General features: G+C 66.9%; 53 protein-coding genes (1 of these 53 running past the window's edge). 25 read left to right on the top strand and 28 right to left on the bottom strand.

What is annotated here, in order from left to right; translation table 11 throughout:
* The 4 genes from P0086_RS24385 to P0086_RS24370 all read right to left on the bottom strand — a co-directional run.
* Positions 1-859: the 5' portion of an SIS domain-containing protein gene (locus tag P0086_RS24385; protein WP_275790673.1), read on the bottom strand. It extends 164 nt beyond the left edge of the window; only the first 859 of its 1,023 coding nucleotides appear in the window; its start codon is at positions 857-859; its stop codon lies beyond the left edge, outside the window.
* 8 nt (positions 860-867) lie between these two features.
* Entirely contained in the window at positions 868-1,713 is an 846-nt protein-coding gene (locus P0086_RS24380) for a carbohydrate ABC transporter permease (protein ID WP_275790672.1), read from the bottom strand.
* Positions 1,713-2,597, bottom strand: coding sequence for a sugar ABC transporter permease (locus P0086_RS24375; RefSeq protein ID WP_112599818.1), 885 nt, complete (start codon positions 2,595-2,597; stop codon positions 1,713-1,715). Before P0086_RS24375 ends, P0086_RS24380 begins: the two co-directional genes overlap by 1 nt.
* 175 nt (positions 2,598-2,772) lie before the next feature.
* Positions 2,773-4,011, bottom strand: a complete 1,239-nt coding sequence (locus P0086_RS24370) for an extracellular solute-binding protein (protein WP_112609794.1) — start codon at positions 4,009-4,011, stop codon at positions 2,773-2,775.
* A 221-nt stretch (positions 4,012-4,232) separates the two neighbouring features.
* Here P0086_RS24370 and P0086_RS24365 point away from each other — a divergent pair, with 221 nt between their 5' ends.
* Positions 4,233-5,462, top strand: a complete 1,230-nt coding sequence (locus P0086_RS24365; RefSeq protein ID WP_275790671.1) for an ROK family transcriptional regulator — start codon at positions 4,233-4,235, stop codon at positions 5,460-5,462.
* A 42-nt stretch (positions 5,463-5,504) separates the two neighbouring features.
* On the opposite strand, the gene P0086_RS24360 is transcribed toward P0086_RS24365, so the two are convergent.
* Positions 5,505-6,269 (bottom strand): pseudouridine synthase, encoded by a 765-nt coding sequence (locus P0086_RS24360; RefSeq protein ID WP_275790683.1) that lies wholly within the window; start codon positions 6,267-6,269, stop codon positions 5,505-5,507.
* Positions 6,270-6,885: 616 nt separating this feature from the next.
* Here P0086_RS24360 and P0086_RS24355 point away from each other — a divergent pair.
* Together P0086_RS24355 and P0086_RS24350 are read left to right on the top strand one after the other, a co-directional pair.
* Positions 6,886-7,983 (top strand): carboxynorspermidine decarboxylase, encoded by a 1,098-nt coding sequence (locus P0086_RS24355; protein ID WP_112609720.1) that lies wholly within the window; start codon positions 6,886-6,888, stop codon positions 7,981-7,983.
* Positions 7,984-8,049: 66 nt separating this feature from the next.
* Positions 8,050-9,291, top strand: coding sequence for a saccharopine dehydrogenase family protein (locus P0086_RS24350; protein WP_112599822.1), 1,242 nt, complete (start codon positions 8,050-8,052; stop codon positions 9,289-9,291).
* An 84-nt stretch (positions 9,292-9,375) separates the two neighbouring features.
* Here the strand turns inward: P0086_RS24350 and P0086_RS24345 are convergent, their stop codons facing one another.
* Complete coding sequence (locus tag P0086_RS24345; protein WP_275790670.1) at positions 9,376-10,098, bottom strand: GntR family transcriptional regulator; 723 nt, start codon at positions 10,096-10,098, stop codon at positions 9,376-9,378.
* Positions 10,099-10,342: 244 nt separating this feature from the next.
* Between P0086_RS24345 and P0086_RS24340 the strand changes: the two genes are divergently transcribed.
* From P0086_RS24340 to P0086_RS24310, 7 genes are all read left to right on the top strand, one after another.
* Positions 10,343-11,431: an ABC transporter ATP-binding protein gene (locus P0086_RS24340; RefSeq protein ID WP_275790669.1), complete on the top strand. Its 1,089-nt coding sequence runs from the start codon at positions 10,343-10,345 to the stop codon at positions 11,429-11,431.
* A 49-nt stretch (positions 11,432-11,480) separates the two neighbouring features.
* Positions 11,481-12,770, top strand: coding sequence for a PotD/PotF family extracellular solute-binding protein (locus tag P0086_RS24335; RefSeq protein WP_275790668.1), 1,290 nt, complete (start codon positions 11,481-11,483; stop codon positions 12,768-12,770).
* Positions 12,771-12,994: 224 nt separating this feature from the next.
* Positions 12,995-13,840 carry an ABC transporter permease gene (locus P0086_RS24330; protein WP_275790682.1) on the top strand — a complete coding sequence of 282 codons (846 nt, stop codon included), beginning with the start codon at positions 12,995-12,997 and terminating at the stop codon, positions 13,838-13,840.
* 3 nt (positions 13,841-13,843) lie between these two features.
* Positions 13,844-14,662 (top strand): ABC transporter permease, encoded by an 819-nt coding sequence (locus tag P0086_RS24325; RefSeq protein ID WP_112599826.1) that lies wholly within the window; start codon positions 13,844-13,846, stop codon positions 14,660-14,662.
* A gap of 12 nt (positions 14,663-14,674) precedes the next feature.
* A complete protein-coding gene (locus P0086_RS24320) occupies positions 14,675-15,421 on the top strand; it encodes an aspartate/glutamate racemase family protein (RefSeq protein ID WP_275790667.1) in 747 nt (248 codons plus the stop codon).
* On the top strand, positions 15,418-16,272 hold the full coding sequence (locus tag P0086_RS24315) for a GNAT family N-acetyltransferase (protein WP_275790666.1): 855 nt from the start codon (positions 15,418-15,420) through the stop codon (positions 16,270-16,272). Before P0086_RS24320 ends, P0086_RS24315 begins: the two co-directional genes overlap by 4 nt.
* A gap of 125 nt (positions 16,273-16,397) precedes the next feature.
* Positions 16,398-16,856, top strand: a complete 459-nt coding sequence (locus P0086_RS24310; protein WP_275790681.1) for a DUF6790 family protein — start codon at positions 16,398-16,400, stop codon at positions 16,854-16,856.
* A 33-nt stretch (positions 16,857-16,889) separates the two neighbouring features.
* Here the strand turns inward: P0086_RS24310 and P0086_RS24305 are convergent, their stop codons facing one another.
* The 11 genes from P0086_RS24305 to P0086_RS24255 all read right to left on the bottom strand — a co-directional run bounded on the left by P0086_RS24305 (position 16,890) and on the right by P0086_RS24255 (position 27,984).
* On the bottom strand, positions 16,890-17,636 hold the full coding sequence (locus P0086_RS24305) for an SDR family NAD(P)-dependent oxidoreductase (protein ID WP_112614837.1): 747 nt from the start codon (positions 17,634-17,636) through the stop codon (positions 16,890-16,892).
* Positions 17,637-17,678: 42 nt separating this feature from the next.
* Positions 17,679-18,578: a carbohydrate ABC transporter permease gene (locus P0086_RS24300; protein ID WP_112599831.1), complete on the bottom strand. Its 900-nt coding sequence runs from the start codon at positions 18,576-18,578 to the stop codon at positions 17,679-17,681.
* Positions 18,579-18,591: 13 nt separating this feature from the next.
* Complete coding sequence (locus tag P0086_RS24295) at positions 18,592-19,524, bottom strand: sugar ABC transporter permease (RefSeq protein WP_112609736.1); 933 nt, start codon at positions 19,522-19,524, stop codon at positions 18,592-18,594.
* A gap of 121 nt (positions 19,525-19,645) precedes the next feature.
* Positions 19,646-20,953, bottom strand: a complete 1,308-nt coding sequence (locus P0086_RS24290) for an ABC transporter substrate-binding protein (protein WP_112599833.1) — start codon at positions 20,951-20,953, stop codon at positions 19,646-19,648.
* Positions 20,954-21,112: 159 nt separating this feature from the next.
* The gene (ugpC, locus tag P0086_RS24285) at positions 21,113-22,180 is read right to left on the bottom strand and encodes a sn-glycerol-3-phosphate ABC transporter ATP-binding protein UgpC (protein WP_112599834.1); all 1,068 of its coding nucleotides are present in this window, start codon (positions 22,178-22,180) and stop codon (positions 21,113-21,115) included.
* 100 nt (positions 22,181-22,280) lie between these two features.
* Positions 22,281-23,057: an SDR family oxidoreductase gene (locus tag P0086_RS24280; protein WP_112609738.1), complete on the bottom strand. Its 777-nt coding sequence runs from the start codon at positions 23,055-23,057 to the stop codon at positions 22,281-22,283.
* Complete coding sequence (gene denD, locus P0086_RS24275) at positions 23,057-24,040, bottom strand: D-erythronate dehydrogenase (protein ID WP_275790665.1); 984 nt, start codon at positions 24,038-24,040, stop codon at positions 23,057-23,059. Before denD ends, P0086_RS24280 begins: the two co-directional genes overlap by 1 nt.
* Positions 24,041-24,082: 42 nt before the next feature.
* Positions 24,083-24,856 carry a FadR/GntR family transcriptional regulator gene (locus P0086_RS24270; protein ID WP_112609742.1) on the bottom strand — a complete coding sequence of 258 codons (774 nt, stop codon included), beginning with the start codon at positions 24,854-24,856 and terminating at the stop codon, positions 24,083-24,085.
* Between the two features lie 200 nt (positions 24,857-25,056).
* The gene (otnC, locus tag P0086_RS24265; protein WP_275790664.1) at positions 25,057-25,698 is read right to left on the bottom strand and encodes a 3-oxo-tetronate 4-phosphate decarboxylase; all 642 of its coding nucleotides are present in this window, start codon (positions 25,696-25,698) and stop codon (positions 25,057-25,059) included.
* Positions 25,695-26,960 carry a 3-oxo-tetronate kinase gene (gene otnK / locus P0086_RS24260; RefSeq protein WP_275790663.1) on the bottom strand — a complete coding sequence of 422 codons (1,266 nt, stop codon included), beginning with the start codon at positions 26,958-26,960 and terminating at the stop codon, positions 25,695-25,697. The genes otnC and otnK overlap by 4 nt, the downstream gene beginning before the upstream one ends.
* 22 nt (positions 26,961-26,982) lie before the next feature.
* Positions 26,983-27,984: a LacI family DNA-binding transcriptional regulator gene (locus P0086_RS24255; protein ID WP_275790662.1), complete on the bottom strand. Its 1,002-nt coding sequence runs from the start codon at positions 27,982-27,984 to the stop codon at positions 26,983-26,985.
* Between the two features lie 116 nt (positions 27,985-28,100).
* Between P0086_RS24255 and ltnD the strand changes: the two genes are divergently transcribed.
* Together ltnD and otnI are read left to right on the top strand one after the other, a co-directional pair.
* Positions 28,101-29,018, top strand: a complete 918-nt coding sequence (ltnD, locus tag P0086_RS24250; RefSeq protein ID WP_275790661.1) for an L-threonate dehydrogenase — start codon at positions 28,101-28,103, stop codon at positions 29,016-29,018.
* 1 nt (position 29,019) lies between these two features.
* Positions 29,020-29,802 carry a 2-oxo-tetronate isomerase gene (gene otnI, locus P0086_RS24245; protein WP_275790660.1) on the top strand — a complete coding sequence of 261 codons (783 nt, stop codon included), beginning with the start codon at positions 29,020-29,022 and terminating at the stop codon, positions 29,800-29,802.
* Between the two features lie 21 nt (positions 29,803-29,823).
* Here otnI and P0086_RS24240 read toward each other — a convergent pair whose 3' ends face one another.
* Both P0086_RS24240 and P0086_RS24235 read right to left on the bottom strand, forming a co-directional pair.
* Positions 29,824-32,901, bottom strand: a complete 3,078-nt coding sequence (locus tag P0086_RS24240) for an efflux RND transporter permease subunit (RefSeq protein WP_275790659.1) — start codon at positions 32,899-32,901, stop codon at positions 29,824-29,826.
* 10 nt (positions 32,902-32,911) lie between these two features.
* Positions 32,912-34,018: an efflux RND transporter periplasmic adaptor subunit gene (locus P0086_RS24235; protein WP_112609756.1), complete on the bottom strand. Its 1,107-nt coding sequence runs from the start codon at positions 34,016-34,018 to the stop codon at positions 32,912-32,914.
* A gap of 296 nt (positions 34,019-34,314) precedes the next feature.
* Between P0086_RS24235 and P0086_RS24230 the strand changes: the two genes are divergently transcribed.
* Positions 34,315-36,384: an ATP-dependent helicase gene (locus tag P0086_RS24230; RefSeq protein ID WP_112614879.1), complete on the top strand. Its 2,070-nt coding sequence runs from the start codon at positions 34,315-34,317 to the stop codon at positions 36,382-36,384.
* Between the two features lie 36 nt (positions 36,385-36,420).
* On the opposite strand, the gene P0086_RS24225 is transcribed toward P0086_RS24230, so the two are convergent.
* From P0086_RS24225 to P0086_RS24195, 7 genes are all read right to left on the bottom strand, one after another.
* Complete coding sequence (locus tag P0086_RS24225) at positions 36,421-37,200, bottom strand: ABC transporter ATP-binding protein (RefSeq protein ID WP_275790658.1); 780 nt, start codon at positions 37,198-37,200, stop codon at positions 36,421-36,423.
* Positions 37,197-38,177, bottom strand: coding sequence for an iron ABC transporter permease (locus tag P0086_RS24220; protein ID WP_112614849.1), 981 nt, complete (start codon positions 38,175-38,177; stop codon positions 37,197-37,199). The genes P0086_RS24225 and P0086_RS24220 overlap by 4 nt, the downstream gene beginning before the upstream one ends.
* Positions 38,174-39,160 (bottom strand): iron chelate uptake ABC transporter family permease subunit, encoded by a 987-nt coding sequence (locus tag P0086_RS24215; RefSeq protein WP_275790657.1) that lies wholly within the window; start codon positions 39,158-39,160, stop codon positions 38,174-38,176. The genes P0086_RS24220 and P0086_RS24215 overlap by 4 nt, the downstream gene beginning before the upstream one ends.
* Positions 39,157-40,209: an ABC transporter substrate-binding protein gene (locus P0086_RS24210; protein ID WP_275790656.1), complete on the bottom strand. Its 1,053-nt coding sequence runs from the start codon at positions 40,207-40,209 to the stop codon at positions 39,157-39,159. Before P0086_RS24210 ends, P0086_RS24215 begins: the two co-directional genes overlap by 4 nt.
* Before the next feature lie 119 nt (positions 40,210-40,328).
* Positions 40,329-42,491, bottom strand: coding sequence for a TonB-dependent siderophore receptor (locus tag P0086_RS24205; protein ID WP_275790655.1), 2,163 nt, complete (start codon positions 42,489-42,491; stop codon positions 40,329-40,331).
* 536 nt (positions 42,492-43,027) lie between these two features.
* The gene (rpsU, locus tag P0086_RS24200; RefSeq protein WP_112600385.1) at positions 43,028-43,267 is read right to left on the bottom strand and encodes a 30S ribosomal protein S21; all 240 of its coding nucleotides are present in this window, start codon (positions 43,265-43,267) and stop codon (positions 43,028-43,030) included.
* Between the two features lie 170 nt (positions 43,268-43,437).
* On the bottom strand, positions 43,438-43,647 hold the full coding sequence (locus P0086_RS24195; RefSeq protein ID WP_112600386.1) for a cold-shock protein: 210 nt from the start codon (positions 43,645-43,647) through the stop codon (positions 43,438-43,440).
* A 59-nt stretch (positions 43,648-43,706) separates the two neighbouring features.
* Between P0086_RS24195 and P0086_RS24190 the strand changes: the two genes are divergently transcribed.
* The 3 genes from P0086_RS24190 (at position 43,707) to P0086_RS24180 (ending at position 44,728) form a co-directional block, all read left to right on the top strand.
* Positions 43,707-44,099, top strand: a complete 393-nt coding sequence (locus P0086_RS24190) for a hypothetical protein (RefSeq protein ID WP_275790654.1) — start codon at positions 43,707-43,709, stop codon at positions 44,097-44,099.
* A gap of 201 nt (positions 44,100-44,300) precedes the next feature.
* Positions 44,301-44,507 (top strand): hypothetical protein, encoded by a 207-nt coding sequence (locus P0086_RS24185; protein WP_275790653.1) that lies wholly within the window; start codon positions 44,301-44,303, stop codon positions 44,505-44,507.
* The gene (locus P0086_RS24180) at positions 44,504-44,728 is read left to right on the top strand and encodes a hypothetical protein (RefSeq protein WP_275790652.1); all 225 of its coding nucleotides are present in this window, start codon (positions 44,504-44,506) and stop codon (positions 44,726-44,728) included. The genes P0086_RS24185 and P0086_RS24180 overlap by 4 nt, the downstream gene beginning before the upstream one ends.
* A gap of 31 nt (positions 44,729-44,759) precedes the next feature.
* On the opposite strand, the gene P0086_RS24175 is transcribed toward P0086_RS24180, so the two are convergent.
* On the bottom strand, positions 44,760-45,878 hold the full coding sequence (locus tag P0086_RS24175) for a mandelate racemase/muconate lactonizing enzyme family protein (RefSeq protein WP_275790651.1): 1,119 nt from the start codon (positions 45,876-45,878) through the stop codon (positions 44,760-44,762).
* A 118-nt stretch (positions 45,879-45,996) separates the two neighbouring features.
* Between P0086_RS24175 and P0086_RS24170 the strand changes: the two genes are divergently transcribed.
* On the top strand, positions 45,997-46,674 hold the full coding sequence (locus P0086_RS24170; RefSeq protein WP_275790650.1) for a GntR family transcriptional regulator: 678 nt from the start codon (positions 45,997-45,999) through the stop codon (positions 46,672-46,674).
* Between the two features lie 8 nt (positions 46,675-46,682).
* On the opposite strand, the gene P0086_RS24165 is transcribed toward P0086_RS24170, so the two are convergent.
* On the bottom strand, positions 46,683-47,684 hold the full coding sequence (locus P0086_RS24165; RefSeq protein ID WP_112614863.1) for a GntR family transcriptional regulator: 1,002 nt from the start codon (positions 47,682-47,684) through the stop codon (positions 46,683-46,685).
* 161 nt (positions 47,685-47,845) lie between these two features.
* Between P0086_RS24165 and P0086_RS24160 the strand changes: the two genes are divergently transcribed.
* From P0086_RS24160 to P0086_RS24125, 8 genes are all read left to right on the top strand, one after another.
* The gene (locus P0086_RS24160; protein ID WP_275790649.1) at positions 47,846-48,943 is read left to right on the top strand and encodes an Ldh family oxidoreductase; all 1,098 of its coding nucleotides are present in this window, start codon (positions 47,846-47,848) and stop codon (positions 48,941-48,943) included.
* Between the two features lie 79 nt (positions 48,944-49,022).
* Positions 49,023-49,736, top strand: a complete 714-nt coding sequence (locus tag P0086_RS24155; protein WP_275790648.1) for a FadR/GntR family transcriptional regulator — start codon at positions 49,023-49,025, stop codon at positions 49,734-49,736.
* 64 nt (positions 49,737-49,800) lie between these two features.
* Positions 49,801-50,775 carry a sialic acid TRAP transporter substrate-binding protein SiaP gene (locus P0086_RS24150; RefSeq protein WP_112600394.1) on the top strand — a complete coding sequence of 325 codons (975 nt, stop codon included), beginning with the start codon at positions 49,801-49,803 and terminating at the stop codon, positions 50,773-50,775.
* A gap of 69 nt (positions 50,776-50,844) precedes the next feature.
* Complete coding sequence (locus tag P0086_RS24145) at positions 50,845-51,417, top strand: TRAP transporter small permease (protein ID WP_148151261.1); 573 nt, start codon at positions 50,845-50,847, stop codon at positions 51,415-51,417.
* 4 nt (positions 51,418-51,421) lie between these two features.
* Entirely contained in the window at positions 51,422-52,828 is a 1,407-nt protein-coding gene (locus P0086_RS24140; RefSeq protein WP_275790646.1) for a TRAP transporter large permease, read from the top strand.
* A gap of 70 nt (positions 52,829-52,898) precedes the next feature.
* Positions 52,899-53,948, top strand: coding sequence for an L-idonate 5-dehydrogenase (locus tag P0086_RS24135; RefSeq protein ID WP_275790644.1), 1,050 nt, complete (start codon positions 52,899-52,901; stop codon positions 53,946-53,948).
* Between the two features lie 17 nt (positions 53,949-53,965).
* Positions 53,966-55,162, top strand: a complete 1,197-nt coding sequence (gene uxuA, locus P0086_RS24130; protein ID WP_275790642.1) for a mannonate dehydratase — start codon at positions 53,966-53,968, stop codon at positions 55,160-55,162.
* Between the two features lie 4 nt (positions 55,163-55,166).
* On the top strand, positions 55,167-56,573 hold the full coding sequence (locus tag P0086_RS24125; protein ID WP_275790641.1) for a mannitol dehydrogenase family protein: 1,407 nt from the start codon (positions 55,167-55,169) through the stop codon (positions 56,571-56,573).
* Positions 56,574-56,762: the final 189 nt, after the last annotated feature.

The following is a 56,762-nucleotide window of genomic DNA, read 5'->3' as shown; positions in this document are numbered from 1 at the left end:
CGGGCGCGCCGGCTGCATCGAAGATCACCACCGGCGCCCCCGTCTCGACCGCAGACACCGCCATGGCCGTCACCAGCGGCCCTGTCGGATCGTTGCCGCGGAAGAGCACCACGCCGGTCTCCGGCTGCAGCATCTCCATCGGCCCGTGCCGCAGCTGCCCGCCCTCCAGCGAGAAGCACGGCCGGCGCGACAGCTCGGTCAGCCCGAGCGCCAGCGCCTCGGCGGCCCCCTGCAGCCTGCGGCCCGAGGTGACGACGGCCGAGACGCCGGAGAGTGCCGCGACGGCCGGCGCGATGTCCGGTTCCTGCGTATTCGCAAGGGCCGCCAGCGCCGGGGCCGGATCGTCGCCGAGCGCAGCGAGAACGGCAAGGTGCAGGGCGAGGCTGATCGTCAGGCTGCGGGTCGCCGCAAAGGCGAGTTCGGTGCCGCCGGCGCCGACCAGGCAGGGCGCATGCCTTGCGAGGAACGAACCGCCTTCCAGCGTCAGCCCGAAGGTCTCCGGCGTGCCGCCGGTCTCCGAAAACCAGCGCAGCACCTCCGCGCTCTCGCCGGACTGCGACGTCATCAGAATGGTCCTGCCCCCGGTCTTCAACGGCTGGCCCAGCTGCTCGGACAGCGGCACGGCGATCGCCTCGATGCCGAGCGCCCGGTAGAGCGGCTCGACGGCGCGCCCGACGGCATGCGAGCCGCCCATGCCGAGCAGGAGCAGTTGCCCGGTCTTGCGCATCGAAGCCGCCACCCTGGCCGCCACCTCGCCGCTCGCATGGAAGGAGGCGACCGCATCGGCCCGTTGCCTTGCCATCTCGCGATCGATCGCGACGAGCCCTGCGGGGCGCTGTGTCTGTTCGTTCCTGGTCATGGCCCTGGTCATCCCTTGACGCCGCCGCTGGTCAGCCCCGAGATCAGGGCCCGTTGCATGAGAAAACCGATCAGTACCGGCGGCAGGGCGGCGAGCACGCCGGCGGTGGCGATCAGTCCGTAGTCGGATACCCGGCCGCCGGCGAGATCGGCGATGGCGACCGTGAGGGTCTTGGCGCGCTGGTCGGAGGTGAACAGCAGCGCATAGAAGAACTCGTCCCAGGCGAGCAGGAAGGCGAACAGCGCCGAGGTCGCCATCACCGGCGCTGCCAGCGGCAGCGTGATGATGCGCAGCGTCTGCCACAGCCCGGCCCCGTCGATCATCGCGGCGGATTCGATCTCGCGCGGGATCGTGTCGAAGCCGGATTTCATCAGCCAGGTGGTGAAGGGGGCCAGGATCGTCAGGTAGACCAGCGCGAGCCCGAAGACGGTGTTCAGCAAGCCGAGTGCCGAAAGCCCCATGTAGAGCGGCACGGCAAGCGCCACCGGCGGCAGCATGTAGGTGGCGATGACGAGCGACAGCGACCAGCCGACCGCCGGCGTTCGCGACACCGCCCAGCCGGCCGGGATGGCGAGTGCGATCGCCGCCGTCGTCGCCATGCCTGAGACGAGCAGGCTGTTTCGGAGCGAGGCCGTGAAGGCGGCACCTGCGCTGTTGGCCACCGTCGACAAGAGGAGCGCGTAGCGCGAGAAATCGACGGTCTGCGGCCACCAGCGCAGCGGCTTGGCGGAGAGATCGGCGGCCGGCGAAATGCTCATGACGAACAGCCAGACGAGCGGCGCCAGAATCACGGCTGCGAGCAGCAGCGCGGCCATGTGGATGAAGACGGAAAAGGCGAGGCTCCTGCGCTCCATCAGAAGGCCCTCCCTGCCGTCTTGCGCACCAGCGCCGCATAGGCGAGCGCCAGCAGGGTGACGAGCAACGTCACGATCAGCGCCAGCGACGCGCCGGAGCCGGCACGCTGGAACGAGAACGCTTCCTGGTAGACGAGGATCGACAGCGTGCGGGTGCTGTTGGCCGGTCCCCCGCGCGTCATCACCCAGATGATGTCGAACACCTTGAAGGCCTCGATCGTGCGCAGCACCAGCGCCACCACCAGCGGACCGGCCAGATAGGGCAGGATGACGAAGCGGAATCGGTTGAACGGGCCGGCGCCGTCGACCAGCGAGGCGGCGGTGATGTCGCGCGGCACCGCCTGGAGCGCAGCGAGCGCGATCAGCGCCACCAGCGGAAAATTCTTCCAGCAATCGGCGACGATCAGCGCCGTCAGCGCCGAGCCCGGCTCGCCGAGCCACGAGCGGTACGCATCGAGCAGCCCGATCTGCGTCAGCGCCGCGTTCAGCGCGCCGTACTCCGGATTGTAGATCAGCCGCCAGAGCGTGGCGTTGACGACGGTCGGCAGCGCCCAGGGGAGGATCATCAGGGCCCGCAAGGCGGTACGGCCGCGGAACTCCTGGTTCAGCAGCAGCGCCGCGAGCACGCCGAGCACCATCTCCGCGCCCACCGAGACGACGGCGAACCACACGGTCGTCACGAGCGTGCGCTGGAAGTTGCTGCTCGCGAGCATCCGCGCATAGTTGTCGAGGCCGACGAAAGTGCCGGCGGTTCCGACGAGCTTGGCATCGGTGAAGGACAGACCGACCGTCTGGACCATCGGCCAGCCGATCACGGCGATCATGACCGCGAGCAGCGGCGTCATCAGGAGCCAGGCTCTGGTGCTCATCCAGGTGCCGGACATCGGGCAGCCCTTTCAGTCTTCGATGCGGCCGGTCGCGATCCTTCGGAATCTCGTTCCGAAAGAGGATCACGTCCGGCGCGGGTCTGTCAAAGTCGCCGCAGCTCCGATCGAGGCGGAGGTGCAGGCGGCGGCAGGTCCGGGCGGCGTCCGCCGCCCGGTGGTGATGCACGGGCGATCAGAGCCCGCTGTTGTCGGCGGCCGACTTGAGCGCGTCCTCGGCGGAGGACTGCCCGAGCAGCGCCTCCTGGATCGCCTGCTGCAGCGCGGTCGAGAGCTCCTGGTATTTCGGCGTGGTCGGGCGCGGATACATGGCGGCGAGCCCGAGCTTGGCGGCGCCGATCAGCTCCTCCTGCCCCTTGGTCACGGCCGGATCCTCGTAGGACGAGGCCCAGATCGGCAGGCTCAGCTTGGCATACTGGTTCTGCGTTGCCTGCGAGGTCATGAACTCGATGTATTTCCAGGCCTCGTCCGGGTGCTGGCTGACGCTGGTGATGCCGAGCCCCATCGAGCCGTTGACGGCCGAGACCTCGCTCTTGCCAGCGACGCCCGGCGCCGGCACGACGCCGACCTTGCCGGCCACCTTGCTGTCGGCGCCGGCATTGGCGAGGTTGTACATGTAGGTCCAGTTCAGCGCGAAGGCCGCTTCGCCGTTCTCGAAGACCTTGCGGACGTCCTCCTCGAGGAATTCCTTCGAGTTCGGGTTGGTCAGGCCGGAGGTGTAGCTGCTCACCATGTAGTTGAGCGCGTCAAGCCCGCCGCCGCTCTGGAAGGCCGGCTTGCCGTCCTTCAGGAAGTCGCCGCCATAGGCGCTGACGAGCGTGGTGTAGTCGCAGATCGCCGCTTCCGCCTGCGCCCAGCTCCAGGCGATCGGCGTTGCGAGCAGGCCCTTGTCCTTGATCGTCTTCGCCTGTGCGGCGAGCTCGTCCCAGGTCTTCGGCGGCGCCGTGATGCCGGCCTTCTCCAGGATCTCCTTGTTGTAGAAGAGATACTTGGTGTCGAGGATCCACGGCATGCCATAGGACTTGCCGTCATACTGCACCGTCGTCCAGGCGCCGGGCAGCACGCCCTTCTTCATCTCGTCGGTGATGCGCGCGGAGACGTCGACCAGCACGTTGTTGCTGGCATACTCGGCCGGCCAGATCACGTCGAACAGCACGACGTCGTAACCGCCGCCCGAGCCCTGCGCCAGCACCGTCTTGTCGTGCAGGCCCTCGTAGGGGACGAATTCGAGATTGACCTTGATATCCGGATTGGCCTTTGAGAAGGCTTCGGTCATGGCGCGGACGTCCGCCTCGCTATAGGCGGCCTGCGCCATGAACAACGCGTTCAGCGTGGTTTCCGCAAGCGCCTGATGGGCGAAGGACGCGCTGAGGAGCGCGGCACCGATCAGGGCCCTGGTGATGGAATTCGACATGTCTGCCTCCTGGTTTTCGATCGCGATCGGCATTGGGACGCCCGCCCCGTCCATCGGTCCGCGGCATCCGCGACATTCCCTGCGGGAATGCCCATTGTGGACTGAAATCCTGCCGGTTCGACCGGCTTCCGTTCCCCGGGGCTCTTGCGGCCCCTTATTAAGTCAAATGACTTGACTTAAGTTTTTCCCAGACTTCTACTGCTGTCAAGAGGGATTGCAGGATGAACCGATCGCAGCCGATCCGCGCCAAGAGCGGCACCAACCATGAAGGCACGAGCGCGCACAACCGCCGCGTCATCATCGACGCGCTGCGGCTGAACGGCGCCCTGTCGCGGGCCGATCTCGCCCGCGCCACGCGGCTGACCAAGCAGACCGTCTCCAACATCATCGACGAACTGGAACGCGACGGGCTCGTCGTTGCGCAGGAGACGGTAAGGAAGGGGCGCGGCCAGCCGTCCACCCCCTACGCGCTGGTGCCCGGCGGAGCCTTCGCGATCGGCCTGCAGATCGATCGCCACGTGACGCGCGCCGTCGCCGTCGATCTCGTCGGCACGGTGCTTGTCCGCGCCGAGGCGGACCTGCCGCCCGACGGACCGGCGAAGGGCGCCAGGGTCGTGCTCGACCTCGTCGCCGGCGTCCGCGACGGGCTTTCGGCGCTTGCCCGCGAATCCGAGGCTCGCCTTGTCGGCCTCGGCGTCGCCATGCCCGGCCCCTTCGGCGTCGACGGCGCCGACAACGACCAGTGGATGATGCAGGCCTGGCAGAAATATCCTCTCGCCGAAACGCTCGCGTCCGGAACGGGGCTCGAGGTGGGCCTGCAGAACGACGCGGCCGCGTGCGCGACCGCCGAGCGCATGGTCGGGGCGGCCCATGGCGTCGATCACGCCGTCTGCCTCTATCTCGGCTACGGCATCGGCGCCGGCCTGATCCTCAATTCCGAACTCTACAGCGGCGCCAACGGCAATGGCGGCGAGATCGGCATGGCCCTGCTCTCTCCGCACGATCCCGGGCGCACCTCGCTCGAACATCGCGCCTCGCTCGCATCGCTCTACCAGCATCTGCAGATCGATCCGGCCGCCCACGGCGTCTATGACGAGATCGGTCGCCGCGCCGAAGCGGACGACCCCCGCGTGCTCGAATGGATCGCTTCGGCCGCGACGGACCTGCGCTGGGGCGTCCACCTGATCGAGACGATCTTCGACCCGCAGACGGTCATCCTGTGCGGCGGCGCGCCGGAACCGCTCGCCCGCCGGCTGATCGCCGCGATGGAACCGCTGCTGCCCTCGACCGCGGACAGGCCCGGGCGCATGCTGCCCCGGCTTCAGCTCGGCCTGACCGATCCCTGGTCGGTCGCCCGCGGTGCCGCCGCCGAGCCGATCGGCCGCGCCTTCGATCCGCGCTTCTCGGCGATCCTGAAGGTGGCGGGTGGCGCCGTCACCGCCACCGGCTGAAATTGGCTACGGCACGGATCGGCCTGTCGTTCCGTGCGGGCATCAGATCGTCTTGCGCGCCCTGGCCGAACCCGTCTCCTCCGCCCCGACATCCGCGCGGAGCCCGGTGCTGCGCCGGAGCGAGCGGACCTCGTCATCGCTGAGGAAACGGGTCGCGCCCTTGGCCAGATCGCCGAGCACGATATCGCCGATCGAGACCCGGACGAGACGCAGGCACTCCAGGCCGAGCGCTTCCAGCATGCGCCGGATCTGCCGGTTCTTCCCCTCGGTCAGCGCCACCTCGAGCCAGGCGGTCTTCTCCCCGCTCCGCAACAGCCGGACGGCCGCCGCCGTCAGGAGCTGGCCGTCCGCCTCGATCCCGGCCGTCATCCGCACAAGCTCCGCTTCGCCCGGCTCGCCCGACACCTGCACGTGGTAGATCTTCCGCACGTCCTTGTCGGGATCGAGCAGCCGCTGCGCCAGTTGCGTGTCGTTGGTGAACAGGAGCAGCCCCTCGCTCGCCTTGTCCAGGCGGCCGATCGGCGCGACGAAGGGCAGGTCGAGGCCTTCGAGACAGTCGAAGACGGTATCGCGCCCCTCGGGATCGTCCCGCGTGGTAACGAGGCCGCGCGGCTTGTTCAGCGCCAGGTAGATCTTCGCCCGCGCCTTCAGCACCGCGCCGTCGAGTTCGATCCGGTCGGAATTCATCTCCACCCAGGTATCGACAGCGGTGACCACCTTGCCGTTGACCCGCACCCGCCCCTCCAGGATGAAGGCCTCCGCCTGCTTTCGCGAGCAGATGCCGAGCTTCGAGAAGGCCCGCTGCAGGGTGGCCCGGTCGGCCTTGCCCGCCTCCGGCTTTCCCGGCGATGACCTTCGCGACGGCGGCTTTCCGGCAGCGCTTTTTTCGGGCAGGCGCTTGCCGGACGGGCGTTTGCCGGGCTGGGGCTTTCTGGGCTGGGATTTTCTCGGCAAGGGCGACGCTCCGGGGCGCAGCTGTCGGTCTCGGCGGGCCATCCATGAACGCAGCCCGCGTCTTGTTCGTCAGATACCATTCCGCCGTGATTTGGCAAGGCCGGGACCACCCCTCGGCAGCCCCCCGTTCGCCTTGACTTCCCCGGCGGTGAAGCTAGATAGGCGCCATGCTGTCTTTGCTCTCTCGAACCGGTCAGGAGTTGTCGCGCCTCGGCGCGCGATTGTAGCCCGACCGTCACATTTGCGCTGTACACGGTCGGGCCAGACCATTCCCCAACCGGCGGACGCCGAGAGACGACAACATCGCCCTTCCTTCAGGTGGGCCTTCCGGATTGATGATGACAGTTCCCTGACACGACGACCGCAAAGGCCGTTCGCAACACGGACATGACGATGGCCCGAAGCCTTTGGGCCGCATGCGCACCGGCGGATGGCGCGCGCCGTTTCTCGCACGAAAGACCCGACCAGAATGATCGAAACGCCCTACTACCTGATCGACAAGTCGAAGCTGCTCCGGAACATGGAGAAGATCGCACGGCTGCGCGAACTGTCCGGCGCCAAGGCATTGCTGGCGCTGAAATGCTTCGCCACCTGGTCGGTCTTCGATTTCATGCGCGACTACATGGACGGCACCACGTCATCGTCGCTGAATGAAGTCCGCCTCGGCCACGAGCGTTTCGGCAAGGAAACCCACGCCTATTCGGTCGCCTATGCCGACTACGAGATCGACGAGGTCGTCTCCCATGCCGACAAGATCATCTTCAATTCGATCGGCCAGTTGCAGCGCTTCGAAAGCCGGTCCGCCGGCATCGTCCGCGGCCTGCGCCTGAACCCGGGCGTCTCCTCCTCCACCTTCGATCTCGCCGACCCGGCCCGCCCCTTCTCCCGGCTCGGCGAATGGGACCTGAAGAAGGTCGAGCCGGTCATGGACCTGATCTCCGGCTTCATGATCCACAACAACTGCGAGAACGGCGATTTCGCGCTGTTCGACCGCATGCTCGGCGCGATCGAGGAGAAGTTCGCACCGCTCCTGAAAAGGGCCGAATGGGTCTCGCTCGGCGGCGGCATCCATTTCACCGGCGACGACTATCCGCTCGAGAAATTCGCCGAGCGGCTGAAGCGCTTTGCCGGCGACTACGGCGTGCAGGTCTATCTGGAGCCGGGCGAAGCCTCGATTACCCGTTCGACGACGCTGGAAACCACCGTCCTCGACACGCTCTACAACGGCAAGAACCTTGTCGTGGTGGATTCGTCCATCGAAGCGCACATGCTGGATCTGCTGATCTATCGTGAGAATGCGAAGGTTCACCCCAACCAGGGACCCCATCGTGCGATGGTCTGCGGCAAGTCATGCCTTGCCGGGGATATCTTCGGGGAATTCGATTTCCCGCAGGAAGTGAAGGTCGGCGACCGCATCTCGTTCCAGGATGCCGCCGGCTACACGATGGTCAAGAAAAACTGGTTTAACGGCGTGAAAATGCCGGCAATCGCCATCCGGGAACTGGATGGCAGCCTCAGGACGGTCCGTGAGTTCGACTACACGGACTACGAACAGAGCCTTTCCTGACGACCCGGGTTGAAAGCCCCGCAGGAAGACTTGTCTGACGATTGGACTTAAGGAGTTGGTCCCCAAATGAAGAAGAACGTTCTCATCATCGGCGCGGGTGGCGTTGCCCAGGTGGTGGCGCACAAGTGCGCGCAGAACAATGACGTGCTCGGCGACATCCATATCGCCTCGCGCACCAAGGCGAAGTGCGATGCCATCATCGCCTCGGTGCACGAAAAGAAGGCGATGAAGCAGCCGGGCGTACTGGAAGCCCATGCGCTCGACGCGCTCGACATCGAGGCCACGAAGGCGCTCATCGTCAAGACCGGCAGCCAGATCGTCATCAACGTCGGCACCGCCTTCCTGAACATGTCGGTGCTGCGCGCCTGCATGGATACCGGCGTCGCCTATATCGACACCGCCATCCACGAAGAGCCGAACAAGATCTGCGAGACCCCGCCGTGGTACGGGAACTACGAGTGGAAGCGCGCCGCCGAATGCGCCGAAAAGGGCATCACCGCGATCCTCGGCGCCGGTTTCGACCCGGGCGTCGTCAACGCCTATGCGCGTCTGGCCAAGGACGAATATCTCGACAAGGTCACCGACGTCGATATCGTCGACATCAATGCCGGCAGCCACGGCAAGTATTTTGCCACCAACTTCGACCCGGAGATCAACTTCCGCGAGTTCACCGGCGTCGTCTATTCGTGGCAGGGCGGCGAATGGAACGTCAACAAGATGTTCGAGATCGGCAAGGACTACGACCTGCCGGTGGTCGGCACGCGCCGCGCCTATCTCTGCGGCCATGACGAAGTCCATTCGCTCGCCAAGAACATGGACGGCGCCGACGTGCGCTTCTGGATGGGCTTCGGCGATCACTACATCAACGTCTTCACCGTCCTGAAGAACATCGGCCTTCTCTCCGAACAGCCCGTGAAGCTCGCCGACGGCTCGGAGGTCGTACCGCTCAAGGTCGTCAAGGCCTGCCTGCCCGACCCGGCCTCGCTCGCCCCCAACTATGAGGGCAAGACCTGCATCGGCGACTTCGTCAAGGGTGTGAAGGACGGCAAGGAACGCACGGTGTTCATCTACAACGTCGCCGACCACAAGGAAGCCTATGAGGAAGTGGGCTCCCAGGGCATCTCCTACACCGCCGGCGTTCCCCCGGTCGCCGCCGCCATGCTGGTGGCAACGGGCGAGTGGGACGTGAAGAAGATGGCGAACGTCGAGGAGCTGCCGCCGCGCCCGTTCCTGAACATCCTGAACAGGATCGGCCTGCAGACCTGCATCCGCGACGAACAGGGCGAGCGCGAGCTGCATTTCGATTGAGACGCAGCGCAGCCCCTTGTGAGACAGCGAAAGGCCCGCGAGCGATCGCGGGCCTTTCTGCGTGATGGTCCTGGCGGAAGCCGCCTACAGCGCCAGCGCGTCCTTCAGCGTCAGGCCGGCCTTCACCCTCAAATCCAGGTCGGCCTCGATATGGCCGATGTGGCGCAGCATCAGCGCCTGCGCGCGCGGCACGTCGCGCGCCTCCACGGCGTCGAGAAGGTCGGCGTGGTCGTTGTGGCCGCAGCTCGACGCACCCGAGCGGCCGTAGAGCGCGATCACCAGCGACGATCGTGCCACCAGCTCGTCCATGAACTTCTGCAGGATCGCATTGCCGGCAACCGATGCCAGCATCAGGTGAAAATCGCCCGACGCCTTGATCTCGGCGCGGCGGGCGGCAGCGCCGCGCTCCTGCTTGTGGCGCGTTTCCTCCGCGAGGTGGGAGCGGAAGGCCTGGATGTCGGCCGCCGTCACCCGTTCGATCACCGCTGCGATGATGCCCGGTTCGATCAGGCGGCGCGAGGCGAAGACCTGCAGGGCCTCCTCCGGCGTGGGGTCGGAAACGAAGGCGCCGCGGTTGCGCTCGACCTTCACCAGCCCCTCGAAGGCCAGCATCTGCAGCGCGGCGCGGACGACGGTCCGGCTGACGTCGAACAGCGTGCCGACTTCCGCTTCCGACAGCTTCGTGCCCGGCGCGAGCCGCCGGTCGACGATGGCATCCCTCAGCGAATCTCGAATGAATTGCGCCCGATCCTCCTGGTTCGGATCGAGCGGCACGCGCGCCTCGGCAATCTGCAGTGACTTGTCCATGCCTCTTTCTAGCGCCGACGCCGCCATGAGTGAATATGGCGCGTACCGAATTTCGCAAAAGTTTTGCATCCAATCCAGCCACAAGATTGAACGCAATATCTGTTTTTTGTGCATGCATCGATGCGATGCAGCACAAACATTCGGCAGCGAAAATTAAAACCCCGCGATTCCAACGCCTTGGCCGGCCGTGAAAAAAATTGGCACGCCTCCTGCATCGTCCATGGCGATCCAGAGGAGCTGCCGCGTGACCAAAGCTGCCGAAATCGACATCGCTTCCGTCTCCAAGATCTACGGCCAGGCGACCGCCGTCCATTCGATCAGCCTGAAGATTCCGGCCGGCACCTATTGCTGCCTGCTCGGTCCCTCCGGCTGCGGCAAGACCTCGACCCTGCGCATGATCGCCGGCCACGAGACGGTCACCGACGGCGACATCCGGCTTGGCAATACCGTCGTCACCGACCTGCCGCCGGCCCGGCGCGGCACGGCGATGATGTTCCAGTCCTATGCGCTCTTTCCGCATCTCGACCTCGTCGACAACGTCGCCTTCAGCCTGAAGATGAAGGGCGTCGAGAAGGACGCGCGGCGGCAGAAGGCGCTCGACATGCTGCGGCTGATGCAGCTCGAGGCCTATGCCACCCGCCGCCCCGCCCAGCTTTCCGGCGGCCAGCAGCAGCGCGTGGCGCTCGCCCGCGCGCTGATCACCGATCCCGAGGCGCTGCTGCTCGACGAGCCGCTGTCGGCGCTCGATCCCTTCCTGAAGATCCGCATGCGCGCGGAACTGAAGCGGCTGCAGACCTCGCTCGGCATCACCTTCGTGCATGTCACACACAGCCAGGAAGAGGCGATGGCGCTCGCCGACCTGATTGTCGTGATGAACGACGGGCGGATCGAGCAGGCGGCGGCGCCGCGCGTGGTGTTCGAGCGGCCGGCGACCGCCTTCGTGGCGCGCTTCATGGGCGACCACAACGTGATTTCCGGGCGGGCGATCGCCAGCACGGACGACGCCGTCACGCTGGAGGTCGCAAACGGCGGACGGTTCCGGGCGCTGGGCGGTCCGGTCGAACCGGGCGCGCCGGTCGACATCGCCGTGCGGACCGACCGCGTCCGCATCGCGCCGACCGACGTCCCCGGCCTCGGCTTCAACGGCATCGTCTCCAACATCGAGTATCGCGGCTCGACGGTGAAGCTCACCGTCGACGGCGCCGGCATCGACGACTTCACCGCGATCCTCGACGACGCAAGTTTCTTCGAGACCACGATCAGGGTCGGCGATGCGGTTCCGCTCTCCTGGGGCGAGGCGGACGCGATCGTGCTCGGACGCATGGGGAAATAGCCGCCGGCCGACCGGTGGCATCGACAATCACAAACAAGGAGAACAGCCAATGACCAAGACGACTTCCGCAAAGGCGGGCATCAGCCGCCGTTCGCTTCTGAAGACCGGTGCGGCAGCCGCCGGCCTCGCCGCCGGCTCCGGTGCCATCACCGGGTTCCCGACCATCTGGGCGCAGAACCCGATCACGCTGCGCCAGTTCGGCACCGGCGTCTCCAACATCAACGCGATTGCCAAGAAGTGCAAGGAGGACCTCGGCATCACCCTGGAGATGACCGCCACGGACTCCGATGCCGCCGCCCAGCGCGCCGTCACCCAGCCGAACTCCTACGACATCGCCGACATCGAGTACTGGATCCTGAAGAAGGTCTATCCCTCCGGCGTGATCCAGCCGATGGAGACCGCGAAGCTGAAATACTACGACAAGGTCGTGCCGCTGTTTAAAACCGGCAAGCTCCTGCCCGACAGCGTGATCGCCCAGGGCACGGCGCCGCATACGGTCGGCTATGTCGAAAGCAAGGACGCCAAGACCTTCGCCACGGGCGAGACCGGCTTCTTCACGATGATGCCGACCATCTACAATGCCGATACGCTCGGCATCCGCCCCGATCTCGTCGGCCGCGAGATCACCACCTGGGCCGACATCATGGATCCGGCCTTCAAGGGCAAGACCTCGATCCTCAACATTCCTTCGATCGGCATCATGGACGCGGCCATGATCATGGAGGCGCTCGGCAACATCAAGTATGCCGACAAGGGCAACATGACCAAGGAGGAGATCGACGCCACGATCGACTTCCTGATCAAGGCCAAGCAGGACGGCCAGTTCCGCGCCTTCTGGAAGTCGTTCGACGAGAGCGTCAACCTGATGGCGTCCGGCGAAGTCGTCATCCAGTCGATGTGGTCGCCGGCCGTCGCCGCCGTCCGCTCGCGCGGCATCGCCTGCAAGTACCAGCCGCTGAAGGAAGGCTACCGCTCCTGGGGCGGCGGTCTCGGCCTTGCGTCCCATCTTTCGGGCGCCCAGCTCGATGCGGCCTACGAATACATCAACTGGTACACCTCCGGCTGGGTCGGCGGCTACCTCAACCGCCAGGGCTACTACTCGGCCTGCATGGAGACCGCCAAGGAATTCATGTCCCCCGACGAATGGGGCTACTGGATCGAGGGCAAGCCGGCCCAAGGCGACATCCTCTCGCCGGAAGGCAAGGTCATGGAGAAGGCCGGCGCGGTCCGCGACGGCGGCTCCTTCGAGGAGCGCATGGGCAAGGTCGCCTGCTGGAACTCGGTGATGGACGAGGACCGCTACATGGTCCGCCGCTGGAACGAGTTCATCGCGGCGTAAGGCTCGGCATTTGCCCCTCACCCTAGCCCTCTCCCCGCAAGCGGGGAGAGGGGATCAGAGAGGCCTCGGCCGCGCCGCGTTTCCCTTCTCCCCGCTTGCGGGGAGAAGGTGGCGGCAGCCGGATGAGGGGCCTCGTCCCGACAGTCAAGGAACGGCCCATGGTTGCAGTGACGGAACCCGCAACGATTGCCTCAAAGGCACGAACCCGCAAGCCGGTCAGCCGCATGGCGACGCTCGCCGCCTACCTGCAGGCGCTGCCGCTGTTGCTGATCCTCGGTGCCTTCCTGCTGCTGCCGTTGCTGCTGATCGCCGTCGTCAGCTTCTGGGACTACGACTTCGCGGCGATGTATCCCGACTTCGTCACCTTCAACTACACCGAGACGCTCGGTTCCTGGGTGACCTGGCAGACCTATCTGAACACGCTGAAATTCGCCGTCATCGTCTGGGCCATTACCCTGTTCATCGGCTTCTGGGTGGCCTATTTCCTGGCCTTCCACGTCCGCACCTCGTCGATGCAGACCGTGCTGTTCCTCATCTGCACCGTCCCGTTCCTGACGTCGAACATCATCCGCATGATCTCGTGGATCCCGGTACTCGGCCGCAACGGCCTGGTCAATTCGGCCCTCGTCGAGGCCGGGCTGGTATCGGCGCCGGTCGAATGGCTGCTCTATTCCGATTTCGCCGTGGTGCTCGCCATGGTGCATCTCTACACGCTCTTCATGGTGACGCCGATCTTCAACACGCTGATGCGCATCGACCGGGCGCTGCTGGAGGCCGCCCGCGATGCCGGCGCGTCGAACTTCCAGGTGCTGACCAATGTCATCCTGCCGCTGGCCAAGCCCGGCATGGCGATCGGCACCATCTTCGTCGTCACGCTCGTCATGGCCGACTTCTCGACGGTGCAGGTCATGTCCGGCGGCCAGAGCGCCTCGGTGGCGCTGATGATGAAGAACCAGATGTCGCTGCTGCAATACCCGGCCGCAGCCGCCAACGCCGTCGTCCTGCTCGTCCTCGTCCTGTTGATGGTGGCGGGCATCCTGCGCATCGTCGATATCCGCAAGGAGCTGTGAACCATGCATCGGGAGCCCCGCAGCCGCGAATTCTACGTGCTCGCAGTCTTCTTCGCCCTCTTCGTCGTCTTTCTCTACGGGCCCCTGTCGGCCATCCTGGTGCTCTCCTTCCAGGGGCCGAACGGCGGGCTGACGTTCCCGCTGAACGGCGTCTCGCTGCACTGGTTCGCCAATCTCCTGGAGACGCAGGCGGTCGGCGATTTCGGCGGCAGCTTCCGCCGCTCGCTGGCGCTCGGGCTGATGGTGATGGTGGTCACGGTGCTGGTGTCGCTGCTCGCCGGCCTCGCCTTCCGCCGCAAGTTCGTGGGCGCCACGCCGCTCTTCTATCTCTCCGTCGCAAGCCTCGTCGTTCCCTCGATCATCATCTCGCTCGGCATCGGCGTTCTGTTCCAGCAACTCGGCCTGCAGCCGGCCTGGTACTCGTCCGCCTTCGGCGCCCACCTGACCTGGACGCTGCCCTTCGGGGTCCTGATCATGTTCGCCGTGTTCAACCGCTTTTCGCCGGCCTACGAGGAGGCCGCCCGCGACCTCGGCGCCACCGCCTGGCAGACGTTCCTGCATGTGGTGCTGCCGATGATCGCCCCGAGCCTGATCGGCGTCGGCCTGTTCGGCTTCTCGCTCTCCTATGACGAGTTCGCCCGCACGCTGATGACGTCCGGCACCTACAACACCCTGCCGCTCGAGATCTACGGCATGACCACCAACGTCACGACGCCGGTGCTCTATGCCCTCGGCACGGTCACCACCCTGTTCTCGTTCCTGGTGATCGTCGCGACCGTCGGCGCCATCGTCTATCTCAACCGGCGGCGCACGCGCGCCTAGGACCTTTCGAAAATGCGCATTGCAGTCATCAACCCCAACACCACCCAGTCGATGACGGCGACGATCGCCGACGCGGCCCATCGCGCCGCCGCCGCGGCCACCGAGATCGTCGCCGTGACGTCGTCGATGGGGCCGGCCTCGATCGAGGGCTACTACGACGAGGCGCTGGCCGTGCCGGGCCTGCTCGTCGAACTGGCGAAGGCCGAGCGCGAGGGTGCGGATGCTGCAATCATCGCCTGTTTCGACGATACCGGACTGGACGCCTGCCGGGCGCTTGCCTCCATCCCCGTGCTCGGCATCTGCGAGGCCGCGCTCGCCGCGACATCCTTCATCGCCCGCCGCTTCACCATCGTGACCACCATGGAACGGTCGCGCCTGCCGATCGCCGACCTCGTCCACCGCTACGGCATGGCCGGCCGCTGCAACGTCCGCGCCGCCGATATCCCGGTGCTGTCGCTGGAGGATCCGCAATCGAACGCCCGCGACCGCCTGCGCAACGAGATCGACGCGGCGCTTCGGGAAGATCGGGCGGAGGCGATCGTGCTCGGCTGCGCCGGCATGGCCGACCTGACGGCGGCCCTGCGGATCGAATTCGGCGTTCCGGTCGTCGACGGCGTCGCCGCCGCCGTCAAGCAGGCCGAAGCGCTTGTGGCGCTCGGCCTGCGCACCGCCAAGCGCGGCCCCTATGCGACGCCGGTGACGAAACCCTACCGCGGTCCTCTTGAAAGTTTCGCCCCGCAGACCATCCTGTCGGCATGAGCGAAGCGAGACCCGTCATCCGGACACTCACGCTGGCCGAAACCGGCCAACTGGTCGACTGGGCCGCCGGCGAAGGCTGGAACCCCGGCCGCGACGATGCGCCGGCCTTCCACGCCGCCGATCCCGGCGGCTTCATCGGCGCCTTCGTCGACGGCGCGATGGTGGCGGGGATCTCTGCCGTCGCCTATGGCGACGACTTCGGCTTCATCGGCCTCTACATCTGCCGGCCGGACTGCCGCGGCCGCGGCTATGGGAGGCTGGTGTGGGACGCCGGCATGCAGCACCTTCAGGGCCGCACGATCGGTCTCGACGGCGTGCCCGAGCAGCAGGCGAACTATGCCAGGATGGGCTTCCGTCCCCGCTACGAGACCTGGCGCTGGAGCGGCCGGCCGGGGCAGGCAATGGTGGCCGGGCAGGACGCCGGCGACATCGTCGCGCCGACGCCCGACCTTCTCGCGGCGATCGCGACATTCGACCGCCGTTTCTTCCCCGCCCCGCGCCCGGCCTTCCTGATCCGGTGGCTGGACGGTCCGCGGATCGTCCGCGTGCTGTTGCGTGACGGTATCCTGCGCGGCTACGGCGTCGCCCGGCCTTGCCGCGAAGGCTTCAAGGTCGGGCCGCTCTTTGCCGAGGAGACGGAAGGGGCGAGCGCGCTGCTGTCCGCACTGACGGCCGCATGCGGCGACGGGCCGGTCCATCTCGACGTGCCGGAGACGGCCGCGCGGTTCTCCGACCGCCTTGCGGACGCCGGGCTGCAGAAAGGCTTCGTCACCGCCCGCATGTACCGCGGCACGCCGCCCGCGATCGACACCGCCGGGATTTTCGCGGTGACGACGCTGGAGCTGGGTTGAGCCGATGGCAGGGCGCCGTCCCCGGAGCCTCGACCGGATGGCTGAAGCACGTCTGCCACGATGCGGATTGGCAGTCCGGCGGCTACAGCCTATGATGGCAAAAACGATGCGATAGCGAGGTGACGATGTACCTGCTGATGCTCCTGGCGCTGATGGTCGTGCTGCCGGTCGTCTCGATCCTGATCGAGCAGGCGTCGGGCGGCGACGCCACCCTGCTCTTTCTGGTCGGCAAGTGGTTCGTCTTCTGGATCGTCGGCGTCCGCCTGCTGCTGGCCGGCATCCGGCAGGTCGCGCAGCCTTCGTACACGGCGACGAAAATCTTCCGGATCGAGGATCCGCAGGCCGAGAAGCTCGTCACCGAGATCGGCTTCGGTAACCTCGCCATGGGCCTCGTCGGCGTGCTGACGCTCCTGGAACCGGCCTGGCTCGTCCCCGCGGGCATCACCGGCGGGCTCTATCTCGGGCTCGACGGGGTCAAGCACGCCATGAATGCCGACCGCTCGAAGGCGGAGAACATAGCCATGGCGACCGACGTCTTCGGCGCCGCCGTCATCGCCGTCGGCGTCATCGCCCGGCTGGCCTGAGCAGCCAGCACGGGCGGCCACAGCGTCCCGCCCTCAATAGGTGGCGCGGCCGCCGGACAGGTCGAACACCGCGGCGGTCGTGAAGCTGTTTTCCTTCGACACCAGCCAGGCGACCATGGAGGCCGCCTCCTCGACCTCGAGGAACCGGCCGCGCGGGATGCGCGAACGCATATACTCGATGAATTCCGGCGTCAGCTGCTCGAGGATGCGGGTCTCGGCCGTGGCCGGGGTGATGCAGTTAACGGCGATGTCGTAGGCGGCGAGTTCCTTGCCGAGCGATTTCGTCATGCCGATCACGGCGGCCTTCGAGGCCGAGTAGGCGGATGCGTTCGGATTGCCCTCCTTGCCGGCGATCGAGGCGATGTTGACAATCCGCCCGTAGTTGCGCGCCTTCATGCCCGGAACGATCGCGCGGCAGACGTGGAACGTGCCGTGCAGGTTGACGTCGATGATCTTCTTCCAGGTGGCGATGTCGTAGGTGTCGAGCGGCGCCGCCGGTCCGGCGATGCCGGCCGAGTTGACGACGATCGAGATCGGACCGCCCGCAGCCTCCGTCTCCGCCGTGGCCCTTTCGACCATGGTCCAGTCGGTCACGTCCACCGTGACTGTCCGTGCCTGCGGACCGAGTTCGGCACGCGCCCTCTCCAGAAGCGCGCCGTCCATGTCCCAGAGCGTCACACCTGCCCCCGAGGCGACCATGCGCCTGGCCATGGCAAAGCCGAGCCCCTGGGCGCCGCCGGTGATGACGGCGTGCTGGCCCGAAAGGTCAAAGTTGTTCATCGCAAATCCATCCCTGAAAAGAAGTGCTGAAAGGTGACGCCGCTATTCCTTCACCGCGCCCGTCATCGACGACACGTAGTAGTCGACGAAGAAGGAGTAGAGGATCACGACCGGCAGCGAGCCGAACAGCGCCCCCGCCATCAGCGATCCCCATTCGAAGACGTCGCCGCGCACCAGCTCCGTCAGCACCCCGACCGGCACCGTCTTGTTCTCAGACGACTGGATGAAGGTCAGCGCATAGATGAACTCGTTCCACGACAGGGTGAAGGCGAAGATGCCGGCCGAGATCAGGCCCGGCACGGCGAGCGGAAGGATGATCCGGATCAGGATCTGCCAGCGCGTCGCCCCGTCGACCAGCGCGCTCTCCTCCAGCTCGAACGGGATCGAGCGGAAATAGCCCATCAGGAGCCAGGTGCAGAAGGGAATGAGGAACGTCGGATAGGTGAAGATCAGCGCCAGCTTGGAATCGTACATGCCGAGCTTGAAGACGATGAAGGCGAGCGGGATGAACAGGATCGACGGCGGCACCAGATAGGCGAGGAAGATCATCAGTCCGACCGGCCGCGACCCGGTGAAGCGCACGCGCTCGATCGCATAGGCTCCGAAGACGGAGGCGGCGAGCGACAGGAAGGTCGAGCAGACCGCCACCAGCATCGTGTTCCACAGCCAGCCCGGATAGGAGGTCTCGAACAGCAGGTACTTGATGTGGTCCAGCGTCGGCGCGACCACCCAGAAGGGGCTGTAGTTGTTGTAGTCCGTCAGCTGGGCGTTCGGCTTGATGGCGGTGATCGCCATCCAGTAGAACGGGAACAGAAGCACGAAGACGAACACGGCCATGGGCAGGTAGAGAACCATGACCCGCCGCGGCAGGCGGTTCAGGTAGCTCATCCCTTCGGCATTGTCGGTCAGGACGTCCGGCTGGATCTTTGTGGTCGAGGTCATCGTCATTCTCCAATCAATCCTGGCCGCCCTGCTGCCATTTGCGGCGCTGCAGACCGAAGAAGCTGAACATGATGGCGGCGAGCAGGAAGGGGATCATGGCGACCGCGATCGCCGCGCCTTCGCCGAGCTGCCCGCCCGGAATGCCGCGCTGGAACGACAGCGTCGCCATCAGGTGCGTCGCGTTCACCGGCCCGCCCTTGGTCAGCACGTAGATCAGCTGGAAATCGGTGAAGGTGAAGAGCACCGAGAACGTCATGACGACGGCGATGATGGGGGTGAGCATCGGCAGCGTGACATAGCGGAAGCGCTGCCAGTGGGTGGCGCCGTCGAGCGAGGCGGCCTCCTGCAGCGAGGCGGGGATCGTCTGCAGGCCGGCGAGCAGCGAGATCGCCACGAAGGGGATGCCGCGCCAGACATTGGCGGCGATCACCGAGATGCGGGCGTTTGTCGGGTCGCCGAGGAAGTTGATCGGACCGTCGATCAGCCCAAGGCGCATCAGCGACCAGGACAGGATCGAGAACTGGCTGTCGAAGATCCACCAGAAGGCGAGCGCCGAAAGCACCGTCGGCACCACCCAGGGCAAAAGCACGATGGCGCGGAAGAAGGATTTGAACGGCAGGTTCTCGTTCAGGAGCAGCGCCAGCCACAACCCGAGCGCGAACTTCAGGATCGAGGCGATCAGCGTGTAGAATAGCGTGTTGAAGACGGCGAGCCAGAACACCTTGTCGCGGGCGAGAAAGATGTAGTTCTCGAGCCCGATGAAGATGCCGTCGCGGCCGATGCGCGTATCGGTGAAGCCGAGCCAGACGCCGAGGCCGAGCGGATAGGTCAGAAAGCAGACGAGAAAGACAGCCGCCGGCAGCATGAAGAAGAAGCCGAGCAGGTTGTTGTTCTGCAGCCAGGGCGCCGAGGTCGCTGTCGGCTGGGTCGTGGTCACGGTCGTCATCGGGCGTCTCCGGCGATGCGGTTGCACGGAAATTCAGGGCGGCAGCATCGATGTGCCGCACGGGCGTTCCGGGAAGGCGCGGGGGAGAGTCCGCGCCTTCCCTCTGCGAGGCTGCGGGGGCTCAGACGCGATAGTAGCGGTTGGCCCGGCGCTCCGCCTCGACCATGGCTTCTTCCGGCGTCATCTGCCCGGTGACGGCCGCGGCGAACATGTCGACCAGCACGTAGTCGGCCATGGTGCCGGCGGACGCATAGCCGAGCGGGCCGGCATAGCCGTTGGGACGCAGCGTCTCGGAGGCCTTGGCATAGGGCGCAAGGATCGGCGAAGAGGTCCAGACCGGATTGTCGGCGAAGGCCTTGAGCGGCTGGCAGCAATAGCCGCTCGCGCTCTGGATCCACGCGTTCATCTGGTCGGCTTCCATCATGAACTTGATGTAGGCCTTGGCCGCTTCCGGATACTTGGTGTGGCTGAACAGGAGCAGCGAGCTCGTCTGGTGCAGTTCCACGCTCTGGCCGACCGGGCCGATCGGGAAGTTGGTGGTGCGGATGTCGGCGGCGATCTCGGCCAGCGCCGGGTCCTTCATGGCCGCATAGTAGACCGAGACGCCGTTGGCGATCAGCGACACCTGCCCGGCGAGGAACGCGCGGTTGTTGTTGATGTCCTGCCAGCTTTCGGTTCCGGGGATGAAGGTCTCGTAGAGCGCCTTGGCATAGTTGATCGCCTTCAGGGTCTCCGGGCTGTTGATGGTGACCGCGCCGCTTTCGTCGACCATCTTGCCGCCATGGCTCCACAGCAGCCAGTGCGCATAGTTGTTGCCGTCACCGACCGCCTTGCCGTGCGGGAAGCCGGCCGGCGTGCCCTTGGCCTTCATCGCCTTGCACAGCTCGAGGAAGCCGTCGGTGTCCTTGGGGAACTCGCTGAAGCCGGCGGCCTTCATGTGGCTGTCGCGGTAGACGACGGCGTTGCCGATCGCCGTCAGCGGGATGGCGATGAACTTGTCGTCGCGCGTGGCATAGCCCTTCATGCCGTCATACCAGCCGCCGTACTTGCCGCCGAGATAGGTGGCGAGTTCGGTCATGTCGACGAGCTTGTCGGGGTACTGGTGCGCATCGTCGAACCAGCACATCACCATGTCCGGGCCGGAGCCGACGTTCGCAGCGACGGCGGCCTTCGGGCGGATGTCCTCCCAGCTCTCCTTGTCGATGCGGACTTCGACGCCGGTCGCCTCGGTGAACTTCGCCGTATTGGCGAGCCAGGCGTCCTCGTCGCCCTTGACGAAGGGCGTCCAGCGCAGGAGCCTGAGGCTGGCGCCTTCCTCGGGCTTGTACACGGGTTCCGCGGTCTGGGCGAACGACGGGCGGATGCCGAGACCGGCAATGCCCGCGACTGCGGCAGATGCTGCAAGAAAATCACGTCTCTTGAACGTCATGAAAGCTCCTCCTCGAAAATTACGGGAACATCGGTTTCCGGCATCCGCCGTCCCGTGTGGCGAATGCTGCGGCATCGGCTCCCGGCATCGCCGGAAACACCCGTCGGGCGACGGCGTGGCAGGGCTCCTCTCCCTCGCCCACGCCGTCCGCGACAGTATTCAATCGAACAGCCGGCGGCCGCTCTCGACATCGAAGAGATGCACGTGCTCGGCATCGATCTTCAGGTGAATGGTCTCGCCGGGGCGGACGTCGACGCGCTCGCGGAACACGCAGGTCACCTCGGTGCCGCCGAGGCGCACGATCATCTGCGTCTCGTAGCCGGTCGGCTCGATCACCACGACCTCGGCCGGCAGCCCCTCGCCGGCTAGCGCCATGTATTCGGGGCGCAGGCCGTAGATGAGGTCGCGGCCCTTCGCCGCCGCGGGCGGCCGGCTGACCGGCAGGGCGGTGCCGTCGGTTGCGACGAAGCGGGTCGGATCGCTCGCGTCGAGGCGACCCTTGATCATGTTCATCGCCGGCGACCCGATGAAGCCTGCGACGAAGAGGTTCGCCGGACGGTCATAGAGCTCAAGCGGCGCGCCGATCTGCTCGACGACGCCGTCGTGCATGACGACGATCTTGTCGGCCATGGTCATGGCCTCGATCTGGTCGTGGGTGACGTAGACGGTCGTCGTCTTCAGCCGCTGGTGCAGCTCCTTGATCTCGGCCCGCATGGCCACGCGCAGCTTGGCGTCGAGGTTCGACAGCGGTTCGTCGAAGAGGAACACCTGCGGATCGCGCACGATCGCCCGCCCCATCGCGACGCGCTGGCGCTGCCCGCCCGAGAGCTGGCGCGGAAAGCGGTCGAGCAGCTTGGTCAGGCCCAGGATCTCGGCCGCCGCATTGACGCGCTTGTCGATCTCGGCCTTCGCCGAGCCGTTCAGCATCAGCGAGAACGCCATGTTGTCGGCGACCGTCATATGCGGGTAGAGCGCATAGTTCTGGAACACCATGGCGATGTCGCGATCCTTCGGCGGCAGCGCGTTGACGGTGCGCCCGCCGATGCGGATCTCGCCGGCGGTGATGTTCTCCAGCCCCGCGAGCATCCGCAGGAGCGTCGACTTCCCGCAACCGGAAGGACCGACCAGGATGACGAACTCGCCGTCCTCGATCTGTATGTCGACGCCCTTGATGACCGGAAAGGCACCAAACGATTTTTTCACATCGACGAAGTCGACACCTGCCATCTGCGTTCCTCCCAGAACGTTGTTCCTCTTCCCCGGCCACGGCGGCGGCCCGCCTCGGGCCGCCTGTCGCCGCGCCGGGACGCGTCTTTGCCGGTGGCCGCTAGCCGCGGCCGACCAGCGGCATCTTCGTCGCCATCACCGTCATGGTCAGCACGTTCGCCTCCAGCGGCAGGCTCGCCATGTAGACGACGGCGTCGGCGATGTGCTCGACGGCGATCGTCGGCTCCGTCGCGACCTCGCCGTTCGCCTGGAGCACGCCCGAACTCATCCGCGCCGTCATGTTCGTCGCGGCATTGCCGATGTCGATCTGGCCGCAGGCGATGTCGAACGGCCGTCCGTCGAGCGCGGTGGATTTCGTCAGCCCGGTGATCGCGTGCTTGGTCGCGGTATAGGGCGCGGAGTGCGGCCGCGGCGTGGTGGCCGAAATCGAGCCGTTGTTGATGATCCGCCCGCCACGCGGCACCTGCGTCTTCATCAGTTTCAGCGCCTGCTGCGTGCAAAGGAAGGCGCCGGTCAGGTTGGCGGACACGACGTTGTTCCACTGCTCGAACGTCAGCTCCTCCATCGGGATCGCCGGCGCGTTGGAGCCGGCATTGTTGACGAGAAGGTCGAGCCGGCCGAACGCGCCGCGCACCGTCTCGAACAGGCTTGCGACCTGGGCGGGATCGCCGATGTCGCAGGGAACCGCCCGCACCGTCGCACCGGTCTGCCTGGCGATGTCCGCAGCCGCCGCCTCCAGCACGTCCGCGCGACGGCCGGTGATGACGACGACATAGCCCTCGGCGGCGAGCGCTTCGGCCATGCCGCGCCCGACCCCGGTGCCGCCGCCGGTGACGAGCGCGATTCGGCCCTTGCCCGTCTCATCCCTGCGCGCCATCAGATCTTTCCTCCCAGTTCGTCTTCGATATGGATCCTGATGATCTCGTCGAAGGTCGTCTCCGCCGTAAACCCGAGTGCGCGGGCGCGCCTTGCGTCGAAGTCGGTCGCCCAGCCGGAGACGATCCGGCGGATGACCGGGTCGGGCTCGCGGCGGATCAGCTTGACCGCCTTCTCTCCGGCGACCCGCCTCAGCGCCTCGATCTCCTCGCCGACCAGAGCGGAGAGCCCCGGCATCGTCAGGTTGCGGCGGGGGCCGATCGCGGACGTATCCATCCGCGCCGCATGCAGGAAAAAGCCGACCGCCGACCGCGGACTTGCAAACCAGTGGCGCACGCTCTCGTCGACCGGAAGCACGGCCTCCTTGCCGGACAAGGGTTCGCGCAGGATGTTGGAGAAGAAGCCGGACGCCGCCTTGTTCGGCGTGCCAGGGCGGATGCAGATGGTCGGCAGTCGGATGCCGACGCCGTCGAAGATGCCGCGGCGCGAATAGTCCGCGAGCAGGAGCTCGCAGATCGCCTTCTGCGTGCCGTAGCTCGTCAGCGGCGTGGTGAAGAACTCGTCGCCGATCTTCTCCGGGAACGGCTCGCCGAAGACGGCGATCGACGAGGCGAAGATCATCCGCGGGCTATAGGGCGCGCGCAGGCCCTCGTGCCTGATCGCCTCGAACAGCGCCCGCGTGCCGTCGAGATTGACCCGGTAGCCCTTGTCGAAATCGGCTTCCGCCTCGCCGGAGACGATGGCGGCAAGATGGAAGATCAGGTCGGGGCGCATGGCGGCCAGCCGCGTCGCCTCGCCCGGCTCCGAAAGGTCGGCGGCAATCGCCGTGCCGACGCCGGAGAACGCCGCGGGGACCGCGGGCTCGATGACGTCGACCAGCGTCAGCCGGTCCACCTCCGCCCCGACCGCCGCCGGATAGGCCGCCATCGCCTCTACCAGTTTGCGGCCGACCATGCCTGCCGCACCAATCACCATTACATGCATATGCGGCCAACCCTCCCAGTTGTGCCGTCCGGAATGGCCGGATCAGCGTGCCGTTTCCACTCCCGTCTCCTCCGGGCCTTGCTGGACCTTGGCCAGCAATTCCCGTGTCGTCTCGTAAATGCGCGTCAGGTGATGCCGGAAGGCCGCGATGACGGCGTCGCGATCGCGCCGCTTCAGCGCGGCGACGATCTCGGCATGGTCCTGGTAGCTAGCGTCGATCGCGCCGGGGCGCGACATGGCGACACGCCGGTGGTTCATCATGTAGGTATAGAGATCGGTGACGAAGTCCGAGAGCAGCGCGTTCCCGCAGGCGCGATAGATCGCCAGGTGGAATTCCCGGTCGCAGATCAGAAAGCGCATCGGGTCGTCACCCCCCAGCTTCTGGGCTTCCAGCAGGCTGTCGAGCTTCTCCAGGGTCTCGGCATCCACGCGCTCCGCCGCGTCGCCGACGACCTTCAGTTCGATGTGCAGCCGCGCCGCATGCACCGAATCCAGGTCGTAGCTGTCGATGGCGTTGGGCGTGGCGATCGTCACGGTGAGATCGCTGAGATCGACATTGGCGACCCTCGTCCTGCTGCCGTGCGAGACCTCGACGATCCCCCGCGCGGCGAGCGACTGCACCGCGCCCCGCACCGTCTCCCGGCTGACATGCAGCACCTGCGCCAGCTCCCTTTCACCGGGAAGCTCGTCGCCGGGACGCAGCATGTTGGTCGCAATCAGCACCATCAGCTTTTCCGCGATCACGTCACGCGCGGTGCGGCGGTCGAGGCTGTGCCCGACTTTCGGCATCTGCGTGAGGATTGGTCGCTCGCCCATGCACCGTACTCGCTGCCAACTGGCTACTGGTTGGTCCACCAGATCAGTTGCGATTGAACGAGCAAAAGTATGACTAGTCAATCCAAGTTCGTCGCGGCGGCGCACCAAAAAACGCCGCCCGGATTGTGCACCGCAAAGGCCGGCGCCGCGCACGGGTCCGCTGCGCATTCGAGACGACACGTTCGAGAGCATCGCCCGCCTCATTTCCGTGCCAGCTCGTCGCGCTGCCGGGCGGTCAACGGCCGGATGCGCTCGCCCCGCAGCATCAGGAACAGCTTTGCGGTCTCCTCCAGTTCCTCGGTGGCATATTGCGCCTCGCGCAAGGTCGCCCCGGCCACCACCGGTCCATGATTGGCAAGCAACACCGCATGGCTGGTGCGCGCCTTCTCCGCCACCGCCCCGGCGAGCGCGGCATCCCCCGGAGGATAGTAGGGCACGAGCGGCAGCCGGCCGACGCGCATGACGTAGTAGGCCGTCAGCGGCGGCAGCAGGTCGGCCTCGTCCAGTCCCTCGATGAGGCTGACGGCCACCGCGTGCGTGGAATGCAGGTGCACGACGGCGCCGGCATCCTGCCGCTCGCAATACATGCACTGGTGCAGGAACGCCTCCTTGGTGGGCTTGTCGCCGGACAGGTGAACGCCCTCGGCGGAGAATTTCGACAGCCGCCCGGGATCGAGCGCGCCGAGCGAGGCATTCGTCGGCGTCATCAACAGCTCGCCGTTCGACAGCCGCGCGCTGATGTTGCCGGTCGAGCCGAAGGTGAACAGCCGGTCGAACAGCGACTTGCCGACGGCTGTGATCTCGTCGCGCATGCGCGTCTCTTCCGACAGGATCGCCGTCATGCCAGCACCCTCCAGGCCTTGGAGAAGAAATCGACGCCGCCGAAGTTCCCCGACTTCAGCGCCAGCGCCACCGGCCGGTCGTCGCCGAGGCTGTGCGTCCAGGGCACGCCCGGATCGATCTCCGGGCCGATCAGCAGCGCGGACACGCCGAGCGCGCCGACGACGGCGCCGGATGTCTCGCCGCCGGCGACGAGGAAGCGGGAGTAGCCGCGCTCGCGCAATGCTGCGGCGACGTCGGCCAGGAAATGTTCGACCAGTTCGCCGGCCCGCTCGCGGCCGAGCCGCGCCTGTGCCGCTCGGACGGCCTCGGGGTCGGCGCTGGAATAGACGAGCGGCACCGTGTCGGCAGAAGCCGCCACCCAGTCGACGACCGCCCGCGGCGAGACGCTGCCCTCGGCGATCGCGAGCGGATCGATCCTGAACGAGGGCGTTCCCGCGGCGATCGCAGCCTCGATCTGGCCGCGCGTCGCCGCCGAGCAGGAGCCTGCAAGCATGACCGCGCGGCCGGTCGGCGCCTCGAAACGGCGGGCTCCGGTGTTCTCACCGAGCAATCCGGCACGCCGGAAATTCTCCGGCAGCCCGATCGCGATGCCCGATCCGCCGGTGACGAGCTTCAAGTCCGCGGCGGCCTCGCCGATCACCCGCAGGTCGTCGTCCGTGATCGCATCGACCACGACGACGCGCTGGCCGCCCGACCGCGCCTTCGCAAAGGAGTCCCGCACGGCCGCCGGCCCCTTGGCCACCACCTCGCGCGTGACCAGCCCGACCGACGAGCGTGTCTGCGCCTGCATCAGCCGGACGAGGCTGGAATCGGTCATGGGCGTCAGCGGATGATCCTTCATCGGGCTTTCCGACAGAAGCTGGTCGCCGACGAACAGATGCCCGCGATAGACCGTACGCCCGTTCGTCGGGAACGCCGGGCAGACGATCGCCAGGTCCGCGCCGAGATCGTCCATCAGCGCCTCCGTCACCGGCCCGATATTGCCGGCAGGCGTCGAATCGAAGGTCGAGCAGTACTTGAAGATGATCTGGCGGGCGCCGGCGCCGGCGAGGCACACAAGCGCCTCGCGCGACAGCGCCACGGCGTCGGCCGCCGGGATGGTGCGGGACTTCAGCGCGACGACCACGGCATCGATGCCTGCGAAGTCGAAATCCACGGGCGGCACGCCGACCGTCTGCACCGTCCGCATCCCCTCGCGCGCAAGCGTCAGGGCGAGATCGGTCGCACCGGTCAGGTCGTCGGCTATCGCTCCCAGAAGCATGGTATCCCTCCTGCAATCCTGCTCATGCCGTGGCACCCTCGACGATCTCGAAGCCGGTATCGATGATCTGCGGCTCCGGCGGGCGTTCCCGCGCCGCCAGCAGCGTCTCGGCAGCCGTCCGTCCGATCAGGAACCGGTTGGAACGGATCGTCGACAGCGGCCGCGGCAACGCCTGTCCGATGTCGAGGCCGTTGAAGCCGAAGAGGGCCAGCTTCTCGGGGATGGCTATTCCGGCGCCCAGGCAGTGCATGAAGCCGCCGACCGCCATGTCGTCATTGGAAAAGACGACGGCATCGACGTCCCCGCCGTCCCGGAGCAGTTGCGCCAGGGCCTCGCGCCCCGCCATCGTCGAGCTCCCGCCCTCGAACCGGAACTCGCCGGCCAGCGCCAGGCCGGCCTCCCGCAACCCTTCGCGAAGGCCTTCGTAGCGGAACCGGGCGCGCCGGTCGGCGGCCCAGTCATGGCCGACATAGCCGATCCGCCGGTAGCCGCGCGCCGCAAGATGGCGCGCGCTCGCCCTGCCCGCTCCCCGGTGGGAAAGGCCGACGGCGATGTCGATCGGACGGTCGTCGATGTCCATCAGCTCGGCGACCCGGATGCCGCTCTGCAGCAGCATCCGCCGGCTCGCATCGGTGTGGTCGAAGCCGGTGGTGACGATGGCCGCGGGCTGCCAGGCGAGCAGCGAGGCCAAGAGCTTCTGCTCCTGCAAAAGATCGTAGTCCGTCACCCCGATCATCGCCTCGTAGGGCGTATCGGCAAGCGCCGCATGGATGCCGCGCAGCACTTCGGGGAAGACGATGTTCGACAGCGACGGCAGGAGGACGCCGATGATGAGGGAGGAGGACGAGGCGAGCGAGCCGGCCGCGCGGTTGGGCACATAGCCGAGGCTTTCGATCGCCTCGATCACCCGCTTGCGCGTTTCCTCGGCGATCGGCCCCTTGTTGCGGATGACGCGCGAGACCGTGTTCTCGCTCACCTCCGCAAGCCGCGCCACATGCGCCAGAGTGGGCGCTTCCCGTTGCATCGTCGGACCATCCTCCCCAAAACTATCTCAGCGCTAACATAAACTCTTGAACCTGGCTAGAGGATATGGTTTGTAAAAGTGTTAGCGCTGAGATTTATTTGTGGGAGGGAAAATCCATGTCCAGTCGCCGTGCCACCGTCGCCGTGATCGGCCTGGGCTCGATGGGCCTCGGAATGGCCCGTTCCCTCCTGCGCGAGGGACACGACGTGCGCGGTTTTGACGTCAGTCCCACCGCACTCGCCGCCCTCGTGGAGGCGGGCGGCAGCGCCTGCACCAGTCCCGCCGATGCCGCCGCCGCGGCCGAGATCGTCGTGGTCGTGGTGGTCAACGCCGCCCAGACCGAAACCGTCCTGTTCGGCGAAGGCGGCGCCGTCGACGCGCTGGCGCCGGGAGCGGCGATCATATCCTGCGCCACCATGGCCCCGACCGAGGCGAAGGACTTCGCAAAGCGCGCGGGCGAGCGCGGCATCCACTATGTCGACGGCCCGATCAGCGGCGGCTCGGTCAGGGCCAGCAGCGGCGAGCTGACCTTCATGGCCTCCGGTTCGCCCGATGCCTTCGCCGCCGCCCGGCCGGCGCTCGACGCCATGGCCGCCACCGTCTACGAACTCGGCGACCAGCCCGGCGTCGGCTCCTCCTTCAAGATCGTCAACCAGTTGCTCGCCGGCGTCCATATCGCCGCCGCCTGCGAGGCGATCACCTTCGCCCGCAGCCTCGATCTCGACATCTCCCGCGTCTTCGAGGTGATCACCAAGTCGGCCGGCAACAGCTGGATGTTCGAAAACCGCATCCCGCACGTGCTGTCGGGCGACTACACGCCCCACAGCGCGGTGTCGATCTTCACCAAGGACCTTGGCATCGTCTCCGACATCGGCCGGCGGCAGAAGTTCCCGTTGCCGATCGCAAGCGCAGCCCTGCAGCTCTTCATCATGACGGAGGCCGCCGGCATGGGGCGCGACGACGACAGCTCCGTCGCCCGGCTTCTCGCCAGGATCGCCGGCGTCGATCTGCCGGGCATGGAGCAGGACGCCTGACATGCCCCGCTTCGCCGCCAATCTTTCCATGATGTTCAACGAGCACGCCTTCCTGGATCGCTTCCAGGCGGCCGCCGATGCCGGCTTCGAGGCCGTCGAATATCTCTTCCCCTACGACCATCCGGCCGAGACCGTGGCCGGGCGGCTCGCCTCGGCCGGGCTCGCGCAGGCGCTGTTCAACATGCCGCCGGGCGACTGGGCGAAGGGCGACCGCGGTCTGGCCGCCCTCCCCGATCGCAAGCACGAGTTCCGCGCCGCGGTCGACACGGCCATTCGCTATGCCGGGGTCATCGGCACGCCGCTCCTGCACATGATGGCGGGCCTGGCCGACGCCGATGATCCGGAGGCGATCCGCTGCTATCGCGATTCGCTTCGCTATGCCGCCGAACGGACCGGGCAGGCCGGCATCGGCCTCGTCATCGAGCCGATCAACCGGCGCGACATGCCCGGCTACTTCCTCAACGACTTCGACCGCGCCCTGGACTTCGTCAGGGAGCTCGGCCTGCCGCATGTCCGGCTGCAGTTCGACATCTACCACCGCCAGATCCTGCATGGCGACGTGATCATGGCGCTGCGCGCGATGATGCCGCATGTCGGCCACATCCAGACGGCCTCCGTGCCCCTGCGCAACGAGCCCGGCACCGGCGAGTTGAACGACGCCATGATCTTCGCCGAGATCGATGCGCTGGGCTATGCCGGCTACGTCGGCTGCGAGTATCGTCCGCGCGGTGCGACGCTGGACGGTCTCGGCTGGATGAAGGCGCTGAACACCCCGCGCGGGTGAGGCGCTCCGCCGTCCCTGACGCTACTCGGCGGCGGCCGCAGGCAGGTATTCGACGTTTTTCGGTGCCTCCTCGGCCTCGATCGTGCGTCCGAACACGGAATAGACCATCGGCACCACGAACAGCGTGAGCAGCGTCCCGAACGACATGCCGCCGACGATGACCCAGCCGATCTGCTGGCGGCTTTCGGCGCCGGCGCCCGTCGCGAGCGCCAACGGCACCGCGCCCAGCACCATGGCGCCGGTGGTCATCAGGATCGGCCGGAGCCGCAGGGCGGCGGAATCGATGACGGCGGCGAGCCGGTCTTGGCCCGCCTCCTGCTGCTGGTTGGCGAACTCGACGATCAGGATGCCGTGCTTGGTGATCAGGCCGACGAGCGTGACGAGGCCGATCTGCGAATAGACGTTCAGCGAGCCGCCCGCGAAATGGAGGGCGGCCAGCGCCCCCGTCACCGAGAGCGGGACCGAGATCATGATGATCAGCGGGTCGCGGAAACTCTCGAACTGCGCGGCGAGAACGAGGTAGATGAAGCCGAGGGCGAGGACGAAGACCACGGCCAGGCTCTGCCCCGAGGCCAGGAATTCGCGGCTGGGGCCGGAGACGTCCGTCTGCACGTTCTCCGGCAGGACCTCGCGCGCAAGCCCGTTCATGTAGGCCAGCACCTCGCCGGTGGAATATCCCGGCGCCAGGTTCGCCGAGACGGTGACCGACCGCATCTGGTTGAAGCGCTTCAGTTCCTGCGGCGCGACCGTTTCCGTCACCTTCACCAGGTTGGACAGCTGCACCATCTCGCCGCTGGCGGACCGGACGAAGATCGTCGACAGCGCGGCGGGCGAGGCGCGATCGGCGGCCGCGAGCTGCACGTAGACGTCATACTGCTCGCCGTCGATCTCGAAGCGGGTCACCTGGCGGCTGCCGAGCATCGTCTCCAGCGTCCGTCCGATATCGGCCACGTCGATGCCGAGGTCGGAGGCCTTGTCGCGGTCGATCTCGATCGTCATCTCCGGCTTGTTCAGCTTCAGGTCGGTGTCGACATTGGTGAGGCCGGGATAGTCGGACAGCCGATCGAGGAAGGCCTTGGTCTGCCCGTCGAGTTCCTCATAGCTGCTGGAGCTCTGCAGCACGAACTCGATCGGGCGGGCATTGTTGGAGGTGCCGAGCGAGGGCGGATTGCTGGCGAAGGCGTTGACGCCGGCGATGCGGCGGAGCTTGGGCAGAAGTTCGGCGACCAGGTCCTGCTGCGAGCGGCCGCGCGTGTCCCAGGGCTTCAGCCGCCCCATGGTCAGGAAGCGGTTGACCTCCGGAAAGCCCGTAATGGTCTGGATGCTGCCGACCTCGGCGACCGGCTTCAACAGGTCCTCCACCTGCCGCGCATAGCGCTCGGTATAGGCGAGCGTGGAGCCTTCCGGCGCCGTGCCCATGACCCGGATCACGCCGCGGTCCTCGACCGGCGCCAGCTCCTGGGGAAGCTGCAGGTAGAAATAGACGCTGCCGAAGGCGACGACGGCCGCCAGCATCGCCACCACGGGCCTTATCCGCAGCGAGGCGGACAGCAGCCTTCGATAGCCGCTCTCGAGCCCCGTCAGCCCGCGTTCGATGAAGGCCGAGATCCGCCCCGGCTTCTCCTGATGCCTCAGGAGTTTCGAGCACATCATCGGCGTCAGCGTCAGGGCGACGAAGCCCGACACCAGCACCGCGCCGGCCAGCGTCAGCGAGAACTCCAGGAACAGCCGCCCCGTCCGGCCGGCGGCAAAGGCGACCGGCGCATAGACGGCAGCCAGCGTCAGCGTCATGGCGATGACGGCAAAGCCGATCTCGCGCGTTCCCTTGATCGCCGCCGGCACCGGCTTCATCCCGTTTTCGATGTGGCGGAAGATGTTCTCCAGAACGACGATGGCATCGTCCACCACCAGGCCGATCGCCAGCACCATGGCCAGCAGCGTCAGCGTGTTCACGCTGAAGCCGAGCGCGTACATGATGGCGCAGGTCGCAACCAGCGAGATCGGGATCGTGACGATCGGAATGATCGAGGCGCGGGCGGAGCGGAGGAACAGCACGATCACGACCAGCACCAGCACGATCGCCTCGACGATCGTGTGGTAGACGGCGTCGATCGCCTCCTCGATGAACACGGAATTGTCGTTGCCGATGGCGCCCGTCATGCCCTCGGGAAGGTTCGCGTTGATGTCCGGCAGGATGGACTGCACGCCGGCCGACACGTCGAGCGGGTTCGCCACGGCCTGCTTGATGACGCCGACCACGATGGCGCTGTCGCCGTTGAAACGGCCGGAGCGCCGCTCGTCGGCGGCGCCGAGCTCGACGCGCGCCACCTCGCCGAGCCGCACCAGCACGCCGTCGCCGCGCTTGACGATGATCTTCTCGAACTGCTCGACATTGCTCAGCGCCGTCTTGGACAGCACGGTGAACTCGCGGTCGCTGCTCTCCAGCCGGCCGGCCGGGATTTCGACGTTCTGCGCCTCGAGCGCCCCCTCGATATCCTGCACGGTCAGCCCGAGAGAGGCGAGGCGCTCCCGGTCGACCCAGATCCGCATCGCATAGCGCCGCTCGCCGTAGATCTGCACGTCGGCGACGCCGTTCACGTTCTTGAAGCGGTCGACGATATTGCGGTCGACATAGTCCGTCAGGTCCAGCGGGCTCAGCCGGTCGCTGCGGAAGACGACGAACATCACCGGCTGGGCATCGGCCTCGACCTTGGAGATGACGGGTTCGGTGATCTCGTCCGGCAGTTGCCGGCGGACGCGGCTCACCCGATCGCGCACGTCGCTCGCCGCCACGTCCGGATCGACCTCCAGGCGGAAGCGCACGGTGATGCGGCTCGATTCGGCCCGGCTCGTCGATTCCAGCACGTCGATGCCGGCAATCCCGGCGATCGAGCCTTCGAGCACCTGCGTCACCTGGCTTTCGATGATGCTCGCGGACGCGCCGGGATAGGAGGTGACGACGGAGACGACCGGCTCGTCGATGTTCGGATATTCGCGGACCGTCAGGCGCTCATAGGAGACGACGCCGATCAGAAGCATCAGCAGGCTGAGCACCGTGGCGAAGACCGGCCGGCGGATGCAGAGTTCGGAAAATCCCATCCGGCGTCTCCTAGCCTTCGACCTGGGCGGTCTCGTTGCCGACGATCTCGACGCTTGCGCCGTTGCGCAGCCTGGTGTGGCCTGCCGTCACCACGACGGTGCCCGCCGTCAGGCCCTCCACCTCCGCCACGCCGATCCTGCGGGCGCCGACCGTGACGCGGCTTTCCTGCGCCTTGCCGTCCACGACGGTCCACACGAAGCGGTCCTGGCCGCGCGCCACGATGGCGGCCTCCGGAACCGTGACGACCTTGCGCTCCTCCAGGCCCCTGACGGTGATGCGCGCGAACAGGCCGGGCCGCAGCGCCAGATCCGCATTCGGCAGCCGGGCGCGGATGCTGATGGCGCGGCCGTTGACGTCCATCATCGGGTCGATCGCATAGACGGTACCGGGAAACGTCCTGCCGGGAATGGCGTCGACGGAAACCTCGAGCGTCTGGCCGATCTTCACCTTCTGCAGATTTGCCTCGGGAATCTTGAAGTCGACTTTCAGCACGTCGATCTTCTCCAGATTGACCAGCGCCGTGCCGATGCCGACGTAGCTTCCGGTCGAGACGCTGCGCAGGCCGACGACGCCGTCGAAGGGGGCGACGATATCGTGCTTGGAAAGCTGCACGCGCTGCGAGTTGAGGAGGGCGGTCGCGGTGTTGCGCTCGGCGATGGCCGAATCGAGGTCCCGGGTCGTGCCGGTGCCGTTTGCCGACATGCGCTGGGCGCGCTCATAATTGGTGTTGGCGAGATCGAGGCGCACCCTGATCTCCTCTTCCTCCGCCTTGGCAAGCGCATTGTCGAGGCTGACCAGCACCGTGCCGGCCTTGACCGGCTGGCCCTCGTCGAAGCGGATCGCCGCGATCCTGCCGGCGACCTCGGGCGCAAGCTGCACCGACTCGTCGGACTGCAGCGTCCCGATGGCGCTGATGTCGGCCGTCGAAGACGTTTCCGCCGCATCGGCGACCTCGACGGGGACGCTTGCCGGTCCGGAGCGCTGGCGCGCCGGTTCGCGTGCGGTCGAAAGGGTGGCCTGCGAGACGGCATCGAGATCGATCCACTTCCACTGGACCGCCGCCGCCCCGGCCGCTCCGGCAAAGACAACGGCCAGGATCACCGCCAACACCCTCATGAAAATCCTCATAAATTTGCTGCATTGCACAATACGGCCATCATTGCAGAAGGCAACGCGGGAAAAAAATGAAAATTCTGTAATGTCGGTCACCTGCCCTCACATTGTCGTTATCCGCAATCCCCTGCGGATCAGGGCTTCGCCGCCGAGCGACGAATTTCCCCTACCGTCCCGCCGCAAAGTCCTCTCCGGGACCCGACCCTGCCATGGCCGCGCCCGCCGCGCCGAGCAAAGTTCCGGATATGTTCGCAAGCTGCTATGGTCGCCTTCGAATCGCGCGCAAGATGGAATCCGGCATGACGGCCACCGCCTATCTCGAAAAACTCAACGACCGGCAGCGACTGGCGGTGGAGCACGGGGTCGGCCCGGCGGGCAGCGGCGCGGGTGGGCCGCTGCTGATCATCGCCGGGGCCGGCTCGGGCAAGACCAACACGCTCGCCCACAGGGTCGCGCATCTGATCGTCAACGGCGCCGATCCGCGCCGGATCCTGCTGATGACGTTCTCGCGCCGCGCCGCCTCTGAGATGGCGAGGCGCGTCGAGCGCATCTGCCGCACCGTGCTCGGCGCCAACGCCGCCGCCATGACCGACGCGCTCACCTGGTCCGGGACCTTCCACGGCATCGGCGCGCGGCTTCTGCGCATCTATGCCGAGCAGATCGGCCTGAACGTCGACTTCACCATCCACGACCGCGAGGATTCCGCCGACCTGATGAACCTGGTCCGCCACGAACTCGGCTTCTCCAAGACCGAGAGCCGGTTTCCGACCAAGGGCACCTGTCTTGCCATCTACTCGCGGGCGGTCAATTCGGAGACGCCGCTCGCCGAGGTGCTGCGCAACGTCTATCCCTGGGTCAGCGGCTGGGAAGCGCAGTTGAAGGACCTCTTTGCGGGCTACGTCGAAGCCAAGCAGGCGCAGAACGTCCTCGACTACGACGACCTGCTTCTCTACTGGGCGCAGATGGTCGGCGACCCGGAGCTCGCCGAAGACATCGGCAACCGCTTCGACCATGTCCTCGTCGACGAGTACCAGGACACCAACAAGCTGCAGTCCTCGGTGCTGATGGCCCTGAAGCCCGGCGGCCGCGGCCTGACGGTGGTCGGCGACGACGCGCAGTCGATCTATTCCTTCCGGGCGGCCACGGTCCGCAATATTCTCGATTTCCCCCGGCAGTTCACGCCCGAGGCAGACATCGTCACCCTCGACCGCAACTACCGCTCGACCCGGCCGATCCTGGCCGCCGCCAATGCCGTGATCGACCTGGCGCGCGAACGCTTCACCAAGAACCTCTGGACGGAAAGAGAAAGCGCCGAGCGCCCGAAGCTCCTGACGGTGAAGGACGAGAACGACCAGGCGAACTACATCGTCGACCAGATCCTTGCCAACCGCGAGGGCGGCATGACGCTGAAGCAGCAGGCGGTGCTGTTTCGGACCTCCAGCCACAGCGGACCGCTGGAAGTGGAGCTCACCCGCCGCAACATCCCCTTCGTGAAGTTCGGCGGGCTGAAGTTCCTCGATGCCGCCCACGTCAAGGACGTGCTGGCGACCCTGCGGTTCGCGCAGAACCCGCTCGACCGGGTCGCCGGTTTCCGGCTGTTGCAGATGCTGCCGGGCATCGGCCCGCAGACCGCAGGCAGGATGCTGGACACGATCGCAGCCGATCCGGAGCCGCTGGTCGCCCTGGCGGAAATCCCGCCGCCGGTCAAGACCGGCGAAGCGTGGGCAGCCTTCATCGAACTCATGGTCGGGCTCAGGCGTTCGGGCGGCGCGTGGCCCGCCGACATCGCCATGGCCCGGGCCTGGTACGAACCGCATCTGGAACGCGTCCACGAGGACGCCGAGACGCGCAAGGCGGACCTCCTGCAGCTCGAGCAGATCGCCGCAGGCTACCCGAACCGCGAACGCTTCCTGACCGAACTGACGCTCGATCCGCCCGACGCGACCAGCGACCAGGCCGGCGTGCCGCTGCTCGACGAGGACTACCTCATCCTGTCGACGATCCATTCGGCCAAGGGCCAGGAATGGCGCGCGGTGTTCATGCTGAACGTCGTCGACGGTTGCATCCCCTCCGATCTCGGCGTCGGCACCACGCACGAGATCGAGGAGGAGCGGCGCCTGCTCTATGTCGGCATGACGCGGGCGAAGGACAGCCTGACGCTGGTCACGCCGCAGCGGTTCTTCACCGGCGGCCAGCACGCCCAGGGCGACCGCCATGTCTATGCCTCGCGGACGCGCTTCATCCCCGCCACGCTGCTGCAGTTCTTCGAAACGGCGACCTGGCCGCTCGTCTCCGCCGCCGCCGGCGAACGAAGCGCAAGGCAGGTCCGCATCGACGTCGGCGCGCGCATGCGCTCGATGTGGAAATAGCCCCGGCGCAACGGGCCGCCCGTCCTGCCCGGCACGCTACCGGGGGACGGCCATCGGAGCCCCGGTGACGGGATCGGGCATGACCAGGGCGGAGAGGCCGAACGCCGCCTTCAGGTTTTCCTCCGTCAGCACCGCCTGCGGCGTCCCGGTCGAGACCAGGCCGTCGGGCCCGAGCAGCACCAGATGGTCGGAGAAGCGCGCGGCGAGATTGAGATCGTGCAGGACGGTGATCACGGTGGCGCCGTGCCGGCGGTTGCGCTGCTGCAGCAGGCTCAGCACCTCGATCTGATGGGTGAGGTCCAGCCAGGTCGTCGGTTCGTCGAGCAGCAGGCACGGCGTATCCTGGGCGAGAACCAGCGCGATCCAGGCGCGCTGGCGCTGTCCGCCGGAGAGTTCGTCCAGCGGACGCTCCATCTGATCCGTCAGTCCCACCGCCTCGAGCGCCGCCGCACAGGCATCCGCATCGGCCTTGCTCCACGGGGCGAGCAGCCCGCGCCAGGGCGTCCGCCCGCGCCTGACCAGATCGGCCACCGTGATCCCTTCCGGGGCGCGTGGCGCCTGCGGCAGGATGGCGAGGCGGCGGGCGAGCGCACGCGTGTCCTTCTCGAAGATGTCCTCGCCGCCCAGCGTCACGCTGCCTTGTTGCGGCCGCACCAGCCGGGCGAGGGCTCTCAGCAAGGTGGATTTCCCGCAGCCGTTCGGCCCGAGGATGGTCGTCATCCGCCCCTCGGGAAAATCGAGGGACAGATCACGGATGACGATCCGCTCGCCATAGCCGAGCGTCAGCGCCTCGGCCTTGAGTTCGATGCCGGTCAAAGGTCTCCAGCCTCCATTTCGCGCGCCAGAAGCCACAGCAGGTAGGGCGCGCCGAAGATGCCCGTCATGACGCCGACGGGCAGTTGCAGTCCGGGGATCAGCGACCGTGCCGCAAGGTCCGCCAGAACGGTGATCGCCGCGCCCGATGCCGCGGCGGCGACGATGCGTGCCGCGGGGCTTCGCGCCCCCGTCAGGCGGGCGCCCAGCGGGGCCGCCATCAGCGCCACGAAGGGAACCGGCCCGGCCACGGCGACGCCGGCCGCCGCGAACAGCACCCCGGTCGCCGCCAGCCGCCGCCGTGCCCGGTCGACCTTGACGCCGAGGCCGGCCGCCAGATCGTCGCCGAGTTCCAGCAGCGCCAGGCTCCTGATCTGAACCGCGAGCGCGAGCGACAGCACGGCCCCGAGTCCGAGAACCTGGGCAGCGTGGCTCCAGTTGCGGGCGGCGAGCGAGCCGGTCAGCCAGCGTTGCGCCTCGGCCGCCTGCTCCGGCGGCAACCGCGTCATCAGGAAGCTGCCGGCGGCGGACGCGAAGAAGGCGACGCCGATGCCGACGAGAATGAGCGTGAGTGTCGACAGCGATCCGTCGCGCCGCAGCGAGAGTGCCGCGACGATCACCGCCGCCGCGAGCCCTCCGGCCGCTGCCAGCAACGGCATCGGCACGGCAACGCCCGCAGTCACGCCGGCAAGCACCGCCAGCCCGGCGCTGGACGTGAAGCCCATCACGTCCGGGGCGGCGAGCGGATTGCGCAGCAGGATCTGGAAGATGGCGCCGGATATGCCGAGAACGGCGCCGAGCCCGAGCGCCGTCAGCGTGCTCGGCCCGCGCAGCACGCGCATCGTCAGCGCGCCGGGTCCCGTGCCGCCCCACAGGCCCGTCCACAGGTCGGCGGGCGACAGCATGACCTGGCCGACCATCAAGGACAGCAGGATGGCCGACACCAGGACGGCACCGAGAACGAAGACCCCTGCCCTCATGCCGCCGCTCCCGGCCGCAGGCGGCGCGCGATCAGCACGAACACCGGCGCACCGATCAGCGCGGTCATGATCCCGACGCGGATCTCCGCCGGCGCCAGCACCAGCCGGCCGGCGGTGTCGGCGAGAAGCAGGAGAGTGGCGCCGAGCAGGGCGGAGACGAAGAGTTCCGCCCGCAGCACATGGCCGCTGATCCGGCGCGCGATCGGCGGCACGATCAGGCCGACGAACACGATCGGGCCCGCCACCGAGACGGCCGCCCCCGTCATCAGCGTCACGGCGACGAGGGCGCCGAACTGGACGCGGCCGAGCCGGGTCCCGAGCCCGCGGGCCAGCGCCGCCCCGAGCGAAAGCGCCTCGAGCCGCGGCGCGATCGCCAGCGCCAGCGCCGTGCCGGCGCCAGTCGTCAGGGCCATGGCGAGAAGCGGGCGGCTGCCGGCCTGCGACAGCGACCCGACGACCCAGAACCGCAGCACTTCCAGCGTCTCGCCGCGGACGAGCACCACGGCCGAGACGAGCGACAGCAACAGCGCATTCAGCGCCGTGCCGGCGAGCGTCAACCGCACCGGCCCGGCCTCGCCGCGCAGGCCGCCGCCGAGCGCGAAGACGGCGACGGCCGCCAGCGCCGCGCCGGGGAAGGCCAGCGCCGCCATCAGCCCGGCATCCGAATGGCCGAAGATCAGCGCCCCGAACACGATCGCGAAGGCCGCCCCCGAATTGACGCCGAGCAGCCCCGGATCGGCGAGCGGATTGCGCGTCAGCGCCTGCATCACGCTGCCCGCCATGCCGAGCCCGGCGCCGGCGATGAGCCCGGCGAAAAGCCGCGGCAGCCGGATCGAGGCGACCGCGACGTGGACGGGGTCGGCCGGATCGTAGGCCGTCAGCGCCCGCCAGACCTCGGCAAGGCTCGCAGGCCGCACGCCGACGCCGAGCGTCAGCGCCGCCGCCGCCGCAAGCAGGAGGATGACGCCGGCGACCGCTCTCACGGCGCCAGTCCCGCCGCGACGCTCGACCGGGCCGCGGTCGACGGGTCGCCGTCGACCGCCAGCGCAATGTCGGCCTCGAGCTGTTTCAGCGCAAACGGCAGCGACAGCACGCTGCCGAAGGAAAGCGCACCGGCGACGATCGCCCCGGCCAGCACTTCGCGCCCTTCCTTGTGGGCACGCAGGGTGCGCCGCATCGGCAGCGCGACGATGTCGGGAACGACGTCGAAGGACGAGATCCAGACGAGCAGGTCGGCATCGAGCGGCGACAGGTCCTCAGGCGACAGCGGCGTGTAGAACACGTCCGGGTTCGCAAGCTCGACCAGTTTCGGCGGCGGTTGGAAACCGAGTTCCTTCAGGAAGCGCGCGCGGGTGTCGAAACCGCTGAACGCCCCGGTCTCGCCGCCGTAGTTGTAGGCGCAGACGGCGGTCTTCCCGGCCCAGTCGGGATGACGCTGCCGCGCGTCGGCGAATTTCTGCCGGGATGCCGCGACCAGTTCCTCGGCAAGCGCGGCCTTGCCGACGGCCCGGCCGAGCATGAGCGTCAGCTCGTCCCACGGCATGCCGTAGGCCGGCAGGCCTGCCGGCTGCATCAGCACCGGCGCGATCTGCGACAGCACCGCATATTCCGCTTCCGAGATGCCGGAGCCGATGCCGACGATCAGGTCGGGGGCGAGCGAGGCGACAAGCTCCATCGACACTTCGCCGGAGATCATCGCAGGCCTCGCGTCGCCGAGCAGCGGCTGCGCCCAGGGCCACACGCCGTAGGGGAAGCTGCCGAACCACTGCCGGATCGCCACCGGCCGCACGCCGAGCGCCAAGAGCGGGTCCTGCGTCGTGTAGCCGAGCGAGATGACCCTTTGCGCGGGTTTCGAAAGCGTGGTCTCGCCGAATGCGTGGACGAAGCGCAGATCCTCGCCGGCGGCAACAGCGCGCGAACCGCCTGTCACGGGCAGCAGCGCACCGGCCGCCAGGCCGGCCAGGAACCGGCGGCGCGGAAGGCCCGGCGGGCGGCCGGGCCTGCTCTGTTCGCTGTGGGCAGCCTCGTCCATATCGTTTCCTTCGTCGCGGCGGTCTTTCGGTCCGCCGAATGCCCATGCCGGCCCCGAAGGCCGGCATGATCGCCATCGGTCGGGGCAAGCCCGCTGGCATGCCCCGATCAGGACCTCCGTCACCACGTGTAGCGCAGCGTCGCCTTGACCGTCCGGCGATCGCCGTACCAGGCGCTGTTGCTCCATGTGTCGACATGGGTGACGTATTCCTTGTCGAACAGGTTGGTCGCATGGACCTGGAGCGACGCGTTCTCGGTCACCTTGTAGTTGACCGCCGCATCGAAGACCGTTCTCGACGAAAGCTCGTTCGTGTTGGCGATGTCGCCATAGGTCTTGCCCACGAAACGCGCGCCGAGGCCGAGGGTCACGTCGCCGATCGTGCCGTTGCCGGGGATCGTGTAGTCGGCCCAGATCGAGGCGAGGTGGTTCGGCACCCGTTCCGGACGGTTGCCGACGAGGTCCGGATTGAGATCCTTCTCGATCTTCGGGTCCCAGTAGGAATAGGCGAGCGTCAGGTTGGTGCTGTCCGTCAGCGCGACCTTGCCCTCCAGCTCGACGCCGCGGACGTTGACCTGGCCGATCTGGATCTGCTCGGTGTAGGTGGCGTTCCACTGCGCGACGTTGTTCTGGGTGAGATCGAAGAAGGCGAGCGTAAACAGCGCGTCGAAGGCGGTCGGCGCGTACTTCACCCCGACCTCGTACTGCTCGCCCTCCTGCGGCTGCGGCGGGCTCGTGAAGGAGGTGCGGTTGGCACCGACGGGCTCGAAGGACTCGGAGTAGTTGGCATAGAGCGAGACCTCGCTCGTCGCCTTGTAGGTCAGGCCGACGCGCTTGGTGAAGGCCTCGTCCGTGGCCCCATAGGAGCCGGCGCTCGACCCGGTGGACGAATCCACGTGGTCGTAGCGGCCGCCGAGCGTGAGGATCCAGCGGTCGTCGAGGGTCAGTTCCTCCTGCAGATACAGCCCCTTCGTGGTCATCCCGAAATCGGAATTGGAGATCGACGTCCAGGTGATGCACTCAACGCCGCAGAAGCTGGGATCGTAGATGTCGATGCCGGCGGCAGAGCCGTCATACCGCGTCTCGTCCGTTGTCGTTCGCGTGTATTCCAGGCCGAGGAGCGTGCGGCTGTCGAAACGGCCGAAGCTGGCGTCGTATTGCAGCTGGTTGTCGATCGCGAAGCTCTCGAGTTCGCCGTAGACGGCAAAGGCGGTGCGCCGCACGGTCGGATCGGCCGATGCGCCGTAGACGGTCTCGTAGTCCAGGTCGAGATTCGTATGGCGGGCCACCTGGCGGAACTGCAGACCGTTGCCGAAGTCATGCTCGAACGAGTAGCCGATATTGCGCTCGATCGTGTCCATGTTGTTGAAATCGGGCTCGCCCAGGAAGGTCTTCGTGTCCAGGCCCGAACCCAGCGGGATGGAGGTTCCGGGGCTTCCGTCGCGCTTGTTGTAGTCGGTCAGGATCGTGAACGTGGTGGCATCCGTCGGATTCCAGGTCAGCGCGGGAGCGATATAGATCCGGTCGTCGTCGGTGAAGTCGGCACCGTTGTTGCCGTCCTGCCATTTCGCCGTCAGGCGATAGCTCCAGTCGCCGTTCTCGTCGAGAACACCGCCGAAATCGGTGCCGGTTTCGACATGGTCTTCGCCGAGCGTCGTGTAGATTTCCCCGAACTTCTCGCTTTGCGGCCGCTTGGTGATCGCGTTCACGATGCCGCCGGGTCCGTTCAGGCCGAACAGGGCCGAGGTGGACCCTTTCAGCACCTCGATCCGCTGCATGCCGTAGGGCTCCAGGCGGCTGGTGGTGAAGTTCTGGGTGCGGATTGGCAGGCCGTCGCGATACTTGCTGCCGCCGCTGTAGAAGCCGCGGATCAGGTAGAAGTCGTAGCGGTCGTCGGAGCCGTAGATGTCGGTCGAGACGCCCGCGGTATAGGAAATCGCCTGGTCGAGCGTCGCCACCCCGCGCTCGCGCATTTCCTCCTCGGTCACGACGGACACGGAGCTCGGCAGGTCGAGGATCGGCGTGGCGGTCTTGCTGCCCGTCGAGGTGTCCTTTGCCACGATCGTGGCATCGGGCCCGATCGCAGTCTGGCCGCCACCATAGACCGTGATGGTCTCAAGCGTGGTGCTGGGACCGGCTTCCCCGGCCGATTGCGCGAGCGCGGGCAGCGGCGCCAGAAGCGCGGAACTCGACAGGAGCGCCAGCAGAAGATGTCGTCCGCTCCCCGGCTTTCGCTTCGATGAGCCTTTGTCCGCGCTGACGGGAGGGATCGTTCGAAGCACCATGGGAAATTCCTTCATTTCACGGACACAAATATGGGTCTCCGCTAAAATGCTGATAAATATAGCATTTTACGGGAGGATGTTTTGATGACGATTTTAGTCAGGTATTAGGTACAATGATGTATCAAGTCAATCATCAGACAAATTTTCCGCCCAACACATGACCGTGATCTGCCCGAAAGTTGTGGACGGGTTGCAGCCGTCGCCGTCGCAGCGCGGTCCGGCGGAGAGACCTCGCGGGCATTTTCCGTTGCGAAGGGAATGGATCGAAATGCGCCTGAACGACGCGTTCGCCGCCCGGTGACCGTGGCTGAAGCAGGCGCTTTCTCGCGGCGGGAAATGGGCGCCGCCGGGCGGCCGCGGCTTGAGCGCAACCTTCGGCACGGCGCGGGCGCCGGCGCGCGCCTTGGGCGACGCGCCCGATCTCGATCGTTGAAAAGGGGATATGGCCGGGCGGTGGCGCCTGGCGACCGGCGCCGCCCGAAAGGGCGGGCCGGAAACGCGAAATGCAGCCACGAGGGCTGCATCAGCAGGAATTCTTAGCGCGTGCGCGCAACCTTCTTCTTCGGAGCCGGCAGCAGCCCCTCGCGCTGCGCCTTCTTGCGCGCCAGCTTGCGGGAGCGGCGGATCGCGTCTGCCTTTTCGCGCGCGCGCTTTTCCGAAGGCTTCTCATAGGCGCTGCGCGTCCGCATTTCACGGAACAGTCCTTCGCGCTGCATCTTCTTCTTCAGCACGCGAAGCGCCTGCTCGACGTTGTTGTCCCTGACGAGTACCTGCAAAGTGTCTCCTGACGCAGCCTGCGCTGCCAATTCTGATCCTGATTTGCGCCCGATTTGCCCCGCAACCGGCCGCCCGATCGAAAAACAAAAGGCCGGGACTGCTCCCGACCTTCCTCAGCATTGCCGCCGCCGTGCCAGTACATCCGTGGTCACGGGGGCAATGAAGCTCTTTAGGCGGCCTGCAGGTTGTCGGCCGAGCTCTTGCCCGAACGCTTGTCCTGCACGATGTCGTAGCTGATCTTCTGACCTTCGGTCAGGCCGCGCATGCCGGCCCGCTCGACGGCGGAAATATGCACGAAGACGTCCTGGCTGCCGTTATCCGGCTGGATGAAGCCAAAACCCTTGGTGCTGTTAAACCACTTTACGGTACCTGTGTTCATAACGATTCCTTTCAATCGCTTGTGGGCCCGGTCACAATGACCGATCTGAATTATCGACGATGAAGGGAGATCTGAAAGCGCCGTTCGGCTGCGGACAAGAGTCGCTAGCAAGGTTCGATAAACATAAGATAGCGGAATACCGGTCCAAGACAAGGGCAGCGGCTTTTTTAATTTTCCGCCCCTTGTCCGAAGCACTCGATGCCGAATGCGAAAATCCTGCAGATACGACCGAAATTGTTATCGATCGCACAGAAAATCTTGCAACAACGACCGCGCGCCGGACTGGCAACCGCCAACAAAAAAGGTCGGGGCGAAACCGCACCGACCTTCCTCATAGCCGCTTATCTTCCAGTGCCAGTACATCCGTGGTCAAAGGCAGGCAGCGACTGCGACAATTGCGAGCGACAGATGCATTCCAGCGCTCTCCAGCAATGCCGATGACGGTCATATAGGGGGCCATTGTGTTCAAAACAAGTTCGCCCCGTCGAAAAGTGCCCAGGCTCGGATCCCCGCTCCTTTCCTGCCTTGCATTGACCTCAATTGTTTCCTTGCCAAGCCCGGCACATGGGCGCACTGTCGCCCTTGGATAGAGAACGTCCTCGGGCCCCGCTGAACGAAAGCGCTGTGTCGCCCCCATTTGAAAGGAGGACGCCATGTCTTCCATTGTCCGTCATGTCGAACCGCGCACCGACGACAGGAGCGTCTCCAGCGACCTCAGCGCCCGCGTCCTGAAGGACATGCTTCGCAACGCCGGCTACACGACCGCCCGGCTGAAACCGCTCGCAGGCCCGCTGCACCAGGCATCGGAGTCGGTGCTGCGCCGCTTCCTGACCCTGACCATGCAGGATCCGGCGCAATGACCGCCGCGGCCAGGCCCGCGCCCGACGGTGCGCGGCAAGAGCCTGCAGGGCCCCGGACCGCCTTCGACACCACCTTCAGCCGGACCGACGAGGCGCAATCCGCCACGGCCGCCGACCCGCCCGACCCCAGGGCTCCCGTATCGACCCCGGACAGGAACGCCGCCGCCAGCCCGTCGCGCCTGCACCGCTATGCCATCCAGGGCCTGCCGGGCAAGCACTGAGCGCCCTTCGCCAGGATGGAGCGCCGGCCGGTCAGCCGATGCTCTTGCCAAAGCGCGTGAAGCTTTCCTCCAGGATGGTCGTGCTGGCGCCGGGCAATTCCGGGCGCCGGTAGACACCGTCGCGAACCTGGATCGGTTCTTCGAAGTGATCCTTGATCCAGGGAATGTATTCGAGGATCGTCGAGGCGGGGTGCCAGTAGCTGAGGTGCACATGCACCTGGCTCATTTCGCCGGCATGCGGCACCACCGGCAGCCGATGCGCATGGGCGAGGTCGGCGACCTGGATATACTCGGTCACCCCGCCAAGCCGTGTGACGTCCGGCTGCACATAGGCGACCGCCCCCGCCCCAATGAACGCGCTGAAGGCATCCGCCGTGTAGAGCTGCTCGCCGAGCGCGATCGGGATCGCCGTGCTGCGCGCAAGCGCGGCGTGCCCGGCCACGTCGTCGTACCAGAGCGGCTCCTCGAACCAGTAGATGTCGAGGTCGCGCGCTTGCGCGCAGAAGCGCTGGCAGGTCGCCAGGTCCCATTTGCCGTTGCCGTCGATGGCGATCCTGACCGCCGGCCCGACCCGCTTGCGGACGGCCGCAAGCCGGGCGATGTCCGTGTTCGGGTCGTCGTGCCCGACCTTGATCTTCAGGCGGGTGAAGCCATCCGCCTCGACGGCCTTCGCGGCACCGGCAAGCAGGGTCTCCAGCCGGAACGAGAGCCAGCCGATATCGGTGTTGTAGGCTTCCACGCCCTTCGTCCGCGCCCCGCCGAGATAGGCCCAGAGCGGCCGCCCCGCCTTTTTCGCCGCCAGGTCCCACAGCGCCACGTCGACGGCGGCCAGGGCCAGATGGGTGATCCCGGCACGCCCCACCCATTGCAGGGCGGGGTTGCGCGCGAGCTTGGTCCACAGCCGCGCATGGTCGGATGCGTCCTCGCCGACCAGCAGCGGCGCGTAGCAATCGCGGATGCAGGCCGTGATCAGCCGGTCGGACGGCAGGTGCGCATGCGTGCCGGTGAACCCGTAGCCGACGAGCCCGTCGGTGGTGACGATCTTCGTGCCGACGACGCCCCAATGGGTGATGCTGTGCGTCGAATCCGAAATCGACTCCGACGTCAGCGGCAGGTGCAGGATGAACGGTTCGACGGATGCGATCTTCATGGGGGCACTCCTCCTCTTCCTCGCCGGCAGTCGTAGCGCAAAGCGGGCAGATGGAAAAATAAAAAATTTTTTATTTTATTTTCTTGCCTATCGATGGCCGCTGACGGATTGTCCCGTCATGACGATGACCAAGACCACCCTGGCCGAGCAGGCCTACCAGGAACTTCGCGAGCGCATCATCAGCGGCCGGCTGCCCGGCGGCCGCCGCCTGCTGCCGAACGATCTCGCCGCCGACCTCGGGATCAGCCCGACGCCGGTGAAGGAAGCCTGCCTCAGGCTGGAGGCCGACGGACTGGTCTCCACCTCCAGCCGGCGCGGCATGGTCGTCCGCAGCTTCAGCGAGGAAGACGTCGAGGAGATCTATGCGGCGCGGATCCTGATCGAGAAGGGCGCCGTCGAGGCCGCCTTCGACGCCGGCCGGCTGGACGAAACGGTGTGCCGCAGCCTGTCCCGCAGCCTGGAGCAGCACCGGCGGTTTGCCGCCGGCACCTCGCTGGACGACCTCTCGCAGGCGCTGCTCCACGACCGCGCGTTCCACAGCACCCTCGTGGCTGCCGCAGGCATTCGCACGATTTCGGAAGCGCATGCCCGCATCCTCGGGCAGACCCACACGCTCTTCGTCTCCGTGCCCGGCGACTACGAACGGTCCGTGGCCGAGCATCAGGCCGTCTTCGATGCCGTGATGGCAGGGGACAGGCACCGCACCTTGGAGGCGCTGATCAACCACCTGACGCGAAGCCGCGAGAACACGCTGCGCCAGGTGCGCATGCTGGCGACACAGGCCGCCCTGCCGTAAGGCGCAGGCTACGTTGCGTCGAGCCGCTCCAGATAGGGCAGAGCATCCGGCGAGATGACCCGCGCGACCGCGTGGATGCGCCGCATAGCCCGCTCCCGCGAGATTTGCAGATGGCGCACCAGCGCGTCCTTGGCCCCGTCGACATCGCCGGCGATGAGGCGGTCGATCACCTCCAGATGCTCCGGCAGGAACGGCTCGGTATCGAAGAGCTCCGAAGTCCAGCGATAGAGGAAGTGGTGGGCGACCAGCAACGCCTGCGGCAGGCTGATCGCCCGCATCAGCGAATCGTTGCCGCAGTATCCGAGAAGCTCGACGTGAAGCTCCTGCTCCAACGCATCGAGCGTCTCCGCCTCCGCCGGGGCGGCCGAAGCGATGGCGCTTTCGACATTGCGCCGCAGCCGCGGCAACAGCGCCTTGGGCAGCCGGGGAAGCGCCTTCTCCAGCGCCAGCGGCTCGAGCACCCATCGCAGTTCGTAGAGCTCGTCGATATGCTTGGCCGTCAGCGCCGGGGCATACCAGCGCCCGCGGTCGTCCTTCCGGGCGATGCCGCGCTGCTGAAGCCTCGCCACGACGTCGCGCGCGACCGTGCGGCTGACGCCGTGATGCTTGGCGAGCATCGCCTCGTTGATCCGCCAGCTTGCGAGCGAGGTGCGCGAGACGATCTCGATCTCGATCTGCGGGTAGAGCAGCTCCCAGCTCGCAAGAAAATGGATCCGCGGGTCCGCCGCCGGTTGCGTGTCGACCTGGCCGGCGCAGGATCCGGGGTTCGGCGACAGGTCGCCGGCCACCACCGCATATCCCCTCGCCCCGGCCTTTCGCACCAGGCCGAGCCGCTCCAGCTCGGCCAGCGCCTGCCGCGCCGGCGCCCGGCTGATGCCGAAGCGCGCGGCCACGCCGCTTTCGGTCAGCCGTGCATCCGCAGCCAGCGCACCGGCTGCGATCTCGGATGCCAGCGCGTCGCGCGCACGCTGGTAGAGCTTCGGAGCAATACCGGATGCATTGCCTGCCATGTCGTCGTTCGCTCCCGTCTGTCGCCGTCTCCGCGGCGGCGGCGGCCTTCCGCGCCGTGTCCCCTGCTTTGCCCCGTGGACTTCGTCAAGACGGGGATTGCATGCGGCGAAGTGTATGTCTAGTGTACACATAGTACATTGCGTCCCGGGAGGAATACCGCATGCTGCACGCCGATGCGAAGGCGCGCGTTTCGCTCGCCGCGCTGGATCGTTTCTGCCGCGCGGTATTGCAGGCCGCGGGCGCCGACGATGCCACGGCCAAAGCCGCCACGCGCGCCATGCTGCACGGCACCCGCCTCGGCGTCGACAGCCACGGCGTCCGCCTGCTGGCCCATTATGTCGCCGGCCTGACCGGCGGACGGATCAACAGGGCGCCGCAGCTGCGCACGCTGGCCGGTTTCGGCGCGGTGGAGACGTTGGATGCCGATGACGGGCACGGCGCCCTCGCCGCCTACCGGGGAATGGAGCGGGCGATCGACCTTGCCGGCCGGTTCGGCATCGGCGCCGTCGCGATCCGCAACACCTCGCATTTCGGACCCGCCGGCGCCTATGCGCTGGAGGCGGCGCGACAGGGCTTCATCGGCCTGGCCGTCTGCAACTCCGACAGCATCGTGCGCCTGCACGACGGCGCCACCCGCTTTCACGGAACGAACCCGATATCCGTCGCCGTTCCGGCTCCTGGCCAGGATCCCTGGCTGCTCGACATGGCGACCAGTGCCGTCCCCTACAATCGCGTGCTCCTCTACCGCAGCCTCGGCACGCCGCTGCCGGATGCCGTCGCGTCCGATCTTGGCGGCATCGACACGCCGGACGCCGCCAAGGCGGAGATGCTGGCGCCGCTCGGCGGCGAATTCGGGTTCAAGGGTGCGGGGCTCGCGGGACTGGTCGAAATCCTGAGCGCCGTCCTGACCGGCATGCGGCTGAGCGTCGACATCCCGTCGATGCAGGGCCCCGATTTCTCGACGCCGCGCGGCATGGGCGCCTTCGTCCTGGCGATCAGGCCGGAAGCCTTCGTCGCCCGCGAAACCTTCGAGGCCGGCATGGCCCGCTACCTGGCGGCCCTGCGCGGATCCGCCGTGCGCGAGAACGGCACGGTCATGGCGCCCGGCGACCGGGAGTGGCGGGAAGCCGCGCAGAGGGATGCCCACGGCGTCACCCTCGATCCCGCCACGCTTGCGGCCTTTGCCGACCTGGCGGCGCGCTATGGCGTGCCCCTGCCCCGGCTCGACGAGAAAACGCCGGTTGACTTACCGCGCTGATGCTATTTAATGGGAGAAATTGGTAAGGCCACTTTACCACAGGCGGGCACGGGAGGACGTGCACGCCGGGAGGACCGCAATGTTCATGGCTTTGGAGCCGCGCCGCCTCTACAGGCAGGTGGCGGACCAGATACGGACGCTCATCGAGACCGGCGAACTCGCTGTCGGCGAGCGGCTGCCGGCCGAGCGGGAGCTCGCCGAGCGGTTCGGCATTTCGCGCCCCAGCGTGCGCGAGGCCCTGATCGTCCTGGAGCTGGAGGGCCTGATCCAGATCCGCATGGGCTCGGGCGTCTACATCCTGCGCAAGCCAACCGCCGGCCCCGCCGTGCCGCCGGCCGAGGACGGTGACGGGCCGTTCGAGATCTTGCAGGCGCGCTGCATCGTCGAAAGCGCGATCGCCGAGGAGGCCGCGCGCCGCGCCCGCCCGGAGCACGTCGCGATCCTCGACGAGAACCTGCGCCTGATGCAGGACGCGCTCGACGATGCGGATCGGGCCATCGCCCTCGACTGTGCCTTCCACGGCGCGATCATCGACATCATCGGAAACGCGGCGCTGAAGCGCTTCACCGGCCTCGTCTATGACCGGCGCACGTCGCCCTACTTCGAAAAACTGGCGAGCTATTTCGAGGGCCCGCACACATGGAGACTGGCGCTCGAGGAGCACCAGGTCATCCGCGACGCCATCGCCGCAGCCGATCCGGCTGCCGCACGCGAGGCGATGCGCCGGCATCTGACGCTGGCGCAGAAGAGATTCTCTGAGAGCTTCGAGGAGGAGCAGGCAAGGGAAGACTGATCCCGCCGCGCCGGACGCGGCAGGACCGGGGAAGAGACATCTGTATTCACTTCGGGAGGAAAGAATGACATTCAGATTGAAAGCAGTCCTGGGCGCGACCGCCCTCGTCCTGGCGTCCGCCTTCGCGGCCCAGGCAGAGACCGTCCTGAAATGGGCGCACGTCTACGAGACGTCGGAACCGTTCCACACCGAATCCGTCTGGGCGGCCGAGGAAATCGCCAAGCGGACCGACGGCCGCTACAAGATCGAGGTTTTCCCGGCATCGCAGCTCGGCAAGGAAGCCGACATCAACCAGGGCCTGAAGCTCGGCACGGTCGACATCATCATCTCCGGCTCGAGCTTCGCCGCGCGCGACTACAAGCCGATCGGCGTCACCTATTTCCCCTATATCTTCCGCGATCCGAGCCATCTGATCGCCTACACGAAGAGCGACGTCTTCAAGCGCCTCGCCAAGGGCTATGAGGACAAGACCGGAAACGTCATCACCGCCGTCAGCTACTACGGCACGCGCCAGACGACCTCGAACAAGCCGATCGAGAAATGCGCCGACATGGCCGGCCTGAAGATCCGCGTCCCCGACGTCCCGGCCTATCTCGCGATGCCGCGCGCCTGCGGCGCCAACACCACCCCGATCGCCTTCGCGGAAGTCTATCTTGCGCTCCAGAACGGCACCGTCGAGGCCCAGGAAAACCCGCTGACGACCATCGAGGCCAAGAAGTTCTTCGAAGTTCAGAAGAACATCATCCTGACCGGCCACATCGTCGACCACCTCAACACCCTGATCTCCAAGAGCCGCTGGGCGAGCCTGTCGGAAGAGGACAGGAAGATCTTCGTCGAGGTCATGCAGGAAGCCGCAGCCCGCACGACGAAGATCATCGAGGAGCGTGAGGCCGCTCTCGTCGACGATTTCAAGGAGCGCGGCATCAACGTCGTCGAGGTCGACAAGGCCGACTTCGAGAAGACCGTGCTCGAAAAGGTGACCTTCGAGGAGTTCGGCTACGACAAGGCCGACTGGGAAGCCATCCGCGCCATCAAGTGACCTCGGTAACGGCGCGACCCGGCCGGGTCGCGCCGTCCACACTTTCGAGACGGGATATTCTCTATGTCTGTGACACAGGAAATTCACACTCAGGTCACGCCTGAGGAACTCGCCCATACCTTCGATGAAGCGCCGGTCGAAGCCGACCTGAAGGTGTATTCCTTCGAGGACTGGGTCACGCTGGCGCTGTTCTGGCTGATGACGGGCTGCGTATTCCTCCAGTTCTTCACGCGCTACGTGCTGAACGACAGCTACGCCTGGACCGAGGAAATCGCCGTCAACTGCCTGATCGGCGTGGTCTTCCTCGGATCGGTGATGTGCGTGCGCCTGTCGCACCATATTCAGGTGGACGTTCTCTACCACTACCTGCCGGCCCGGGTGACGCGCGTCATGGCGACGATCGTCGATCTCGTGAGGATCGGTTTCTTCGCATACGGCTCGTGGCTGATGTGGCGCTACATGGAAATCGTCGCCGACGAGGAAATGGTGACCGTGGCGCTGCCGCGCAACATCGTCTTCTACACCGTGCTCGTCGCCTTCGTCCTGATGTTCCTGCGCTCCATCCAGGTCTTCGTCGCCAACATGCGTCGTGGCTATTCCGTGCTCGAGCGGCCGGAAGCATTCCAGCACGCAGAGGATTGATCACATGCTGGTTCTGATTGGTTCCTTTCTCCTTCTGATGATCATCGGCCTGCCCGTCGCGATATCGATGGCGGTCTCGTCCGTGCTCTACATCGTCCTCTACGACGTGGCGCCCGACATCATCGCCGCACAGCGGCTGATCGCCGGCGTCGAGAGCTTCCCGCTGCTGGCCGTTCCCTTCTTCATCCTCGCCGGCAACCTGATGAACGTCGCCGGCGTCACCGGCCGCATCTATTCCTTCGCCGTCGCGCTGGTCGGCTGGATGAAGGGCGGCCTGGCGCAGGTGAACATCATCGGCTCGGTGGTCTTCTCCGGCATGTCCGGCACGGCCCTTGCCGATGCGGCCGGCATCGGCACGATCGAGATCAAGGCGATGAAGGATCACGGCTATCCGGTCGAGGCCGCCGTCGGCGTCACCGCCGCCTCGGCCACGCTCGGCCCGATCTTTCCGCCGTCGCTGCCCTTCGTCATCTACGGCATGATGGCCAACGTCTCGATCGGCGCCCTGTTCATGGCCGGCATCGTGCCCGGCGTCGTCATGACTGTATTGATGATGGTCACGGTCGCAGCCTTCGCCTACGTCAAGCGCTGGGGCTCGGATACGCCCTTCAGCCTGCGCATGATCTTCGGCGCATCGCTGGAAGTCCTCGTGGTGATGATGGTGCCGCTCGGCATCTACCTCCTCATGCACCTGGGCCTTTCGCTCAACTACGCCATCCTCGTCGCGCTCGTCCTGCTGCTCGCCTGCGACTGGTACTTCGACTTCTCCGCCGTCATGGCGCTGATGACCCCGGTCATCCTGATCGGCGGCATGACGATGGGCTGGTTCACGCCCACCGAAGCCGCCGTCGCCGCGGTGCTCTGGTCGCTGTTCCTGGGCCTCGTGCGCTACCGCACCATGACCTTCCGCTCGCTCGCCAAGGCGTCGATGGACACGATCGAAACGACCGCCGCGGTGCTCTTCATCGTCGCTGCCGCCTCGGTCTTCGCCTGGCTGCTCACCGTCAGCCAGACCGCCCAGCTGCTGTCGGACGCGATCCTGTCGATCACCGACAACAAGTGGGTGTTCCTGATTCTGGTCAACCTGCTGATGCTGTTCGTCGGCTGCTTCCTGGACACGATCGCGGCGATCACCATTCTCGTCCCGATCCTCCTGCCGCTCGTCAAGCAGTTCGGCATCGATCCCGTGCATTTCGGCCTCATCATGACGCTGAACCTGATGATCGGCCTGCTGCATCCGCCGCTCGGCATGGTGCTCTTCGTGCTCTCGCGCGTCGCCAAGCTGTCGGTCGAGCGAACCACGATGGCGATCGTGCCCTGGCTGGTGCCGCTGTTCATCGCGCTGCTCCTGATCACCTTCGTCCCCGGGATCACCCTCTGGCTCCCGACCGAAATGGGCCTGATCCGCTGATGCAACCCCTGCCCGCGCGGGACGATCCGGCGCGGGCCACCTCCCTCACCGAGACCAAGGAAGAACAGGCATGCTGACACGGGTGGCACGTCTTCACGGAACACGCGACCTGCGGGTCGAGACCCAGGAGGTCCGCGCGCCGGGTCCGGGCGAAGTGCTGCTGCGCATGGCCGCAGGCGGCATCTGCGGCTCGGACCTCCACTACTACCAGCATGGCGGCTTCGGTCCGGTGCAGGTCCGCGAACCGATCATCTCCGGCCACGAGGCATCGGGCTACGTCGAAGCCGTCGGCGGCGGCACGGACGCGCTGAAGGCCGGCATGCTCGTCGCCGTCAATCCGTCGCAGCCATGCGGCACGTGCCGCTACTGCGCCATCGGCCAGCCCATCCACTGCCTCGACATGCGCTTCATGGGCAGCGCCATGCGCCTGCCGCACGAGCAGGGCATGTTCCGCGACCGGCTGATCGTGCCGGCAGTCCAGTGCCATCCGGTCGCAGCCGATCTCACGCCGGCGGAAGCCGCCTGCTCCGAGCCGCTCGCGGTGTGCCTGCATGCCGCGGCACAGGCCGGCGACCTGAGCGGAGCCAGGGTCCTCGTCACCGGCGCCGGCCCGATCGGCCTGCTGACGACCGCCGCCGCCCGCCATGCCGGCGCCGCCGAGATCGTCGTCACCGACCTGACCGACGCCGCCCTTGCCCGGGCGCCGGCGATGGGGGCGACGGCCACCGTCAACGTCGCGCGGGACCCCGACGGGCTCGCCCCCTGGCAGAAGGACAAGGGCACGTTCGACGTGGTCTTCGACTGCTCGGCCGCAGGCCCCGCGCTGCGCTCCGCCTTCGCCGCCGTGAAGCCGCGCGGCACCATCGTCCAGGTCGGCGTCACCGGCGACATCACCATTCCCCTCAATGCACTGGTCGGCAAGGAAATCGTCTGGCGGGGCTCGCAGCGCTTCCACGACGAGTTCGCGCAGGCGGTCGACCTGCTGTCGCGCCGCGTCATCGACGTGCGGCCGATCATCTCGCACGCCTATCCGCTCGAAAGGGCGGTCGAGGCCTTCGAGCAGGCCGGCGACCGCACGGTCGCCTGCAAGGTGCAACTCACTTTCAATGGCTCCCACTGAACGGCAAGGACAAGACGATGAGACACACATGGCGCTGGTTCGGCCCGGTCGACAAGGTGACGGTGCGCGACGCGGCGCAGGCCGGCGCCGAAGGCATCGTCAGCGCCCTGCACCACGTTCCGACGGGTGCGGCCTGGACGATTGACGAGATCCGCAAGCGGCAGGCGGAGATCGCAGCCGGCGGCCTCGTCTGGGACGTGGTCGAGAGCGTTCCCGTCTCCGAAGACATCAAGACGCAGAAGGGCGACTGGCGCAGCCACCTCGCCAACTGGCAGGAGACCTTGCGGCGCCTGTCGGCCTGCGGCATCCGCACCGTCTGCTACAACTTCATGCCGGTGCTCGACTGGACCCGCACCGACCTGCGCTGGGAGACGCGCCACGGCGCCAAGGCCATGCGCTTCGATCTCGTCGATTTCGTCGCCTTCGACATCCACATCCTGAAGCGGCCCGAGGCGGCGACCGACTACCCCGACTGGCTGGTCGAGGACGCCGCGAAGCGCTTCGCCGCGATGACGGACGAAAAGATCGCAGCACTCGGGCGCAACATCGGCGCCGGCCTGCCCGGTTCCGCCGACGGCTACACGCTCGACCAGCTTCTGGAAAAGCTGCGCGCCTACCAGGGCATCGACCGGGAACGCCTGCAGGCGAACCTCGTCGACTTCCTCTCCGAAGTGACCCCTGTGGCAGAAGAGGTCGGCATCAACATCTGCGCCCATGGCGACGACCCGCCCTGGCCGCTGCTCGGCCTGCCGCGCATCCTTTCGACCGAGGCCGACTATGCGCACATGCTCTCCAAGGTCGACAGCCGCGCCAATGGCGTCACTTTGTGCACCGGTTCGCTCGGCGCCCGGGCCGACAACGACCTGCCGATGATCGCCCGCCGCTTTGCCGACCGGATCCACTTCGTACACCTGCGCAACGTCACCCGCGATACGGACACCGTTCCCTGCTCCTTCTTCGAGGACGAGCATCTCGAAGGCGGCACCGACATGGTCGCCGTCATCGCAGCGCTGCTGGCGGAGGAGAAGCGACGGCGCGAACAGGGGCGCGAGGACCACCGCATTCCCATGCGCCCGGACCACGGCCAGGAGATCCTCGACGATCTGACGCGCGGCGCCCAGCCCGGCTATCCCGCCATCGGCCGCCTCAAGGGCCTCGCCGAACTGCGCGGCATCGAACGCACCCTCCTCCACCCTCGCTACGGACTGGCCTGACAACATGAAGCGTCTCTCCGCCTCGACACCGCTCCCGGCATCCGTCGCGCAGCCCGCCTATGACCGGGCCGCCCTTCGCCCGGGCATCGTCCACATCGGGCTGGGGGCGTTCCATCGTGCCCACCAGGCCGTCTTTACCCAGCGCGCGCTCGCGCAAAGCTTCGGTCCTTGGGGCATCGTCGCGGTCAACCTGCGATCGCCCGGGCCGATCGAGGCGCTCGAGCGGCAGGACGGCCTGCACACGGTCGTGGTCAGGGCGCCGGAAGGAGACCGCGCCGAGGTGATCGGTGCCGCGGTCGACTGGATCTGCGCGACAGAGGATCGCGACAAGGTGCTCGCCTATCTCGCCGATCCCGATATCCGCGTCGTCACGCTTACCGTTTCGGAAAAAGCCTATGGCCTGCACCCGGCGACGGGCGGCCTCGACACCGGCCACCCCGCCGTGGCCGCCGACCTCGCCGATCCGCATGCCCCGACCGGGGCACTCGGCTTCCTGGTCGAGGGCCTGGCGCTTCGCCGCGCCCGGGGTATTGTGCCCTTCACCGTTCTGTGCTGCGACAATCTCCCGTCGAACGGCGGGATCCTGCGGCGGCTCGTGCTGGAGATGGCGGCGCATCGCGACCGGGGCCTCGCCGACTGGATCGCGGAAAACGGCGCCTTCCCCTGCAGCATGGTCGACCGCATCGTTCCGGCCGCCACCGGGGAGACGCGCGCGATCGCCCAGGACCTGCTCGGCGTCGAGGACAGCCTCGCCCTCGAAACCGAGCCCTTCCTGCAATGGGTGATCGAGGACGACTTCGTCTGCGGACGCCCGGCCTGGGAGGCAGGCGGCGCCATCTTCGCCACGGCGGTCGAGCCCTATGAGAAGATGAAGCTCCGGCTCCTCAACGGCTCGCACACGCTGATCGCCCATCTCGGCCTGCTGCACGGGCTGGAATACGTGCGCGACGTCATGGCCGTGCCGGAACTCGTACACCAGGTGCGCCGGCACATGGAGGCGGTGCTGCCGACGCTAGACCCCGTGCCGGGCGTCGATCTTCACGCCTACCGGGAGCAGCTCCTCGCCCGTTTCGCCAACAGGGCGATCGCCCATCGCAACCTGCAGATCGCCATGGACAGCACGCAGAAGCTGCCGCAGCGCATCTTCGCACCGGCCGTGGAAGCCCTGCAGGCCGGCGGCGACGCGGCCGCCTTCGCCCATGTCGTGGCGCTCTGGATCATGGCCGTCCGCAAGCGCATGGAAGCAGACGATCCGCGCCGGGACGAGATCCTTAACGCCGCCAGAAACGTCGATCCCGTCGACCCCTCCGCATGCTTCCTCGCGATCGACGGGCTTTTTCCCTCCGAGCTCGTCGCGGCCCGAGCCTGGCGAGACCTCGTCAACGCCGGACTGAAAACGGCAACGCCCTGATCCCTCATGGCCCGGCCCCTCTGGGCCGAGGCCGGCGGACAGCCCGGTCCGTCAACGGCCCGGCGCCGGCGCGCCGCCGCGCGGATATTCGACGTTGCCGGAGATCGTCGGCGCGGCGTTCTCGACGGAATAGTATCCGTATCCGCCGATCTCCACGTGGTTGTTGGTGATCGAGACGCCGGTGATCGG

It is taken from the genome of Mycoplana sp. MJR14 (genome assembly GCF_029210525.1).
Taxonomy (GTDB): Bacteria; Pseudomonadota; Alphaproteobacteria; order Rhizobiales; family Rhizobiaceae; genus Mycoplana.
The sequence above is the reverse complement of the archived record's forward strand: the minus strand, read 5'-3'. Positions and strand labels throughout refer to the sequence as shown.

Coding starts and splice junctions, on each gene's coding strand:
- P0086_RS24210 (WP_275790656.1), bottom strand. CDS start 40,209: ATGGACGAGGCTGCCCACAGCGAACAGAGCAGGCCCGGCCGCCCGCCG.
- otnC (WP_275790664.1), bottom strand. CDS start 25,698: ATGACGGCGATCCTGTCGGAAGAGACGCGCATGCGCGACGAGATCACA.
- P0086_RS24255 (WP_275790662.1), bottom strand. CDS start 27,984: ATGCAACGGGAAGCGCCCACTCTGGCGCATGTGGCGCGGCTTGCGGAG.
- ugpC (WP_112599834.1), bottom strand. CDS start 22,180: ATGGCAGGTGTCGACTTCGTCGATGTGAAAAAATCGTTTGGTGCCTTT.
- otnK (WP_275790663.1), bottom strand. CDS start 26,960: ATGCTTCTGGGAGCGATAGCCGACGACCTGACCGGTGCGACCGATCTC.
- P0086_RS24355 (WP_112609720.1), top strand. CDS start 6,886: ATGATCGAAACGCCCTACTACCTGATCGACAAGTCGAAGCTGCTCCGG.
- denD (WP_275790665.1), bottom strand. CDS start 24,040: ATGCATGTAATGGTGATTGGTGCGGCAGGCATGGTCGGCCGCAAACTG.
- P0086_RS24320 (WP_275790667.1), top strand. CDS start 14,675: ATGCGCATTGCAGTCATCAACCCCAACACCACCCAGTCGATGACGGCG.
- P0086_RS24350 (WP_112599822.1), top strand. CDS start 8,050: ATGAAGAAGAACGTTCTCATCATCGGCGCGGGTGGCGTTGCCCAGGTG.
- P0086_RS24270 (WP_112609742.1), bottom strand. CDS start 24,856: ATGGGCGAGCGACCAATCCTCACGCAGATGCCGAAAGTCGGGCACAGC.
- P0086_RS24280 (WP_112609738.1), bottom strand. CDS start 23,057: ATGGCGCGCAGGGATGAGACGGGCAAGGGCCGAATCGCGCTCGTCACC.
- P0086_RS24165 (WP_112614863.1), bottom strand. CDS start 47,684: ATGGCAGGCAATGCATCCGGTATTGCTCCGAAGCTCTACCAGCGTGCG.
- P0086_RS24345 (WP_275790670.1), bottom strand. CDS start 10,098: ATGGACAAGTCACTGCAGATTGCCGAGGCGCGCGTGCCGCTCGATCCG.
- P0086_RS24325 (WP_112599826.1), top strand. CDS start 13,844: ATGCATCGGGAGCCCCGCAGCCGCGAATTCTACGTGCTCGCAGTCTTC.
- P0086_RS24150 (WP_112600394.1), top strand. CDS start 49,801: ATGACATTCAGATTGAAAGCAGTCCTGGGCGCGACCGCCCTCGTCCTG.
- P0086_RS24125 (WP_275790641.1), top strand. CDS start 55,167: ATGAAGCGTCTCTCCGCCTCGACACCGCTCCCGGCATCCGTCGCGCAG.
- P0086_RS24365 (WP_275790671.1), top strand. CDS start 4,233: ATGAACCGATCGCAGCCGATCCGCGCCAAGAGCGGCACCAACCATGAA.
- P0086_RS24375 (WP_112599818.1), bottom strand. CDS start 2,597: ATGTCCGGCACCTGGATGAGCACCAGAGCCTGGCTCCTGATGACGCCG.
- P0086_RS24230 (WP_112614879.1), top strand. CDS start 34,315: ATGACGGCCACCGCCTATCTCGAAAAACTCAACGACCGGCAGCGACTG.
- P0086_RS24180 (WP_275790652.1), top strand. CDS start 44,504: ATGACCGCCGCGGCCAGGCCCGCGCCCGACGGTGCGCGGCAAGAGCCT.
- P0086_RS24160 (WP_275790649.1), top strand. CDS start 47,846: ATGCTGCACGCCGATGCGAAGGCGCGCGTTTCGCTCGCCGCGCTGGAT.
- P0086_RS24240 (WP_275790659.1), bottom strand. CDS start 32,901: ATGGGATTTTCCGAACTCTGCATCCGCCGGCCGGTCTTCGCCACGGTG.
- P0086_RS24330 (WP_275790682.1), top strand. CDS start 12,995: ATGGCGACGCTCGCCGCCTACCTGCAGGCGCTGCCGCTGTTGCTGATC.
- P0086_RS24290 (WP_112599833.1), bottom strand. CDS start 20,953: ATGACGTTCAAGAGACGTGATTTTCTTGCAGCATCTGCCGCAGTCGCG.
- P0086_RS24140 (WP_275790646.1), top strand. CDS start 51,422: ATGCTGGTTCTGATTGGTTCCTTTCTCCTTCTGATGATCATCGGCCTG.
- P0086_RS24295 (WP_112609736.1), bottom strand. CDS start 19,524: ATGACGACCGTGACCACGACCCAGCCGACAGCGACCTCGGCGCCCTGG.
- P0086_RS24315 (WP_275790666.1), top strand. CDS start 15,418: ATGAGCGAAGCGAGACCCGTCATCCGGACACTCACGCTGGCCGAAACC.
- P0086_RS24300 (WP_112599831.1), bottom strand. CDS start 18,578: ATGACCTCGACCACAAAGATCCAGCCGGACGTCCTGACCGACAATGCC.
- P0086_RS24220 (WP_112614849.1), bottom strand. CDS start 38,177: ATGAGGGCAGGGGTCTTCGTTCTCGGTGCCGTCCTGGTGTCGGCCATC.
- P0086_RS24170 (WP_275790650.1), top strand. CDS start 45,997: ATGACGATGACCAAGACCACCCTGGCCGAGCAGGCCTACCAGGAACTT.
- P0086_RS24205 (WP_275790655.1), bottom strand. CDS start 42,491: ATGGTGCTTCGAACGATCCCTCCCGTCAGCGCGGACAAAGGCTCATCG.
- P0086_RS24185 (WP_275790653.1), top strand. CDS start 44,301: ATGTCTTCCATTGTCCGTCATGTCGAACCGCGCACCGACGACAGGAGC.
- P0086_RS24310 (WP_275790681.1), top strand. CDS start 16,398: ATGTACCTGCTGATGCTCCTGGCGCTGATGGTCGTGCTGCCGGTCGTC.
- P0086_RS24195 (WP_112600386.1), bottom strand. CDS start 43,647: ATGAACACAGGTACCGTAAAGTGGTTTAACAGCACCAAGGGTTTTGGC.
- P0086_RS24135 (WP_275790644.1), top strand. CDS start 52,899: ATGCTGACACGGGTGGCACGTCTTCACGGAACACGCGACCTGCGGGTC.
- P0086_RS24190 (WP_275790654.1), top strand. CDS start 43,707: ATGAAGGGAGATCTGAAAGCGCCGTTCGGCTGCGGACAAGAGTCGCTA.
- ltnD (WP_275790661.1), top strand. CDS start 28,101: ATGTCCAGTCGCCGTGCCACCGTCGCCGTGATCGGCCTGGGCTCGATG.
- P0086_RS24335 (WP_275790668.1), top strand. CDS start 11,481: ATGACCAAGACGACTTCCGCAAAGGCGGGCATCAGCCGCCGTTCGCTT.
- P0086_RS24235 (WP_112609756.1), bottom strand. CDS start 34,018: ATGAGGGTGTTGGCGGTGATCCTGGCCGTTGTCTTTGCCGGAGCGGCC.
- P0086_RS24175 (WP_275790651.1), bottom strand. CDS start 45,878: ATGAAGATCGCATCCGTCGAACCGTTCATCCTGCACCTGCCGCTGACG.
- P0086_RS24380 (WP_275790672.1), bottom strand. CDS start 1,713: ATGGAGCGCAGGAGCCTCGCCTTTTCCGTCTTCATCCACATGGCCGCG.
- P0086_RS24305 (WP_112614837.1), bottom strand. CDS start 17,636: ATGAACAACTTTGACCTTTCGGGCCAGCACGCCGTCATCACCGGCGGC.
- uxuA (WP_275790642.1), top strand. CDS start 53,966: ATGAGACACACATGGCGCTGGTTCGGCCCGGTCGACAAGGTGACGGTG.
- otnI (WP_275790660.1), top strand. CDS start 29,020: ATGCCCCGCTTCGCCGCCAATCTTTCCATGATGTTCAACGAGCACGCC.
- P0086_RS24370 (WP_112609794.1), bottom strand. CDS start 4,011: ATGTCGAATTCCATCACCAGGGCCCTGATCGGTGCCGCGCTCCTCAGC.
- P0086_RS24155 (WP_275790648.1), top strand. CDS start 49,023: ATGTTCATGGCTTTGGAGCCGCGCCGCCTCTACAGGCAGGTGGCGGAC.